The following is a 53260-nucleotide window of genomic DNA, read 5'->3' as shown; positions in this document are numbered from 1 at the left end:
CGTCGCGCACCCGCACCGGGAAGGACCGGTCCGCGACGACGGTGCCGAGCCGCTCCAGCCGGGCCACGACGGCGTCGGGCACGGCACGAGGCCGGGCCAGCTCCTCCGTGCGCTCCCCGGAGGGCGTCGGCACCCGCAGGGTGTCCTGCCCGCGCACCACCACCGGCGCGGCGGCGAACCGCTCCGGTGCCCGCTCGGGCGCGTCCAGCGAGGCGGCCAGGGCGAGCCCCGTGGCGGTCAGCAGGGCGACCCCCAGCGCCAGCGCGACGAAGCTCCCGACGAAGGTGACCCAACGGATCCGCAGGGTGCACAGGGCGACGATCAGCACGGGGTGTCCTCCGGCCGGGACGGGTGGGTGACGGGGTGGTCGGCGTGCGGTGCGGCCGCTCGGCTGCCGGGGGTCAGCACGGCACGGTCTCCAGGCGGGTCATGCGGGCGGCGACGGCGTCGGCCCCGGCGCCGGTCAGTTCGTCGTGGACGCGGCCGTCGACGAGAAACAGCACGCGGTCGGCGCGGGCGGCGGCGACCGGGTCGTGGGTGACCATGACCACCGTCTGGCCCTCGCGGTCGACCATGCCGCGCAGCAGGGCCAGCACCTCGCGGCCGGTGTGCGAGTCCAGCGCCCCCGTCGGCTCGTCGGCGAACAGCACCTCCGGGCGGGTGATCAACGCGCGGGCCAGGGCGACGCGTTGCTGCTGGCCGCCGGAGAGCTCGGCCGGCCGGTGCCGGGCGCGGTCGGCGAGACCCACCCGGCGCAGCGCCTCGCGCACCCGGTCCCGCGGCGGGCGGCGGCCGGCCAGCCGCAGGGGGAGCGCGACGTTCTGCGCGGCGGTCAGGGACGGCAGCAGGTTGAACGCCTGGAAGACGAAGCCCACGCGTTCGCGCCGCAGCAGGGTCAGCCGCCGCTCGCTCAGCCCCGTCAGCTCGGTGCCGCCGACGACGACCGATCCCGACGTGGGCCGGTCCAGTCCGGCGGCGCACTGGAGCAGCGTGGACTTGCCCGAGCCCGAGGGGCCCATGACGGCGGTGAAGCTGCCGCGCCGGAAGGCGAGGGACACGTCGTCGAGGGCCGTCACGGTGCTGTGGCCTCCGCCGTACCGTCTGCTGACGCGATCCAGTCGGATCGCTTCGTCGCTGGTCATCCGTCTCCGCTTCCCGCTCTTCGAGCTGTTCGGCTTCCCGCTCTTCGAGCTGTTCGATGGGGTGCCCGGTGCGCCAACGAAACCGTGCGGGGCGGCACCGGCGCAGTGCGGCAGGGACTAGAGCGGAGGTATGGCCTGCCCCACCCCCACTGCTCCGCCTGGACCGATGGCCGCGCCGCCCGTCGCGGTCCTACGGTGAGCCGCATGCGCTCTCGCGACCTGTGGCAGGCCCTGTCCGCCCGCCGCTATCTGCTCTCCGCCTGGCCGTGGCGGGCGACCGCCTACCTGGTGACCGGGGCGGCGGCCGGTGCCGCGACCCTGGTGGGGCTCGCCCTCGCCCTCGTCGTCGGGGGTGTCCTCACCGTCGTCCTGGTGGGACTGCCGCTGCTGCTGCTCACCGCCCTCGCCGGCATCCCCCTGGCTCGCCTGGAACGGCACCGGCTGCGCCTGATCGACCCGGCCCCCGTGCCCGTCCGGCCGGTACGGGAGCCGCCCGCGACCGGGCCGTGGCCCTGGCTGGTCACCCGGCTGCGCGAGCGGGCGACCTGGCGGGAGCTGGGCCACGCGCTGCTGTTCGCCCTGCTGCTCTGGCCGCTGGACGCGCTGGTCGTCGCCCTCGCCCTGGCGGCGCCCCTCCATCTCGCCGCCACCCCGCTGGTGATGGCCACGTTCGGCGGCGGCGCGGAGGCCAAGGTCCTCAAGCAGTGGACGGTCACCACCTGGCCGGCCGCGTTCGGCGTGGCGGCGCTCGGACTGCTGCTCCTCGCCCTCGGCGGCTACGCGCTGGGCCTGGCGGCGGGTGCGCGGGCCGAGCTGGCGCGCGTGCTCGTGGGCGTCCCGCGCGACGGAGACCCGGAGGCCAGGGTCGTCGAACTCACCCGCTCCCGCGTGCGGTTGGTGGACGCCTTCGAGGCCGAGCGGCGCCGGATCGAGCGCGATCTGCACGACGGCGCCCAGCAGCGCCTGGTCGCCCTGACGATGGCCCTCGGCCTGGCCCGCCTGGACGCCCCGCCGGGACCGCTGGCCGACCAGCTCGCCAAGGCGCACGGCGAGGCGGGCCGGGCCCTGGCGGAACTGCGCGAACTCATCCACGGCATCCACCCCAAGGTGCTGGCCGACTACGGTCTGACGGCGGCCGTCGCCGACGCCGCGGACCGCTCCGCCGTCCCCGTCGACGTCGCCCTGGAGCTGCCCGGACGGCTGCCGCAGGCGGTCGAGGCCGCCGCCTACTTCGTGGTCTGCGAGGCCCTCGCCAACATCGGCAGGCACAGCGGCGCCGACCGCGCGGAGGTGAGCGGCGGCCACCGCGACGGACGGCTCGTGCTGCGCGTCCGCGACGACGGCCGGGGCGGTGCCGACGCCGCGGCGGGCAGCGGGCTGACCGGGCTCGCCGACCGGGTGTCGGTCCTGGATGGCAGACTCTCCCTGTCCAGCCCGCCGGGCGGACCGACCCTGCTGAGCGTGGAGATTCCTTGCGATCCGTGCGGCCCCCGCGATCCCTGCGCGTAGTACTGGCCGAGGACAGCGTCCTGCTGCGGGACGGCCTGACCGGGCTGCTCGCCCGCTTCGGTCACGAGGTCGTGGCGGCCGTCGGCGACGCGGAGGCCCTCGTCGCGGCCGTGACGGAGCACGCCCCGGACATCGTCGTCACCGACGTGCGCATGCCGCCCGGCTTCCAGGACGAGGGACTGCACGCGGCCGTGCGGCTGCGCGGGGAGCGGCCCACGCTGCCCGTCCTCGTCCTCAGCCAGTACGTGCAACGGGCCTACGCCTCCGAGCTGCTGGATTCCGGCGACGGCACCGGCGTCGGCTATCTGCTCAAGGACCGCGTCGGCCAGGTGGAGGAGTTCGTCGACGCGCTGGCCGAGGTGGCCGACGGCGGTACGGTCGTGGACCCGGAGGTCGTACGCCAGTTGCTGCGCCGCCGCCGGGACCCGCTGGAGCGGCTCAGCCCGCGCGAGCGGGAGGTGCTCGCGCTGATCGCGGAGGGCAGGTCCAACGCGGCCATCGCCCGCGAACTCGTCGTCTCCGAGGCGGCCGTGGGCAAGCACATCGGCAGCATCCTCACCAAGCTCGACCTGCCCCCGGCGACCGAGACCCACCGCAGGGTGCTGGCGGTGCTGACGTACCTGCGGGGCTGACGCGGACCGGCGGGCGCGCAGCGGTGGCGCGGGTCGGGCGAAGGTGTCCGGGTTCGGTCACAAGTCCCGCACGCGACGGCACTCTTCCTCCACTCGGCGGCAGGATGGATCATCGTCGACGCCCGCCCGCACCGAGGCAGAGAGTGAGCCCGTGAGTTCCGTCCCGCCCCCCGACCGTTCCGGCGACGAACCGGCCCCCTCGATCTCCGACGAGCAGTTGGAGGCGTTCCTGCGGGAGGCCGCCGACGGTGGTGGTCGCTCCGCGCCCAAGGAGCCGTCGGCGCGGGCGCGGATGGTGGCCCGGCGGTTGCGCGAGCAGGAGCAGCCGACGCCCTGGCGGGCCCCGCAGGGCAACCCGCAGGGCGACGGCCGCGGCCGTCGGCGCCTGGTGGGCACGGTGGTCGGCGTGGTGGCGCTGGCGGCGCTCGCCGTCGTCGCCGTACGGCCCTCCCTGGTCCTGGACCGGCTGCCCGGCGGGGACGACGCCGCCGCGCCGCCGACCCTGGCGGCCGAGTCGGCGCGGCCGACCGGCGCCCCCGGGGAAGCGGCCAGTGCCGAGCGTGCCACGCGCGAGCACCCGTTCCGCGGCTCGCCCGCCGAGCGGTGGGCCGAGGGCGCCGACGCCATCGACGTGCCGGCCGCGAAGCCGCTGTCCGGCATGAGCAAGGACGACGTGGCGTTCGCGCTGCGCCGCACCAAGGAACTCCTGGTCGCCGCCAACCTGGACCCCGCCGTACTGCGCGGCGGGCACCCGGACGAGGCGCTGGACGTCCTCGATCCCAAGCAGCCGGAGCTGCTGCCGAAGCTGCGCCGCTCCCTGAGCAGCCCCGACGAGGACCACGACCCGCTCCGCCTCTTCACCCGCTTCGACCCGGCCGAGACCCGCCCGGCCGGTGACGTCGTCAAGGTCCGCGGCCGTATGACGCTCGCCGCCGGCGAACCGGGCGTGGTCAAGGTCAACGCGGACTACACCTTCGTCTACCCGCTGGTGCGGGCCGACGACGCCGACGGGCCGGTCGCCCGCACGATCATCCGCCGCGTGCTCACCCTGACGCTGAACGACCCGGCGAAGTGGCACGTGACCGAGGGCAAGCTGCTGGTGGAGAAGTACTTCTCCGAGTACGGCAACACCGACTGCGACGTCTACGACGGCTTCCTGCACCCCGGCTTCCCCGACGACGACGGCCCCGGCGGTGCCCGGCCCACCGGCCCCCTGACCGACCCCTACGACCGGAGCCGCCCCCTCACCGGCTCCGGATCGGGAGGCTGCGGCCAGGTCACCCGGACCTGAGGCAGCACCCGTACCTGAGGCACCACCCGTAACCGAGGCAGCACCCGTACCCGAGACGGACGTGACCGGGCCCGGGCGCTCTCCCTCACGCACGCCCGGACCCGTCCCCCGTTGTCCCCTGTGGGGGTCAGTGGGGTGTCACACCCGCTGCCAGAGCGCGGGAACGTTCGGCGGCTCCCAGCCCGCGTAGGCCTGGTGGCCCTGGAGGCAGCGGTAGGTGGCGCCGCCGTACGTCACGGTGTCGCCGGCCTGGTAGACGGTGCCGGCCGCCCAGGTGCCGCCGGGCTCGCCCGGCTCCTCGCCGCCGTCGCCGCCGGTCGTCTTGAGCGTGAGCCCGTAGTTCTGGAGCAGCGCGTTGATCGGCTGGAAGAAGGTCTCGCCGCCGGAGCGGCAGTCGCCCGAACCGCCCGAGGTGACTCCCTGCGCCTGGGTCCCGGAGATGTAGGAGCCGCCGGAGTCACCGGGCTCGGCGCACACCGTGGTCCTGGTGACCGGGGAGATGGTGCCTTCCGGGTAGGTGACGCTGGTGTTCAGCTGCCTGATGGTGCCGCAGTGCCAGCCGGTCGTCGAGCCGGAACGGCACACGGAGGCGCCGACCGTCGCGGCCGTGGAGCCGGTGACCTGGACGTTCTGCCCACCGGCACCCAGGACGTACGGGGTCGCCGTCCACTGGGAGTTGGTGGCCACCCACGCCATGTCGCGGCCCGGGAAGATCGACCCCTGGAAGGTGCCCTGGGCCACCCGGTTGGCGCCCGTCGTGCTGGCGCCGGTCCGGCCGCAGTGGCCCGCGGTGGCGAAGCCCTGCTGGGTGCCCTTGGTGACGGGGAAGCCGATCGAGCAGCGGCCGCTGTTGTTGATGTAGTACGCCTCGCCGCCGCGCAGGTCGTAGAAGGTGCGGGGCCGCTCGGTGCGCCGGTCGACGCGGGCGAGGGAGTCGTCGACACCGGCCGCCGCGAGCAGCTCGCGGGCCGCGGCGGGACGGATCGCCTCGACGACGACGCTGTTGTCGCGCGAGTCGACGTACCAGACGGGTGCGTCGGCGGTGTTCAGGCCGGCCGCCGCCTCGTCCAGGCGGGCCTTGGCCGCGTCCAGGTCGGCGAGCGAGTGGCGTACGACCTTCGCCTCGGCGCCCCGAGCCTCGATCGCGGCGGCGTCGCCCGCGTCGGTCGTCGCGACGGTCAGGGTGCCGGACTCGGCACCGTCCACCCACGCGCCCGCGAAGTCGCCGCCGAGCGCGGCCCGCAGCCTCCCCGCCGTGGCCCCGGCCTCGGCCTCGTTGACGAGGCGGCGCTCCGCCTGCCGGCGGTCGAGACCGAGGTCCCGCTGCATGGCCTTGAGGAGAGCGGGCGGCGCGGCGTCGGTGCGCAGGGTCTCGGCCGCGGTGGGGGCGGGGCCGGCGGGTGCCGTTCCGGCGCTCGCGGAGCCGCTGAGCCCGGCCACGAGCAGGGCCGCGGTCGCGGCGACGGCGGCACCCACGGCTCTGTGATGTCGGTGTCGGTGGGACATGGGGGATCTCCTCGGTCTCGGTGGGGAGGTGCCGAAACCGTAGGGAGGGGCGAGCGGCCGCCATAAGAGGTCAGCCGTCCCTCTCCCCGGCGTTATGGAACCCGGTGGACCGACATCCACTCCGTGTAGCTGTCGCTGTTCGCCGCCACGCCCGCGTGCGCCATGCGCGCCTGCGAGAGCACCGCGGCGGCGGTGTCCTGCCGCTGGGTCGCGGCGTGCCAGCCGAGCAGGTGCCGCCAGGTCAGCGGGGTGCCGACGAGCGGCCGGGTCACGATCCGGGGCGTGGTCGGGAAGGTCGCCCGGCACAGCCCGACCGCCCGCCCGACCTGTACCAGGTGCACGAGCGACGCGGTGTCCGTCTCGTACATGCGGCGCGGGGTGAAGCCCGCGCGGGCGCACGAGGCGGTGAAGCAGTCGCCGAAGCAGCCGTCGCCGGGTACGCAGGCCCACTCCTCGTCGGCCAGCTCCGTCAGGTCCACCTCCGTGCGGTGGGCGAGCGGATGACCGTCGGGCACCATGACGAACACCGGGTCGACCGCGACCTCCCGCCACACCAGCCCCTCCCCGGCGGGCGGCGCGGCGGTGCCGCAGGTCCCGGCCAGCGCGAAGTCCAGCCGTCCCTCGGCGAGCTGCCCGGCCAGTTCGCGCTCGGACCAGGAGGTGCAGGTGGTCATCCGGGCGTCCGGCGCGACACCGGCCAGCCGGTCGAGGAGGGCGCCCAGCAAGGGCCCGTGGGTGCCGCCGATCCGCAGCCGCTCCGCCGTGCGCGGCGCACGGGCGAACCGGGCCGCCTCCTGTTGCAGCTCGGTCACCGCGGGCAGCACGATCCGGCTCCGCTCCAGCACCAGTTCGCCCAGCGCGGTGGCCCGCACCCCGTGCCGGCCGCGGACGAACAACGCGCCGCCCAGGGCCCGTTCGATCCGCTTGAGCTGTGCGCTCAACGCGGGCTGCGCGAGACCGAGAGCCGTCGCCGCCCTGGTGAGGCTGCCGGCGTCGGCGATGGCCCGGACCGTCTTGAGATGCCGCAACTCCAGCTCCATGAGGGGAGCTTGCGACGCGGGGAGGGCGGGGGCAAGGGGTTGGTACGGACCTGTGGAGGAAACTTCAAGTACTTGCTTCCTCGTTCGCGGCGAGCAACTCCCGGGCCCGGCGCAGCAGTGCCTCCCGTACCGAGTCCGGCGCCAGGACGCGCATCGGCGTGGCGAGGCTGAACAGATAGCGGGCCAGCCCCTCCGCGTTCGATCCGCCGATCTCGACGACCGTGGCGTCCGGCCCGTCGGCCCGGTGCAGCCCGACCGTGGCGGGAATGGACCGCAGCGCCTGCTCCATGGGCACCGGCAGCCGGACGGTGGCCAGCACCGCGTACGGCCCGGTCGCGCTCGCCCGGGACACCAGGAGCGCCGGATCGGGCAGCGGTTCGGTGAACTCGACGGCCCGCCCGGTCGGCTGCACCCGCTCGACCCGGTCGGCCCGGAAGGTCCGCCACTCGCCCCGCGCCACATCCCGGGCCACGAAAAACCAGCGCCGCCCGGTGTGCACGAGCCGGTACGGGTCCACGTCCCGCACACTGGCCCGCCCGCCCCAGTCCCGGTACGCCATCCGGGCCCGCTCGGCCCGCCGGCACGCGGCCGCCAGCTCCAGCAGCATCCCCGGCGCGACCTGCGGCTCACCGGCCCGCGGCGTCTGCACGAACGCGGCGTCCATGTCCCCGAGCCGGTCGCCCAGCCGCTTGGGCAGCACCTGCCGCAGCTTCAGCAGCGCCGACAGCGCCGCCTGGTCCCCGCCGAGCGCCCCGCTCAGCGCGGCCTCCCGCAGCCCGACGGCCACGGCGAGGGCCTCCTCGTCGTCCAGGATCAACGGCGGCGTACGCGTCCCCGGCCGCAGCCGGTAGCCGCCCCACGGGCCCGGGTCGGAGTCGACGGTGTACCCCAGCTCCCGCAGCCGCGCCACGTCCCGCCGCACGGTCCGCTCCGTGACCTCCATCCGCTCGGCCAGCTCACCGCAGGTCCAGGCGGGACGGACGGCGAGCAGAGAGACCAGCCGCAGCAGCCGGGCGGAAGTACTGAGCACGGTCCCGAAGTCTCCCACGCGTCCGCCGACGACCAGGACCGAACCTGTCCTGGTCACGTCCTACGGTCTCTCCCATGACGACGACGCAGAACACTCCGGCGCCGGCCTTCCGCTACTCGGCCGTCACCTTCGACTGCTCCGACCCCGCCGTGATGGCCCGCTTCTGGGGCGAGGCACTCGGCCTCACCGTCTCCTTCAACACCGACGACTTCTACTTCCTCGGCGGCCAGGACGGAGCCCCCGGCCTCGGCTTCCACCGCCTCCCCGACTACCGCCCGCCGACCTGGCCGGGCACCGACCAGGAGAAGCAGGCCCACATCGACGTCGGCACCGACGACCTGGACGCGGGGGAGGCCCGCCTGCTCGCCCTGGGCGCCACGAAGCCCGACTTCCAGCCGTCACCGGACCGCTGGCGGGTGCTGCTGGACCCGGCGGGACATCCGTTCTGCGTGTCGACGGTGGCGTGAGGGCGGCAGGGCTACTCGACCGTCCGTGTCCCCGGCCCAGGCCAGGACTCAGCTGCGCACCGGGCTGAGGGACTCCCACTCGACGGCCTCGGCGAACACTTGGCAGGGCACCGACGCCACCGGGACCTCAGAACGCGGGTCCCGGTGGCGTGCAGCGCAGCTCCGCCCAGACCGTCTTGCGCGGGAAGCGGCCCTCCGTCACTCCCCAGCGGTGCGCCAGCGCCTCCACCAGCAGCAGACCCCGGCCGGATTCGGCGTCGGAGGCCGGCTCTTGCGGGGCGGGAAGCTCCTGGCCCCGTGTATCGGTGACCTCGATGCGGAGGACGTCGCCGACGACGTACAGGGTGAGCCGGAAATCGCGGCCGGGGACGCGTCCGTGGTCCGCCGCGTTGTTGGCCAGCTCGGCGACGAGGAGGCGTGCCGGGTCCAGGGGCAGCCCCCAGGAACGCAGCTGCTCGGTCGCGAGCAGGCGGGCGAGGCGGGCGCCGCGTGGGGTGGGAGAGAGCTGCACGCTGAAATTGCGGACGCGCGTGGGGAGTTCGGTGGTGGATTCCTGATTCACGTCACTCAGCGTGGCGGTGTGTGCGTACCGTGAGAAGTGACTCAACGGGTACGTACGGTGACTGTCCGGCGCTTGTCCAGTGGTGTCGGTGCTGTCGGGGAAGGGGCAGGGGATGGCGGTCGAGACGGACGAGTCGGGGTGGGAGGTCGACCCGGACGACGAGTGGGGCGTCGCGGTCATCACCACGGTGGGACGGCAGTTGAAGCTCCGCCGGGAGGCTGCGGGCATGCGGGCCGGCGACTTCGGAGTGGCGGTCGGGTACGGGGAGGACCTCGTCTACAAGGTCGAGGGCGGCAAGCGGATTCCCCGGCAGGAGTATCTGGACAGGGCGGACGAGGTGCTGGGCGCCGGTGGCCTCCTCTCGGCGGCCTGGGAGGACGTGAAGAAGGTCCGGTACCCGAAGAAGGTACGGGAGTTGGGGAAGCTGGAGGGCAAGGCGGTCGAGATCGGCCTGTACGAGTGCAACATCATCGCTGGGCTGTTGCAGACTCCCGAGCACGCGCGAACCCTGATCGAGGCAGCGCAGCCGCCGTACTCACCGGACGACGTCGACCGCATGGTGGCCGCGCGATTGGCCCGGCAGTCGGTCTACGAGCGCGATCCGGCTCCGTCGATGCACTTCGTGCTGGAAGAGGCACCGCTGCGTCGGCAGGTTGGGGGCACAATGGTGTGGCGACAGCAGCTCGAACGTCTGCTGGAGGTGGGGCGTTTGCACAACGTCACGCTTCAAGTGATGCCGACGAATGCTGACGCCCATCCGGGGCTGGACGGCAGGATCGAGTTGCTGAAGTTTCCGGACGGTACAGCGGTGGGGCGCTCCGACGGGGCGTTCAACGGACGGCCGATCACCGACCCGAAACACCTGCGCATTGTCGAACTGCGGTATGGCACGATCCGAGCGCAGGCTCTCTCGCCCAGGGAGTCGTTGGCCTTCATCGAGACACTGCTGGGAGAAACATGATCCGCGACGCCGAACTGGTCTGGTTCAAGAGCAGCTACAGCGGCGGTACCGACGGCAACTCCTGCGTAGAACTGGCGTTGACCCCCGCCACCATCCACGTCCGGGACTCCAAGCACACCGACGGCCCCCGTCTCGCCCTCACCCCTGACGCCTGGGCGAGCTTCCTGCCGTACGCGTCGCGGCGCTGACCTCCTGCGTGCCGACGACCGACAGCAGCTCCAGCAACCCCGCGCTCTCGGTCCCCACCGCCGGGGTGAACCACAGGAGCCGCTGGCGGCCGTCCTCGCTGAAGAGGTTGAGGCAGTTGACCTCGACCAGGCCGATCACCGGGTGCAGGAGCCGTTTCCGGTCGTGGCGCCGGAACGCCACCTCGTGGTCGGCCCACAGCGTGGCGAACTCGGGGGAGACGCCGAGCAGCGTACGGATCATCGCGCCCGCCTCCGTGTCCTTCGCGTCCCGCCGGGCGGCGGCGGCCCGCAGGTCGGCGACGAAGGACCGGGACTGGTACGCGTGGTCGGCCTCGGGATAGAGCAGCCGGGCCTCCGGCTCGGTGAACCACCGGTGCACGAAGCTGGCGCGGGGCCCCCGGAGACCGGAATGGTCCCCCAGCAGCGCCACGGCCAGCGGATTCTGCACCAGGGTGACGTGCAGGTCGGTGATCACCTGCGCCGGGGTCGAGGACATCCGGCCCAGCAGGTCCAGCATGCCGGGGTGCACGTGCGAGGCGGGCCCGCCCGGCACCGGCACCGGCCGGTCGGCGAGCCGGTAGAGGTAGTCCCGCTCGTCGGCGGACAGCCGCAGCGCCCGCGCCAGCGCGGCGATCATCTGCTCGGACGGCTGGGACCCGGCGCCGCGCTCCAGCTCGTTGTAGTAGTCCACGGAAGCCCCGGCGAGGTGGGCCACCTCCTCGCGGCGCAGTCCCGGCACCCGGCGGCGCGGTCCGGCCGGGAGGCCGACGTCGCCGGGGCGGATGCGCTCGCGCCGCGACCGCAGGAACGTTCCCAGCTCGGCGTACTTCACAGCGCTCATACGGTCCATTCTGCGCCGGGCCGGGCCGCCGACCCAGGGGATGGCATCCCCTGGCTGCCGCGGCCGACCCGGCGCATCGTGGAGCCATGACCACGCACACGAATCAACAGACCGCCGAACGGGTCGCCGTCGTCACCGGCGGCTCCCGCGGCATCGGCCGGGCGGTCTCCCGGAAACTCGCCGAGGACGGCCTGGCCGTCGTCGTGAACTACGCCAGCGACGCCTCGGCCGCCGACGAGACGGTGGCGGCGATCACCGAGGCCGGCGGACGGGCCGTCGCCGTACAGGCCGACGTGGCGGAGGAGAAGGAGGTCGCCGCGCTGTTCGACCGGGCGGAGGAGGAGTACGGCGGCGTCGACGTCGTCGTGAACTCGGCCGGGCGGATGACCCTCTCGCCGATCGCCGACCTGGACCTGGCGGCGCTGGACGCCATGCACCGCACCAACATCCGCGGCACCTTCGTCGTCGCCCAGCAGGCGGCACGGCGGCTGCGTACCGGCGGCTCGTTCGTGGGCTTCTCGACGTCCGTCGTCGGCACGCAGTTCCCCACGTACGGCGCCTACGCGGCGAGCAAGGGCGCCGTGGAGGCCATGACGATGATCCTGGCGCGCGAGCTGCGCGGCCGGGACATCACCGTGAACACGGTCGCACCCGGACCGACGGCCACGGACCTGTTCCTCGACGGGAAGACGCCCGAGCAGGTGGACAAGCTCGCGAAGACGCCGCCGCTGGAGCGGCTGGGCACCCCGGAGGACATCGCCGCCGTGGTCGCCTTCCTCGGCAGCCCCGCCGGGCACTGGGTGAACGGCCAGATTCTGCGCGCCAACGGAGGAATGATCTGACATGCCTTTCGCCCACTTCAAGGTCCCCGCGGGCACGCTCTCGGCGGAGGACAAGAAGAAGATCGTCGAACGCGCCACCGACCTCTACGCCGAGATCTACGGGGAGCGCGCCCGCCCGACCACCGTCGTCCTGGTCGACGAGGTCCCGGACGGGGGCTGGGGTGTCGCGGGCAACGTGCTCACCGCCGCGATGCTGAACGGGGAGGGGTAGCGTTGCCGGGAGGCCGGCGTTGCCGGGAGGCCTTCGTCTCATCCAGTGATCGGGTGCTGGCCATGAGGTTTACGTGCGCGTAACACTTAAGTGTCCCGCGCGCGGCAACGGCGCCGAGCGCCTCCCACCGGTCGCTGTATGCGACCGGTGCCCGCCGTGCCAGAAAGGGCCCCTGTGACGACGCGAAGCGAGACGCAGACCACCCTCGACCACCTGCTCACCGAGATCGAGCACCGCAACCCGGCCCAGCCCGAGTTCCACCAGGCCGCGCACGAGGTCCTGGAAACGCTCGCCCCGGTCGTCGCGGCCCGCCCCGAGTACGCCGAGCCGGGCCTCATCGAGCGGCTGGTCGAGCCGGAGCGCCAGGTGATGTTCCGGGTGCCGTGGCAGGACGACCAGGGGCGTGTTCGCGTCAACCGCGGCTTCCGGGTCGAGTTCAACAGTGCGCTGGGCCCGTACAAGGGCGGTCTGCGCTTCCACCCGTCCGTCAACCTGGGCGTCATCAAGTTCCTGGGCTTCGAGCAGATCTTCAAGAACGCGCTGACCGGCCTCGGCATCGGCGGCGGCAAGGGCGGCAGCGACTTCGACCCGCACGGGCGCAGCGACGCCGAGGTCATGCGGTTCTGCCAGTCGTTCATGACGGAGCTGTACCGGCACATCGGCGAGCACACGGACGTCCCGGCCGGGGACATCGGCGTCGGCGGCCGGGAGATCGGCTACCTCTTCGGCCAGTACCGCCGGATCACCAACCGCTGGGAGGCGGGCGTCCTCACCGGCAAGGGCCAGGGCTGGGGCGGCTCGCTGATCCGCCCGGAGGCGACGGGCTACGGCAACGTGCTCTTCGCGGCGGCGATGCTGCGGGAGCGCGGGGAGGACCTGGAGGGCCAGACCGCGGTCGTCTCGGGCTCCGGCAACGTGGCGATCTACACCATCGAGAAGCTGACCGCGCTCGGCGCGAACGCCGTGACCTGCTCGGACTCCTCCGGCTACGTCGTCGACGAGAAGGGCATCGACCTCGACCTGCTGAAGCAGATCAAGGAGGTCGAGCGCGGCCGCGTCGACGCGTACGCCGAGCGCCGGGGCGCCTCGGCCCGCTTCGTCCCCGGCGGCAGCGTCTGGGACGTCCCGGCGGACCTGGCCCTCCCGTCGGCCACGCAGAACGAGCTGGACGAGAACGCCGCCGCCACCCTGATCCGCAACGGCGTCAAGGCGGTCTCCGAGGGCGCGAACATGCCGGCCACCCCCGAGGCCGTCCACCTGCTCCAGCAGGCGGGCGTCGCCTTCGGCCCCGGCAAGGCGGCCAACGCGGGCGGCGTCGCGGTCAGCGCCCTGGAGATGGCGCAGAACCACGCCCGTACGTCGTGGACGGCGGCGCGCGTGGAGGAGGAGCTGGCGGACATCATGACCAGCATCCACACCACCTGCCACGAGACCGCCGAGCGCTACGACGCCCCCGGCGACTACGTGACCGGCGCGAACATCGCCGGCTTCGAGCGCGTGGCCGACGCGATGCTGGCGCAGGGCGTCATCTGACGGAACTCACGGAACTCGCGAAACTTCGGCCCGCCACGTCATTCCTGTGAAATGCGCACCCTTAAATCTGTATCCGCGGGAAGAGGATTCAAGACGGGAAATTGCTCGGAGCGCAAGGGGTGCCCCGGCGTGCTACTGTCGCTATCAGTTGCAGTTGTGGTTCCCGAATTTTTTGACACCGGTCTTTTCCGGTCGGGGTGATCATCGCGGCGACACGGCGTCCGTACAGTGCGGGCGCCGGTGCACTGCCCCGAAGGAGAAAAGACAATGGCTACTGGCACCGTGAAGTGGTTCAACGCGGAAAAGGGCTTCGGCTTCATCGAGCAGGACGGTGGCGGCGCCGACGTGTTCGCCCACTACTCGAACATCGCCGCCCAGGGCTTCCGCGAGCTGCTCGAAGGCCAGAAGGTGAACTTCGACATCGCGCAGGGCCAGAAGGGCCCGACGGCCGAGAACATCGTCCTCGCCTGACGCACTTGCAGCTGGGGCCCGCATCCTTCGGGGTGCGGGCCCCAGCTGCATTTCAGCATTCTCGGAATATTCTCAGAATTCCCGTAGTCTCCGGATTCCTCGGATTCTGTGGAATTCACCCATCCCCGTAGGAGGCACTTCTTGACGCTGCTCCAGACACATCTCCGTCCGACGAGCACCATCCCCGCGCACCGGACGGTCGCCCACGCCGTGGACGCGGCCGGACCGCAGGTCTGGGGCGACATGACCGTCGAGGTGGCGCTGTCCGTCATGGCCGCCGCCCGCACGGGTCACCTCGTCGTCTGCGACGAGGACGGCCAGTACACCGCCCTGGTCACCCGTGCTCGGCTGACCGCCGTACGGAACGGCTCCGCGTACACGGACCGGCTCCGGCTGCGCGACATCGACGACGGCGACGGACCCTCCGCCGCCGCGCCGACGACCGCGACGGGTCAGTGGTCGGAGTAGCTGAAGTCCCCCACGGTCCAGGCGCTCACGTCACCGATCGCCACGCGGTACATCCCGCCGGTTTCCGGGATGCCCATCGTGCCCTGGAGGATCCGGGCGACATGGAAGTGCAGGTGCGTGGGCGCCTCCCCCTTCGTCGCCGGAGCGTCGAAGGCGGCGGAGAAGACGCCCAGGTCCGCGGAGTCGGTGAGCACTTCCGACACCCGCTTCCGCCATACGGACTCGGGGGCCAGACGGCCGGTGATAACGGCACCGTGGGTGACCACGGTCAAGGACATTCGACTGCTCTGCGCGGACTCCACACGGGCGGCAATGTCAACGAGCAGCTCGTCAGGCTTCGACATGAGAGAAGATTTTATCCGCAGGCCCGCGCGGGCGGGCAGGTCGGTGGGGCTACCGGGCAGTACTGGCGTTCCCCGGCTTGTCCCCGGACGCCCCGGCACCACCGCGTCGCAGCTCCGCGTTGATGCGCTGAGCCTCTTCGAGCTGGTCTTCCAGGATGACGATGCGGCAGGCCGCCTCGATCGATGTCCCCTGGTCGACCATCTCGCGGGCGCGAGCGGCGATCCGCAGCTGGTAGCGGGAGTAGCGGCGATGGCCCCCCTCCGAGCGCAGCGGCGTGATCAGCCGCGCCTCGCCGAGGGCTCGTAGGAAGGCGGGCGTGGTGCCCAGCATCTCGGCCGCCCGCCCCATGGTGTACGCGGGGTAGTCGTCGTCGTCGATGCGGTTGAGCGGTGTGTCTGCGGTCATCTGCACCTCTGTTTGCGGAACGCGTCGAGGGGCCTTGGTGCCGTACGGCACCAAGGCCCCGAGGGATTTGTAACACCATCTGCCGGCCTACTGCACGGCCGGCCTTCTGTTGAGGGATCGCGGATGCGTGACCGTGGGACCACCTTCCGTTCCGGGGCCTGCGGTACCCGGTGAGAACGTTCTCGCCCGGGCGATCCTGATGGCGTCCTCCTCCTTCTCTCCTCGTGCCGTACCTCTTGGTGTTGCTGGTCCTGCTGTTACTGCGGTACCTCATGCGGGCAGTTCGTCTCTGCCTCGCCTCACTGACTTCGTGGCTACGACAGAAGAGTAACCACAGCAGCACCTGAATGTCTACAGCGGCCACGACAGGTTTTCATCCAGTCGGGTGAACGGCTTTCTGTACCCAGGGCGCGCGGACCGTGTGGGACGATGAACGGGCAGCTGTTCGAGCGACTGACGGGGGAGGCCGGGCACACCATGGCCCGTTACACGGAGGCACTGACCGTCGAACGGGGCGGGTTCCGCATCAAGGTCCCGGAGTCCTGGTGGGAGTTCGACGTACGCCCGGAGTCCCGGGACGACTCGATCCGCCGCATGGTCGACGACCGGATACGCCAGTACCCGGAGCTGCGGCCCTCCCGCTCCGCCTACGTCACCTTCCTCCAGAAGGCGGCGTCCGACGCGTGGAAGTCGGGCGCGCTGTACTGCGGTTGCATGGCGGAGAGCTTCGGCGGTGACACCCCGATCACGGGCTCGGTCACGGTCTCCCTGGTCGGCGGCCGTACATCCTCGGGCGACCCGCTCCCCAACGACCCGTCGGCCATCGCGGGGCAGTTGGCCGTCAAGGAGGCCCGGAAGCCCGGCGACTCCTGGCGCAAGGTCACCACGGTCGACATCCCCGGCGTCGGCCCCGCCGCCCGCACCCAGGGCATCGAGGACATCCCGGTCCCGGACGACGCCCTGAACCGCACGGTCCGCGCGGTCCTCATGCAGACGTACATCCCGGTCCCCGGCCAGGAGGGCAAGGTCGCCCTGGTCGCGGGCAGCAGCCAGGTCCTCGACCTCGCGGACTCCTTCTTCGACATCTTCGACGCGATCACGTCGACGTTCCGGTTCGCGGACTGACGGGCGGGTCCGTCCCCCGAATGCCCCGGCGAGGCGGACGCCGGTGCGGTGGGGGACGGCCGAGAATGCGGAGGTTCACCGCCCGACCCTGGAGATCGTGTGTTGCGTACCCGTCGCCAGCACCCCGCCCCGGGCTCCACCCGGGAAACCATTCAGCCGCCGGGGACGGGACAACTGGTCGTCTGGATGGTGACGGTCACGCTGCTGGTGGCGGTGATCGGGTCGGTGGCGAACTCGGGCATGGCGCTCGTCGGGCTCCTGGTGTTCCTGCCCGCCGCGGCGGCGGCACAGTGCACGGTGCGACAGACGGCGCTGGTCTGCGCCTGGACCGCTGTCCTCGGCTCCGCCGCCTTTCTGACCGGCGGCACCGACGTCGCGCTGGCCGACCGGGTGCTGCTGCTGGTGCTCACCGCCTGCCTGATCGCGGCTTCGCTGTATGCCTGCCGCCGGCGTATCAACAGCGAGCGCACGATGGTGCGCCTGCACTCCGCGGCCGTGGCCATACAGCGGCAGATCCTGCGCCCGCTGCCGCTGCGCACCGACGACGTCCTGGTGGACGGGGTGTACGAACCGGTGCAGGAGGACCGCCTCGTCGGCGGAGACATCTACGACGTCGTCGAGTCCCCCTGGGGGACCCGCGTCCTCATCGGTGACGTTCAGGGCAAAGGGCTGGCCGCGGTGGGCGCGGCGTTCGCCGTCCTCGGCAGCTTTCGCGAGGCGGCCCATCGCGAGCCCACCCTCACGGGCCTCGTCGGCGCCCTCGACGCCTCCGTGGCGCGGCACAACTCCTACGTGGCGCGGCGGGGCGGCGACGAACGCTTCGTCACCGTCCTCGTCCTCAGCATCGACGCCCGCGACGAGGTGCAGGCCGTCAACTGCGGCCATGTGCCGCCCCAGTTGCTCGACGCCGACTCGGTGATCACGCCGCCGTTGGACAGCGGCGTCCCCCTCGGCCTCGCCGCGCTCGCGACCGAACCCGTCAGCGCCGGCCGGTTCACGTTTCCCGGCGGCGCGACACTGCTGCTCACCACCGACGGGCTCACCGAGTCCCGCGCGGCGGACGGTACGTTCTACCCCCTGGACGAACGCCTCGCCGGCCTCGGCGACGTGCCGCGGAGCGACCTGCCCCACGCCCTCCACGAGGATGCCCACGCATACACGGGCAAGGCAGCCCCCCACGACGACGTCGCCATCCTGACCGTCCGTCGCGCGCAACGCTCAGGCACACTCTCGTGAGCGCGACAGCTCGGAAGGGGGGAATCGATCTTGACGTCCCAATGGAACTGGGAAACCGGCGAACGACTGCTGGCCCTGAACGACCCGAAGGAATGGGACGCCGCGTTCGACCGCGGGGCGCGAGGGCTCGGCACGGCGGCGATCGGGCTGGCCTTCAACTGCCCGCTGGAAGAGGCGTCGCCCCGGATCGTCCGGGCGATGCGGCTCCCGGACCTCGCCCAGCGAGGATTCGCCTTCACCGCGGCAGGGACGGCGGCCCGCCTCAACGGCGCATTGACGCCGGAACTGTACGCCGCGCTGCGGACAGAGGGGCCGGGCCGCAGGAGCATCGCGGTGAACGCCATCGACGACACCCTCACCTTCGTCCCGTTCCGCCGCCTGCCGGCATGGCTGAAGTGCTGGAGCGTCGTCTCAACGGTGCGGAACAAACTGGACGCGTGGTGGCTGAGCTGCACTTACGCGGTGACCGACGCCTGGAGAACGGTGCGCAGACGGTGAACCCGCGCCGTCCGCACCCGCGCTCCACGGGGTCCGGGTGCGGACGCTCGCGAAGACGTTGCACGACTTCGCCGACGACGTGTCCGAGGCGTTGCGTCTGGTGAAGGGGATGGCGGGGGAGTCGGCGGCCGTCTTCAAGGAGGAGTTCGACGGGGTTCCCTGGATCGTGTCCTGGACAACCCCGCCGGGATGTTCGGCTTCGGAGAAACGGAGATGCTGTGACCGCGCGCGACAACCTCGTGCGCACCGTTCCGCCCCCACCGGACGTGGACAGCCGCGTCGACTGGCCGCGGGTCGAGCAGGATCTCGGCGTATCGCTCCCGGACGACTACAAATGGCTGGTCGAACGATACGGACCAGGGTCTTTCGACGGCTTCCTGCACGTCTTCCAGCCCGTCGTGCCGGTAGCCACGGTCCGGCTGGTGGACCGCGCCGAGCGAGCCGCCGAGATCCTGGACCAGCTGAGGGAGGGTGGGGAGACGATCCCGTACCCGACCGACGAGTTGCTGGCCGTGGGGGCAACGGACAACGGCGACACGATCTACTGGGTCACCCGCCCGGAGGGCGCGCCGAACTCATGGACGATCACGGCGAACGGCGCGCGCAACACCAAATGGCCCCACTTCGACGGAGGCCTCGTGGAGTTCCTGGCCGCGGTGATGTCCGGCGCGTACAAGATGGACGTTCTGCCGCGGAGCTGGCCCGGTCCCGAGCCTCGGTTCGCGCCCTATCCGGCGTCCGGAGAGCGTCGCCGCTGACCGTCACGCCCTGTCGCGCCGACGCCCCTGGCTCGGGGTGGGGCGGGTACGGGTTTGATCTCTGTCACCCCCGGGGTATTCTCTCCGGCCCGATTGGCCAGCCCCGCGCCCCGTATGGCAGACTAGCGGGGTTGCTCGGTCGAGTGCCGATGCTGCGCGCCTCCCGCCGGGGGGACCGGAAGCGAGTCCCACAGTACTCGTCGCTCCTGCTCAGGGGCGGACGTACGGGAATCTTCCGGGAAGCGTCAGCGGGGTGCAGGCCAGGCACCCGGTGGGCCTCTCGCCCCCGGCCTGCGGTTCCGGAAGGGCCCGCGACTCCCAGGCAGGGAAGTCCCGAAAAGGGACATCCATGTCAGCGAGAGCGCGACACGCCCGACCGCGTGGGTCGGAGGGGGAGCGGAAGAAAAGGGACCACCGGGTCCAGAGCGTTTCGAGAGACAGGACTACTGAGTAGCCATGGCGGGACAGAAGATCCGCATCCGGCTCAAGGCCTACGACCACGAGGTCATCGACTCTTCGGCGAAGAAGATCGTCGAGACGGTGACTCGCACTGGTGCGTCGGTCGCGGGCCCGGTGCCGCTGCCCACTGAGAAGAACGTGTACTGCGTCATCAAGTCGCCGCACAAGTACAAGGACTCGCGCGAGCACTTCGAGATGCGCACGCACAAGCGCCTGATCGACATCCTCGACCCGACCCCCAAGACCGTTGACTCTCTGATGCGACTCGACCTCCCGGCCGGTGTCGACATCGAGATCAAGCTCTGAGGGCGGTGATCTGAAGATGACCAAGCAGATCAAGGGCATCCTGGGCGAGAAGCTCGGCATGACGCAGGTGTGGGACGAGAACAACCGCGTTGTTCCGGTCACCGTCGTCAAGGCCGGCCCCAACGTCGTCACCCAGGTCCGTACGAACGACGTCGACGGCTACGAGTCGGTCCAGATCGCCTTCGGCGAGATCGACCCGCGCAAGGTGAACAAGCCCCTCAAGGGCCACTTCGCCAAGGCCGACGTCACCCCCCGTCGTCACCTCGTCGAGATCCGTACCGCTGTCGCCAGCGAGTACACCCTCGGCCAGGAGATCACCGCTGAGACCTTCGAGTCCGGCGTGAAGGTCGACGTCACCGCGAAGAGCAAGGGCAAGGGCTTCGCCGGCGTCATGAAGCGCCACAACTTCAAGGGTGGCAAGGCGTCGCACGGTGCCCACCGTGTGCACCGCATGCCCGGATCCATCGGTGGCTGTGCCACCCCCGGCCGTGTCTTCAAGGGCATGCGCATGGCGGGTCGCATGGGCAACGAGCGGGTCACCACCCAGAACCTGACCGTTCACGCCGTTGACGCGGAGAAGGGCCTGCTCCTCATCAAGGGCGCGGTTCCTGGTCCGAACGGCGGCCTCGTCCTGGTCCGCACTGCGGCCAAGGGGGCCTGAGGTAACCGATGAGCACTGTTGACATCCTTTCGCCTGCCGGCGAGAAGACCGGAAGCGTCGAGCTCCCCGCGGAGATCTTCGGCGTGGAGAAGATCAGCATCCCGCTGATCCACCAGGTCGTCGTCGCGCAGAACGCCGCCGCCCGCCAGGGCACGCACAAGACCAAGCGTCGCGGCGAGGTCCGTGGTGGCGGCAAGAAGCCGTACCGCCAGAAGGGCACCGGCCGCGCCCGCCAGGGTTCGACCCGTGCGCCGCAGTTCGCCGGCGGTGGCGTCGTCCACGGCCCGCAGCCGCGTGACTACTCGCAGCGGACCCCGAAGAAGATGAAGGCCGCGGCCCTGCGCCACGCCCTCACCGACCGGGCCCGCCACAACCGCATCCACGTCGTGACCGGCGTCATCGAGGGCGAGAACCCGTCCACGAAGGCCGCCCGGACGCTGTTCGGCAAGATCTCGGAGCGCAAGAACCTGCTCCTGGTCGTCGACCGCGCCGACGAGGCCGCGTGGCTGTCCGCCCGCAACCTGCCCCAGATCCACATCCTGGAGCCGGGCCAGCTGAACACGTACGACGTTCTCGTCTCGGACGACGTGGTCTTCACCCAGGCCGCTTTCGAGTCCTTCGTGTCTGGCCCCAACAAGGCCGTTGACACCGAAGGGAGCGAAGCCTGATGGCTACGCGTCACCCGAGCATCGCCTCCAAGGCGGCCAAGGCCGCCAAGGCCGCGCGCGTCGCCAAGGCGCGCCGCCACGAGGCCGAGGGCAAGAACACCGTCGTCACCCCGGCCAGCAAGGCGTTCACGGACCCCCGTGACGTGCTGCTGAAGCCGGTCGTGTCCGAGAAGAGCTACGCGCTCCTCGACGAGAACAAGTACACGTTCATCGTCGCGCCGGGCTCCAACAAGACCCAGATCAAGGAGGCCGTCCAGGCGGTCTTCTCGGTCAAGGTCACCGGGGTCAACACGATCAACCGCCAGGGCAAGCGGAAGCGGACCCGCACGGGCTTCGGCAAGCGTGCCGACAGCAAGCGCGCGATCGTGACCCTCGCCGAGGGCGACCGTATCGACATCTTCGGCGGTCCGACCTCCTGACGGAGGTCCGGATCGTCCGGAATCGGACGAGGACTGAGAAATGGGAATCCGCAAGTACAAGCCGACTACGCCGGGCCGTCGTGGCTCCAGCGTCGCCGACTTCGTCGAGGTCACGCGGTCCACGCCGGAGAAGTCGCTGGTCCGCCCGCTGCACAGCAAGGGCGGCCGTAACAACGCCGGTCGTGTGACCGTTCGCCACCAGGGTGGCGGACACAAGCGCGCCTACCGTGTCATCGACTTCCGTCGGCACGACAAGGACGGCGTGCCGGCGAAGGTCGCGCACATCGAGTACGACCCCAACCGCACCGCGCGCATCGCGCTGCTGCACTACGCCGACGGCGAGAAGCGCTACATCCTCGCCCCGCGCAACCTCCAGCAGGGTGACCGCGTCGAGAACGGTCCCGGGGCCGACATCAAGCCGGGCAACAACCTGGCGCTCCGCAACATCCCGGTCGGTACCACGATCCACGCGATCGAGCTCCGTCCCGGTGGCGGCGCCAAGTTCGCCCGCTCCGCCGGTGCCTCCGTGCAGCTGCTCGCGAAGGAGGGCACCATGGCCCACCTGCGCATGCCGTCCGGAGAGATCCGCCTGGTCGACCAGCGCTGCCGCGCCACGGTCGGCGAGGTCGGCAACGCCGAGCAGAGCAATATCAACTGGGGCAAGGCGGGCCGCAAGCGGTGGCTGGGCGTTCGCCCGACCGTCCGTGGTGTGGTCATGAACCCGGTGGACCACCCGCACGGTGGTGGTGAGGGCCGGACCTCCGGTGGTCGCCACCCCGTGTCCCCGTGGGGCAAGAAGGAAGGCCGTACTCGTTCGCCCAAGAAGGCGTCGAACAAGTACATCGTCCGCCGCCGCAAGACGAACAAGAAGCGCTAAGGACGGGTTGAGATGCCTCGTAGCTTGAAGAAGGGACCCTTCGTCGACGACCACCTGATCAAGAAGGTGGACACGCAGAACGAAGCCGGTACCAAGAACGTCATCAAGACCTGGTCCCGTCGCTCGATGATCGTCCCGGCGATGCTCGGCCACACGATCGCGGTGCACAACGGCAAGACCCACATCCCGGTGTTTGTCACCGAGTCCATGGTCGGCCACAAGCTCGGCGAGTTCTCGCCGACGCGCACCTTCCGGGGTCACGTCAAGGACGACCGGAAGTCGAAGCGCCGCTAACAGCGGGGTGGAATGACCATGACAAACACTGAAGGGACAACCATGGAAGCCAGGGCCCAGGCGCGGTACATCCGCGTCACGCCCATGAAGGCCCGCCGCGTGGTGGACCTCATCCGTGGCATGGATGCCACGGAGGCTCAGGCGGTCCTGCGTTTCGCCCCGCAGGCCGCGAGCGTGCCGGTCGGCAAGGTGCTGGACAGCGCCATCGCCAACGCCGCGCACAACTACGACCACACCGACGCCGACAGCCTCTTCATTTCCGAGGCCTACGTCGACGAGGGCCCGACCCTGAAGCGGTTCCGGCCGCGTGCCCAGGGCCGCGCCTACCGGATCCGCAAGCGGACCAGCCACATCACCGTGGTCGTCAGCAGCAAGGAAGGAACCCGGTAATGGGCCAGAAGGTAAACCCGCACGGGTTCCGGCTCGGTGTCACGACCGACTTCAAGTCGCGTTGGTACGCCGACAAGCTGTACAAGGACTACGTCAAGGAAGACGTCGCCATCCGTCGGATGCTGACGTCCGGCATGGAGCGCGCCGGCATCTCCAAGGTCGAGATCGAGCGCACCCGTGACCGCGTCCGCGTGGACATCCACACGGCTCGTCCGGGCATCGTCATCGGCCGCCGCGGTGCGGAGGCCGACAAGATCCGCGGTCAGCTCGAGAAGCTCACCGGCAAGCAGGTCCAGCTGAACATCCTCGAGGTCAAGAGCCCCGAGACCGACGCTCAGCTGGTTGCCCAGGCCGTCGCCGAGCAGCTCTCCTCCCGCGTCTCCTTCCGTCGTGCCATGCGCAAGAGCATGCAGGGCACGATGAAGGCCGGCGCCAAGGGCATCAAGATCCAGTGCGGTGGCCGCCTCGGTGGCGCCGAGATGTCCCGCTCGGAGTTCTACCGCGAGGGCCGTGTGCCCCTGCACACGCTCCGCGCGAACGTGGACTACGGCTTCTTCGAGGCCAAGACGACCTTCGGCCGCATCGGCGTGAAGGTCTGGATCTACAAGGGCGACGTCAAGAACATCGCCGAGGTCCGCGCCGAGAACGCCGCCGCCCGTGCGGGCAACCGCCCGGCCCGTGGTGGCGGCAACGACCGCCCGGCCCGTGGTGGCCGCGGTGGCGAGCGTCGCGGGCGCAAGCCGCAGCAGCAGTCGGCTCCGGCCGCCGAGGCCCCCAAGGCCGAGGCGCCCGCCGCTGCCGCTCCGGCTGAGAGCACCGGAACGGAGGCCTGACCGTCATGCTGATCCCCCGTAGGGTCAAGCACCGCAAGCAGCACCACCCGAAGCGCCGTGGTCAGGCCAAGGGCGGTACGACGGTTGCGTTCGGCGAGTACGGCATCCAGGCCCTCACGCCGGCGTACGTGACCAACCGCCAGATCGAGGCGGCCCGTATCGCGATGACCCGCCACATCAAGCGTGGCGGCAAGGTCTGGATCAACATCTACCCGGACCGCCCGCTCACGAAGAAGCCGGCCGAGACCCGCATGGGTTCCGGTAAGGGTTCTCCCGAGTGGTGGATCGCGAACGTGCACCCGGGCCGGGTCATGTTCGAGCTGTCCTACCCCAACGAGAAGATCGCCCGTGAGGCGCTGACCCGTGCGGCCCACAAGCTGCCGATGAAGTGCCGGATCGTCAAGCGCGAGGCAGGTGAAGCGTGATGTCGGCCGGTACCAAGGCGTCCGAGCTGCGCGAGCTGGGCAACGAGGAGCTTCTGGCGAAGCTCCGCGAGGCCAAGGAAGAGCTGTTCAACCTCCGCTTCCAGGCGGCGACGGGCCAGCTCGAGAACCACGGTCGGCTCAAGGCCGTCCGTAAGGACATCGCCCGGATCTACACCCTGATGCGTGAGCGCGAGCTGGGCATCGAGACGGTGGAGAGCGCCTGATGAGCGAGAGCAATGTGACTGAAGAGACGAAGGCCGCGCGCGGCTTCCGCAAGACCCGCCAGGGTCTGGTCGTCAGCGACAAGATGGACAAGACCGTCGTCGTCGCCGTCGAGGACCGCGTGACCCACGCCCTGTACGGCAAGGTCATCCGCCGTACCGAGAAGCTCAAGGCTCACGACGAGCAGAACGCCGCGGGCGTCGGCGACCGTGTCCTCCTCATGGAGACCCGGCCGCTGTCCGCGACGAAGCGCTGGCGCGTCGTCGAGGTCCTCGAGAAGGCCAAGTAAGAAATCTCCTGCGGGGCATTCCTCGCAGGACAGTTCCGCCAGGCTCCGGGAGTCGTTCACCAAGGTGACCGACTCCCGGGGAACCGGCAGACATTCAGGAGATAGACGTGATCCAGCAGGAGTCGCGGCTGCGTGTCGCCGACAACACGGGTGCGAAGGAAATCCTGACCATCCGTGTGCTCGGTGGCTCGGGCCGCCGCTACGCGGGTATCGGTGACGTCATCGTCGCCACCGTCAAGGACGCGATCCCCGGTGGCAACGTGAAGAAGGGTGACGTCGTCAAGGCGGTCATCGTTCGCACCGTCAAGGAGCGCCGCCGTCCCGACGGCTCGTACATCCGCTTCGACGAGAACGCCGCCGTCATTCTGAAGAACGACGGCGACCCTCGCGGCACCCGTATCTTCGGCCCGGTGGGCCGTGAGCTGCGCGAGAAGAAGTTCATGAAGATCATCTCCCTCGCGCCGGAGGTGCTGTGAGCATGAAGATCAAGAAGGGCGACCTGGTCCAGGTCATCACCGGTAAGGACAAGGGCAAGCAGGGCAAGGTCATCGCGGCCTTCCCCCGCGAGGACCGCGTCCTGGTCGAGGGTGTCAACCGGGTCAAGAAGCACACCAAGGCCGGGCCGACCGCTCGCGGTTCGCAGGCCGGCGGCATCGTGACCACCGAGGCCCCGATCCACGTCTCCAACGTCCAGCTGGTCGTGGAGAAGGACGGCAACAAGGTCGTCACGCGCGTCGGTTACCGCTTCGACGACGAGGGCAACAAGGTTCGCGTTGCCAAGCGGACGGGTGAGGACATCTGATGGCTACCACCACCACTCCGCGTCTCAAGACGAAGTACCGCGAGGAGATCGCGGGCAAGCTGCGTGAGGAGTTCTCCTACGAGAACGTCATGCAGATCCCCGGCCTCGTGAAGATCGTGGTCAACATGGGTGTCGGCGACGCCGCCCGTGACTCGAAGCTGATCGAGGGCGCGATCCGCGACCTGACCACCATCACCGGTCAGAAGCCGGCCGTCACCAAGGCCCGCAAGTCCATCGCGCAGTTCAAGCTGCGTGAGGGTCAGCCGATCGGTGCCCACGTCACGCTCCGTGGCGACCGCATGTGGGAGTTCCTGGACCGCACCCTGTCGCTGGCGCTGCCGCGCATCCGCGACTTCCGCGGCCTGTCCCCCAAGCAGTTCGACGGCCGTGGCAACTACACCTTCGGTCTCACGGAGCAGGTCATGTTCCACGAGATCGACCAGGACAAGATCGACCGCACCCGGGGTATGGACATCACCGTGGTGACCACGGCGACCAACGACGCTGAGGGCCGCGCGCTCCTCCGTCACCTCGGCTTCCCCTTCAAGGAGGCGTGAGCGAGATGGCGAAGAAGGCTCTGATTGCCAAGGCTGCTCGCAAGCCCAAGTTCGGTGTCCGCGGCTACACGCGCTGCCAGCGCTGCGGCCGTCCGCACTCCGTGTACCGCAAGTTCGGCCTGTGCCGCGTGTGCCTTCGTGAGATGGCTCACCGTGGCGAGCTGCCGGGCGTGACCAAGAGCTCCTGGTAATCCGGTAATCCCGGGTTATTCAGACTCTCGGTAAGCAACTGGGTCGGCAGGGGCCCGGCTCCGCATGCCTTAGGCTTGTGGGGTTGGGCGTCTGTCGCGCCCGTACGACTTACTACGCCGTAGGTCCACCGCGCCGCACCCGTCCCGTCTCGGATCGGGGAGAGGGATGGCGCACCAGGAAACCCCGGCGAGAGAGGCCGAAGGCCAATTCATGACCATGACTGATCCGATCGCAGACATGCTTACGCGTCTGCGGAACGCGAACTCGGCGTACCACGACTCCGTGACGATGCCGGCGTCCAAGATCAAGTCTCACATCGCGGAGATCCTCCAGCAGGAGGGCTTCATCACCGGCTGGAAGACCGAGGACGCCGAGGTCGGCAAGAACCTCACCCTCGAGCTGAAGTTCGGTCCGAACCGTGAGCGCTCCATCGCGGGCATCAAGCGGATCTCCAAGCCCGGTCTCCGGGTGTACGCGAAGTCCACCAACCTGCCCAAGGTGCTGGGTGGCCTCGGCGTGGCGATCATCTCCACGTCCCACGGGCTCCTCACCGACAAGCAGGCCGGCAAGAAGGGCGTAGGCGGAGAAGTCCTCGCCTACGTCTGGTAACGGAAGGGAACGGAGGAAACAGCTATGTCGCGCATCGGCAAGCTCCCCATCGCGGTTCCCGCCGGCGTGGACGTCACCATCGACGGCCGTACGGTTTCGGTCAAGGGCCCCAAGGGCTCGCTGACCCACACCGTCGTGGCGCCGATCGACATCGCCAAGGGTGAGGACGGCGTGCTGAACGTCACCCGCCCCAACGACGAGCGTCAGAGCAAGGCCCTGCACGGCCTGTCCCGCACGCTGGTGGCGAACATGATCACCGGCGTGACCCAGGGTTACGTGAAGAAGCTCGAGATCAGCGGTGTCGGTTACCGCGTGCTCGCCAAGGGTTCGAACCTGGAGTTCTCCCTCGGCTACAGCCACCCGATCCTCGTCGAGGCCCCCGAGGGCATCACCTTCAAGGTGGAGAACCCGACCCACTTCTCGGTCGAGGGCATCGACAAGCAGAAGGTCGGCGAGGTTGCGGCCAACATCCGCAAGCTGCGCAAGCCCGACCCGTACAAGGCCAAGGGCGTCAAGTACGAGGGCGAAGTCATCCGCCGCAAGGTCGGAAAGGCGGGTAAGTAAGCCATGGCATACGGACAGAAGATCCTCAAGGGCGACGCCTACAAGCGCGCCGCGATCAAGCGCCGCCACATCCGGATTCGCAAGAATCTCTCGGGTACGGCGGAGCGTCCCCGTCTGGTCGTTACCCGCTCGAACCGCCACATCGTGGCCCAGGTGATCGACGACATCAAGGGTCACACCCTGGCGTCGGCGTCCACCCTGGACACCTCGATCCGCGGTGGCGAGGCCGACAAGTCCGCGCAGGCCAAGCAGGTCGGCGCCCTGGTCGCCGAGCGCGCCAAGGCTGCCGGTGTCGAGGCCGTCGTGTTCGACCGTGGTGGCAACCAGTACGCCGGGCGCATCGCAGCCCTGGCGGACGCCGCCCGCGAAGCCGGACTGAAGTTCTGAGCCGGTTCCGTAACGCTAGCGGAAACAGAGAGAGGTAATTCCAATGGCTGGACCCCAGCGCCGCGGCAGCGGTGCCGGTGGCGGCGAGCGGCGGGACCGGAAGGGCCGTGACGGTGGCGCAGGTGCCGCCGAGAAGACCGCTTACGTTGAGCGCGTCGTCGCGATCAACCGCGTCGCCAAGGTTGTGAAGGGTGGTCGTCGCTTCAGCTTCACCGCGCTGGTCGTGGTGGGCGACGGTGACGGCACCGTGGGTGTCGGATACGGCAAGGCCAAGGAGGTGCCGGCCGCCATCGCCAAGGGCGTTGAGGAGGCCAAGAAGCACTTCTTCAAGGTCCCCCGCATCCAGGGCACCATCCCGCACCCCATCCAGGGTGAGAAGGCTGCCGGCGTCGTGCTGCTCAAGCCCGCGTCCCCCGGTACCGGCGTTATCGCCGGTGGTCCGGTGCGCGCCGTGCTCGAGTGCGCCGGTATCCACGACGTGCTGTCGAAGTCGCTCGGCTCCGACAACCAGATCAACATCGTGCACGCGACCGTGGAGGCCCTCAAGGGCCTGCAGCGTCCCGAGGAGATCGCGGCCCGCCGTGGTCTGCCGCTCGAGGACGTCGCCCCCGCGGCCCTTCTCCGTGCGCGTGCCGGGGCGGGTGCGTAATCATGGCGCAGCTCAAGATTACGCAGGTCAAGTCCTACATCGGCAGCAAGCAGAACCACCGTGACACCCTGCGCTCCCTTGGTCTCAAGGGCATCAACACGCAGGTCGTCAAGGAGGACCGCCCCGAGTTCCGCGGCATGGTGCACACCGTCCGCCACCTCGTGACGGTCGAGGAGGTCGACTGATCATGGCGGAGAACAACCCGCTCAAGATCCACAACCTCCGTCCCGCCCCGGGCGCCAAGACCGCCAAGACCCGTGTGGGTCGTGGTGAGGCGTCGAAGGGTAAGACGGCCGGTCGTGGTACGAAGGGCACGAAGGCCCGTTACCAGGTTCCGGAGCGCTTCGAGGGTGGCCAGATGCCCCTCCACATGCGTCTTCCGAAGCTGAAGGGCTTCAAGAACCCGTTCAAGACCGAGTTCCAGGTCGTGAACCTCGACAAGCTGGCCGCGCTGTACCCCGAGGGTGGCGAGGTCACCGTCGAGGGCCTGGTGGCCAAGGGTGCCGTTCGCAAGAACAGCCTCGTCAAGGTCCTCGGCCAGGGCGAGATCTCCGTGGCGCTCCAGGTGACGGTCGACGCCGTCTCCGGCTCCGCCAAGGAGAAGATCACCGCCGCCGGCGGTACCGTCACCGAGCTCGTCTGAACTACTCGGACGTGTCGATGACATGAGCGATCCCGACCGGGGATGCCCCACAAAAGGGGTATCCCCGGTTGGTCGTTCCAAGGGGAGTGCTCCCGCCGGTAAGGTGGCCTGCGCTGCCCTCTTTCACGGGTGCGTCACATGAGGCACTCTTGGCGGCGGTTCAGCGTTACTCCCTTAGCCGTCCACTTATCAGTCGTCAGTCGAACCTCAAGACCGTCACCCTTGACGCAGTAGCGCGGGGGTCGCAGGAGGCACCGTGCTCACCGCGTTCGCCCGGGCGTTCAAGACGCCCGACCTGCGCAAGAAGCTGCTCTTCACGCTCGGCATCATCGTGGTGTACCGCCTCGGTACCCACATCCCCATTCCAGGCGTCGACTACAAGAACGTCCAGGAGTGCGTGGACCAGGCGTCCGGCAACCAGGGCCTCTTCGGCCTGGTCAACATGTTCAGCGGTGGCGCCCTGCTGCAGATCACGGTCTTCGCGCTCGGCATCATGCCGTACATCACGGCCAGCATCATTCTTCAGCTGCTGACCGTCGTGATCCCGCGCCTGGAAGCCCTCAAGAAGGAGGGCCAGGCCGGTACGGCGAAGATCACGCAGTACACCCGCTACCTGACCGTCGCGCTCGCCATCCTCCAGGGCACCGGCCTGGTGGCCACCGCCCGCAGCGGCGCGCTCTTCTCCGGCTGCACCGTCGCCGGCCAGATCGTGCCCGACCAGGCGATCTTCACCACGATCGTCATGGTCATCTGCATGACCGCCGGTACCTGCGTCGTCATGTGGCTCGGTGAGCTGATCACCGACCGCGGCATCGGCAACGGCATGTCGATCCTGATGTTCATCTCGATCGCCGCGACCTTCCCGTCCGCCCTGTGGGCCATCAAGAAGCAGGGCGAGCTGGCCGACGGCTGGATCGAGTTCGGCACGGTCATCCTCGTCGGCCTGGTCATGGTCGGCCTGGTGGTCTTCGTGGAGCAGGCCCAGCGCCGCATCCCCGTGCAGTACGCGAAGCGCATGATCGGCCGCCGCTCCTACGGCGGTACCTCGACGTACATCCCGCTCAAGGTGAACCAGGCGGGTGTCATCCCCGTCATCTTCGCCTCGTCGCTGCTCTACATCCCGGCACTGATCGTCCAGTTCTCGAACTCGACGTCGGGCTGGGCCACCTGGATCACGAAGAACCTCGCGGACACGGCGGCGACGCCGCACATCATCCTGTACTTCTTCCTGATCGTCTTCTTCGCCTTCTTCTACGTGGCCATCTCGTTCAACCCCGAGGAAGTCGCGGACAACATGAAGAAGTATGGTGGCTTCATCCCGGGCATCCGGGCTGGCCGACCGACCGCTGAGTATCTGAGCTACGTACTCAACCGGATCACCTGGCCGGGTTCGCTGTACTTGGGTCTGATCGCTCTCGTCCCGACAATGGCGTTGGCTGGTTTCGGGGCAAACCAGAACTTCCCGTTCGGTGGCACCAGCATCCTGATCATCGTGGGTGTCGGTCTCGAGACGGTGAAGCAGATCGAGAGCCAGCTCCAGCAGCGCAATTACGAAGGGTTCCTCCGCTGATGCGAATCGTCCTCGTCGGGCCTCCGGGTGCCGGAAAGGGAACGCAGGCCACCCGCCTTGCCGAGACGCTGCACATTCCGCACATCTCCACGGGCGACCTGTTCCGCGCGAACATCAGCCAGCAGACCGAACTGGGCAAGCTCGCGAAGTCCTACATGGACGCCGGCAATCTCGTGCCGGACGAGGTCACCATCGCCATGGCGAAGGACCGCATGGAGCAGCCCGACGCCGAGGGCGGCTTCCTGCTGGACGGCTTCCCGCGCAACGTCTCCCAGGCCGAGGCGCTGGACGAGCTGCTCGAGACCGAGGACATGAAGCTCGACGCGGTGCTGGACCTGGAGGCCCCCGAGGACGAGGTCGTCAAGCGGATCGCCGGCCGGCGCGTCTGCCGCAACGACTCGGCGCACGTCTTCCACGTGACGTACACGCCGCCGAAGAAGGAAGGCGTCTGCGACGTCTGCGGCGGCGAGCTGTACCAGCGGGACGACGACTCCGAGGAGACGGTCCGCAAGCGGCTCGAGGTTTACCACACGCAGACCGAGCCGATCATCGACTACTACAAGTCGCAGGGCCTGGTCGCCACCATCGCCGCGACGGGCCCCGTGGACGAGGTCACCCGCCGTGCGCTGGAGGCGCTCAAGCGCGACCAGTAGGACTCCGCCCGGCGGCAGCCGCGGTCCCTCGCTCAGGGGGCCGCGGCTGTGCTGTGGGGTGGGGTGGCTCCGCCCCGTATCGTGGGAAGCGTTTCCCGTCCCGTTCCGTCCCGCCCCTTCCGCCCGGTCCCGTCCAGAAAGGCCGCAGCCCCCATGGTGCAGATCAAGAACCCCGAGCAGATCGCCAAGATGCGCGAAGCGGGGCTGGTCGTCGCCGCCATCCACGCGGCCACGCGCGAGGCAGCCGTGCCCGGCGCGACGACCAAGGACCTGGACCAGGTCGCCCGCAAGGTCCTCGCGGAGCACGACGCCAAGCCGAACTTCCTCGGGTACGGCGGCTTCCCCGCCACCATCTGCACCTCGGTGAACGAGGTCGTCGTGCACGGCATCCCGTCCGACGACGTGGTCCTCAAGGACGGCGACGTCATCTCCGTCGACTGCGGCGCGATCATCGACGGCTGGCACGGCGACGCCGCCTACACGGCCTTCGTCGGCTCCGGTCACTCCCCGGAGCTGGTCGAGCTCTCCCGGGTGACCGAGGAGTCCATGTGGGCGGGCATCGCGGCCATGAAGCAGGGCAACCGCCTGGTCGACGTCTCCCGCGCCATCGAGACCTACATCCGCCGCCAGCCCAAGCCCGGCGGCGGCAAGTACGGGATCATCGAGGACTACGGCGGCCACGGCATCGGCACCGAGATGCACATGGACCCGCACCTGCTGAACTACGTCGACCGCCGCCGCGGCAAGGGCCCGAAGCTCGTCCCCGGGTTCTGCCTCGCCATCGAGCCGATGGTCTCCCTCGGCACCCCGCGGACCGAGGTCCTGTCGGACGACTGGACCGTGATCACCACCGACGGCACGTGGTCCTCCCACTGGGAGCACTCGGTGGCGCTGACGGAGCAGGGCCCGCTGGTCCTGACCGCCCCCGACGGCGGCAGGGCGAAGCTGGCGGAGCTGGGCATCACGGCGGCACCGGACCCCCTTGCATAACGATCTCGTATCCGGGGCAGACTTCCTCGTTTCGCCTTTCCGGGGTGGCTGACGTAGACTGACTCGTCGGCTCACGTGTGCCCGCATGTCTGCGGGTCCGCGACGAGCCGATCAAGGTAGTCGATTCGAAGGGCGAAGCGTGGCCAAGAAGCAAGGTGCCATCGAGATCGAAGGCACTGTCGTCGAGTCTCTTCCGAACGCCATGTTCAAGGTGGAGCTCCAGAACGGCCACCAGGTCCTGGCACACATCAGCGGCAAGATGCGCATGCACTACATCCGCATCCTCCCTGACGACCGGGTCGTGGTGGAGCTGTCTCCGTACGACCTGACGCGTGGCCGGATCGTCTACCGGTACAAGTAGATCTTGCCCACGTCCCGTGCGCCCCGCGCGCGGGTCCGCCGGCAACTGACCCGGAGAACCTCACACCCATGAAGGTCAAGCCGAGCGTCAAGAAGATCTGCGACAAGTGCAGGGTGATCCGCCGTCACGGTCGGGTCATGGTCATCTGCGACAACCCGCGCCACAAGCAGCGCCAGGGCTGACGTTCGACCGACCGAACCCTCTGCATCTTTCTCGCAGGGATTCGCGCGACGCGAGCTGAATTTGTTCATACGCAGGACCCGGGCACGCGTGCCCGACACCCCCGGTTCGGAGGCCGGGGACCTGTTCCGTACCTAGTACGGCGGACGGGGAGCCGGTCCTGTGGAAGACCTCCGAAGATCACCAGGAGCCATTGAATGGCACGCGTTTCCGGTGTCGACATCCCGCGCGAAAAGCGCGTGGAGATCGCCCTCACCTACGTGTTCGGCATCGGCCGGACGCTCTCGCAGCAGACGCTGGCCGCGACCGGCGTCGACCCGAACACCCGCGTCCGCGACCTCTCCGAGGAGCAGCTCGTCGCGATCCGCGAGTACGTGGACAACAACATCAAGACCGAGGGTGACCTCCGTCGCGAGGTCCAGGCCGACATCCGCCGCAAGGTCGAGATCGGCACGTACCAGGGTCTGCGTCACCGTCGTGGCCTGCCCGTGCGCGGTCAGCGCACCAGCACGAACGCCCGTACCCGCAAGGGTCCGCGTCGCGCGATCGCCGGCAAGAAGAAGCCGGGCAAGAAGTAGTCCTCAGCGGACGCTCATCAGCGGTCTTCGCTGTAGGACCGACCACCTCCCGTAGGAGAACGACATGCCCCCCAAGGGACGTCAGGGCGCTGCCAAGAAGGTGCGCCGCAAGGAAAAGAAGAACGTCGCTCACGGCCACGCGCACATCAAGAGCACGTTCAACAACACGATCGTGTCCATCACGGACCCGACCGGCAACGTGATCTCCTGGGCCTCCGCCGGCCACGTCGGCTTCAAGGGCTCCCGGAAGTCCACGCCGTTCGCCGCGCAGATGGCCGCCGAGTCGGCTGCCCGTCGCGCGCAGGAGCACGGCATGCGCAAGGTCGACGTGTTCGTCAAGGGCCCGGGTTCCGGTCGTGAGACCGCCATCCGTTCGCTCCAGGCGACCGGCCTCGAGGTCGGCTCCATCCAGGACGTCACCCCGACGCCGCACAACGGGTGCCGTCCGCCGAAGCGCCGTCGCGTCTGACCCTCGCGGTCGACCAGACATCGCTTCACGCTTCACCAGGGTTTCCGGGCGGTACGGCTCTTTCGGGTCGTATCGCCCGTACCCTTGCAGTACTAGTCGGGCGTCAAATAGCGGGCGCCCCTGACTGAAGGATCACCACATGCTGATCGCTCAGCGTCCCTCGTTGACCGAAGAGGTCGTCGACGAGTTCCGCTCCCGGTTCGTCATCGAGCCGCTGGAGCCGGGCTTCGGCTACACCCTCGGCAACTCCCTCCGCCGCACGCTCCTCTCGTCGATCCCCGGCGCTGCTGTCACCAGCATCCGCATCGACGGTGTCCTGCACGAGTTCACCACCGTGCCGGGCGTCAAGGAGGACGTCACCGACCTGATCCTCAACATCAAGCAGCTGGTCGTCTCCTCGGAGCACGACGAGCCGGTCGTGATGTACCTGCGCAAGCAGGGCCCGGGTCTGGTCACCGCCGCCGACATCGCGCCCCCGGCCGGTGTCGAGGTGCACAACCCCGACCTCGTCCTCGCCACGCTCAACGGCAAGGGCAAGCTGGAGATGGAGCTGACCGTCGAGCGCGGTCGCGGCTACGTCTCCGCCGTGCAGAACAAGCAGGTCGGTCAGGAGATCGGGCGCATCCCGGTCGACTCGATCTACTCGCCGGTCCTCAAGGTCACGTACAAGGTCGAGGCCACGCGTGTCGAGCAGCGCACCGACTTCGACAAGCTGATCGTCGACGTCGAGACCAAGCAGGCCATGCGGCCGCGTGACGCCATGGCGTCGGCCGGCAAGACCCTGGTCGAGCTGTTCGGTCTCGCCCGCGAGCTGAACATCGACGCCGAGGGCATCGACATGGGTCCGTCCCCGACGGACGCCGCGCTCGCCGCCGATCTGGCGCTGCCGATCGAGGAGCTGGAGCTCACCGTTCGGTCGTACAACTGCCTCAAGCGCGAGGGCATCCACTCCGTGGGTGAGCTCGTGGCTCGCTCGGAGGCCGACCTGCTCGACATCCGGAACTTCGGTGCGAAGTCCATCGACGAGGTCAAGGCCAAGCTGGCCGGCATGGGCCTCGCGCTGAAGGACTCGCCTCCCGGGTTCGACCCGACCGCCGCCGCGGACGCCTTCGGCGCCGACGACGACGCGGACGCGGGCTTCGTGGAGACCGAGCAGTACTGAGCGCTCCGCGAGGAGGCCGGTTCTGTGGCTGCGGGCCCGCTGTGGCTGGTCGCGCAGTTCCCCGCGCCCCTTTGGGGCGCGGACCCTCCGGGGTGCTTGCAAAGGCGCCCCGGATCTCCGACAGGCGACCGCCTGCTCGGATACTGACCTCGGTACCTGGTACGGCCGGGGCAGACACCTAGGAGAAACATCATGCCGAAGCCCAGCAAGGGTGCCCGTCTGGGCGGCAGTGCCGCGCACGAGAAGCTGCTCCTCGCGAACCTCGCGAAGTCGCTCTTCGAGCACGGCAAGATCACGACCACCGAGGCGAAGGCGCGCAGGCTGCGTCCGTACGCCGAGCGTCTGGTCACCAAGGCGAAGAAGGGCGACCTTCACAACCGCCGCCAGGTGCTCCAGGTGATCACGGACAAGAGCGTCGTCCACACGCTCTTCACCGAGATCGGCCCGCGCTACGAGAACCGTCCCGGTGGCTACACCCGGATCACCAAGATCGGTAACCGCCGTGGCGACAACGCGCCCATGGCCGTCATCGAGCTGGTCGAGGCGCTGACCGTGGCGCAGCAGGCCACGGGTGAGGCCGAGGCCGCGACGAAGCGTGCTGCCAAGGACGCCGAGGCCGCTCCGGCTGCCGAGGAGACCAAGGTCGACACGACCAAGGGCGACGACGAGGCTGCGGCCGAGGAGTCCAAGGACGCGTAAGCGTCTGCCGGGGGCTGTGCGTCGGCGGCTGCGGGTTCGTGGTGGCTTGTCGCGCAGTTCCCCGCGCCCCTTAACGGCGTTTGCGGGTCCGTCCTTTTCAAGGGCGGGCCCGCTTTCGTGTTGGTGAGAGGATCTCTGGGTGAGTGACGAAGTTGAGGCCGGGTTCGTACGGGTGCGGCTGGATCTCTCCTATGACGGGAGCGAGTTCTCCGGGTGGGCCAAGCAGGCCGGGGGGCGGCGGACCGTGCAGGGGGAGATCGAGGACGCGCTGCGGACCGTGACGCGGTCGCGGGAGACGTACGAGCTGACCGTGGCGGGGCGGACCGACGCCGGGGTGCACGCGCGGGGGCAGGTGGCGCACGTCGACCTGCCGCGCGAGGTGTGGGCCGAGCACCACGTGAAGCTGCTCAAGCGGCTCGCGGGACGGCTGCCCAGGGACGTACGGGTGTGGGCGCTCAGGGAGGCGCCGAGCGGCTTCAACGCGCGGTTCTCGGCGGTCTGGCGGCGCTACGCCTACCGGGTCACCGACAACCCGGGCGGCGTCGACCCGCTGCTGCGCGGACACGTCCTGTGGCACGACTGGCCGCTCGACGTGGACGCCATGAACGAGGCCGCCCGGGGACTGCTGGGCGAGCACGACTTCGCCGCCTACTGCAAGAAGCGGGAGGGGGCGACCACCATCCGGACGCTGCGGGAGCTGAGCCTTGTGCGGGGTGAGGACGGGATCGTCACCGCCACCGTGCGGGCCGACGCCTTCTGCCACAACATGGTGCGCTCCCTCATCGGGGCGCTGCTGTTCGTCGGCGACGGGCACCGCGGGGCCGACTGGCCGGCGAAGGTGCTGGCCGCGGGCGTACGGGACTCGGCCGTGCACGTCGTACGGCCGCACGGGCTGACCCTCGAGGAGGTCGGCTACCCGGCCGACGAGCTGCTGGCCGCCCGGAGCAAGGAGGCGCGCAACAAGCGGTCGCTGCCGGGAGCCGGCTGCTGCTGAACGGGCGGGCGGTGGGCCGTCAGCCCTCCGCCGCCGCCGATGCCTGGGCCTCGCCGCGTCGGCGGATCTGCCGGAAGGCGAACTCGGCCAGGTCGTCACCGGCCCGGAAGACTCCGGTGGACTTCTCCGTGACGTCCTTGCCGCCGGTGAAGCCGGCGACGGTGAAGTAGGCGTACCGGCCGTAGGAGTTGGTGGTGGAGCGGCAGACGGCGCCGGTGCAGAAGGACTTCACGCCGCCGCCGGACAGCGAGCGGATGATGCTCTTCTTGTCGGCGTCCTTCTTGGCCTTCACGGCCTGCGCCTCGGTGTCGAAGACGGCCACGCCGACCGTCACGGCCGTGTCGCCCTTGGTGTAGGTGACGCGGATCAGGCGCGTGCACTTGTTGGTGTCGAGGACCTTCGGCAGGGTGCCCTGGGCGGCGGAGCCGCAGGTGCGGGTGTCGGCCGTCGGGCCCTTCTTGTAGACCGTCTCGCCCATGGTGAGCTGGGTCCCGGGGAAGAGCAGGTCCGGGCTGAGCGGGGCCTTGTCCTTCTTGACGCTGGAGACGAAGTCCTTCGGGTCCAGCGGAGGCGGGGCACTGGTCGGGGCGAAGGACGGCTCGGTGGCCGTCGAGCTGGGTATGTCCGCCGTCGAGGGGAGCTGCGAGGAGGGGCCGTCGGACGCCTGGCCCGAACCGTTCGCCGAGACCACGGCCACCGCGACGGCACTGGCTATCGCCACGGTGGCCAGCGCGCCGCCGCCGATGAAGAACAGCCGGCGCCGCTTAGCACGGGCCTCTGAGGCCTCGGCGAGCGCGGCCCAGTCCGGCGTGTTGTCACTGTTCCCGCTGTTCCAGGGCTGCTGGGACTGCGGCTGCTGCGGCTGCTGGGACTGCGGCTGCTGCGATTGCGGTGTCCAGGGATCCCACTGCGACTGAGGTCCCCCCTGCCCAAAGCTCATGGGCGGCATCTTAGACGGGCCGAAGGGCGTGCTGGTGCCGGGACTTGGGGGCGGCAGGGCCTAGCGTTCCGTTCATGCGGACGGGCAAAAGCGACATCTCCGGGTGGTTGGTGCAACCGGCGGGAAGGCATCCGTGGGCGGTGCTCGTGGCGGTGCTGGCGGCGACCGCCGCACACGCGGCGCGGACCACCTCGGACGGCGGGATGGACAACGCGATCGTCGTGCGGGCCGCCCGCACCTGGCTGGCCGGCGGCTCCCCCTACGACGACCCGCACTTCCTCTACCTGCCGAGCGCCGTCCTGGCCGCCGTCCCGCAGGCGCTGCTGCCCGGGGCCCTGCTGCGGGTGCTGGTGCCGTGCGCGGTGACGGCCCTGCTGGCGCTGGCCTGGGCCTGCGCGCTGCGCCTGCACCGGGTGCCGCTCGGCAGCCGGCTCGCGGTCCTCGGGCTGACCGGGCTCGCGCTGGGCTTCGCACCGTTCGGGCACCTGGTGCGGCTCGGCAACTGGACGGTGACGGCGACGGTGGCGCTGCCGCTGGCCCTGCTGCTGGCGAGCCGGGGGCGCTGGACGGGGGCGGGGGCCGTCATCGGGGCGGCCGTGGCGCTCAAGCCGCTGCTCGCGCCGGTCGTGCTGCTCTTCCTCTTCGCCGGGCGGTGGCGGGCGCTGGCGGCGGCCGTCCTGGTGCCCGCGCTGGCCTCCGCCGCGGCCGCCCTGGCGATGCCCGACCCGGCGGGTTTCTTCACCCGCACCCTGCCCTTCCTGCTGCACGGCGACGACGGCTTCGTCCGGCTCTACGAGGCGTCCCCGGCGGCCGTACTGCCCCGGCTCGGGGTGCCACCGGCGCTCGCGCAGGGACTCGCGGTCGCGGCGGCCTCGGCCGGGGTGCTCTGCGCGTACCGGCGCTGGCGCCGCGCCGACCCCGGTCCGCTGCGGCTCGCGGAGACCGGCGCGGGGCTGATGCTCTCGGCGTTCCTCGTCTCCCGGCCGTCCTACGACCACTACCTCCTGGTCGCCCTGCCGCTGCTGCTCGCCGGGCTGCCGTACGCCGGGTCGGCGGCCCGCGGGGTGTGGTTCTGGATCGCCCTGGTGCCCCAGGCACCCGGTCTGACCTGGCCCTGGCTGGAGGGGGAGCGGCGGCGGGCCTTCCGGGACGCGTTCACGCTCTGCGTGCTGGCGGTGACGGTCGCCCGGCAGGCCGGGACCGGTCCGACGGGCGCGGGCGACCGGGTGCCCCAGGGGCGTGCGCCGGAGCGGGAGCGTGCCCCCGCGGCCCCGTTTTGACCCGGCCGCCGGGGCCCGGGTATTCTGCACAGTCGTATGTGTATTGGCTTGCTCATTCTCACGTGAGGGGCCCTTACACCGGTCCACCGGGACCGATGACCAGCGACCTGCACGCGGTATGCGTCACCGCAGTGCGGTCAGGGCTGTCGTGATCGTCTTCGGTGACCAATGTCAGGACCACTCACTGAAGAAGCGAAGGCTACGAACCGTGCGTACGTACAGCCCCAAGCCCGGCGATGTGACGCGCCAGTGGCACGTCATCGACGCTCAGGACGTCGTCCTGGGGCGTCTGGCCTCCACCACGGCCTCCATCCTGCGCGGCAAGCACAAGCCGATCTACGCGCCCCACGTCGACACCGGTGACTTCGTCATCATCATCAACGCCGACAAGGTGCACCTCTCCGGCAACAAGCGGACCCAGAAGATGGCGTACCGCCACTCCGGCTACCCGGGCGGTCTGCGCTCGGTGCGCTACGACGAGCTCCTGGACAAGAACCCGGAGAAGGCCATCGAGAAGGCCGTCAAGGGCATGCTCCCCAAGAACTCCCTGGGCCGTCAGATGCTCTCGAAGCTGAAGGTCTACAAGGGTGACCAGCACCCGCACGGCGCGCAGCAGCCGCAGCCGTTCGAGATCACCCAGGTCGCGCAGTAGTTCCGGCCACCCCCTAAGACTGAAGAGAATCTGAGGAGCATCGTGGCCGAGACCACTGCCGAGCAGCCGCTCGAAGAGATCGACATCGACAGCTACACCACCGAGTCCGAGGTCCCCGTCGAGGGCGAGTACACCTCGGAGTCCATGGCCTCCGCGTTCGGCGAGCCCCAGCCGGCCGCCGGCCTGGGCCGCCGCAAGAACGCCATCGCCCGTGTCCGGATCGTCCCGGGCACCGGCAAGTGGAAGATCAACGGCCGCACCCTCGAGGACTACTTCCCGAACAAGGTGCACCAGCAGGAAGTCAACGAGCCCTTCAAGGTGCTCGAGCTCGACGGTCGCTACGACGTCATCGCCCGCATCGCCGGTGGCGGCGTCTCCGGCCAGGCCGGTGCGCTCCGTCTCGGTGTCGCCCGCGCCCTGAACGAGGCCGACGTGGACAACAACCGCGGCGCCCTCAAGAAGGCCGGCTTCCTGCGCCGCGACGACCGTGCGGTCGAGCGGAAGAAGGCCGGTCTGAAGAAGGCCCGCAAGGCTCCGCAGTACAGCAAGCGCTAAGTCGTACCGGCTGGTACCGGCTGTACTCCGAACGCCCCGGCGGCACGCCACTGTGCTGCCGGGGCATTCGTTTATCCCAGCCGTTGGGCGTATAACGGCACAAGACGTTCTAAGGCTTATGTGATCGTTGGTCGGGCGATGCGTGCCCGGGTCTTCGGGAGCCGGCTGCGTGGGCCGCACTCATCGGCAGCCGCTCCCGGAGTTGACGTTTCCTCAGGAGGACAAGTGGGACGACTCTTCGGCACGGACGGCGTGCGCGGCGTCGCCAACGCGGATCTGACGGCCGAGCTGGCGCTCGGACTCTCCGTCGCCGCGGCGCACGTACTGGCCGAGGCGGGCACCTTCGCCGGGCATCGGGCGACCGCGGTGGTCGGCCGGGACCCGCGCGCCTCCGGGGAGTTCCTGGAGGCCGCCGTGGTCGCGGGCCTGGCCAGCGCCGGTGTGGACGTGCTGCGGGTCGGCGTGCTGCCGACGCCCGCGGTGGCCCACCTCACCGGCGCGCTCGGCGCCGACCTCGGCGTGATGCTGTCCGCCAGCCACAACGCCATGCCCGACAACGGCATCAAGTTCTTCGCCCGCGGCGGCCACAAGCTCGCCGACGAGCTGGAGGACCGCATCGAGTCCGTCTACGCCGAGCACCGCACCGGCGCCCCCTGGGAGCGCCCGACCGGCGCCGGTGTCGGCCGCGTCCGCGACTACGACGAGGGGCTCGACCAGTACGTCGCCCACCTCGTCGGCGTGCTCCCCAACCGCCTCGACGGACTGAAGATCGTCCTCGACGAGGCGCACGGCGCGGCCTCCCGGGTCTCGCCGGAGGCCTTCGCGCGGGCCGGTGCCGAACTGGTCACCATCGGCGCGGTGCCCGACGGCCTCAACATCAACGACGGCTGCGGCTCCACCCACCTCGACCTGCTCAAGGCCGCCGTCGTCGAGCACGGCGCCGACCTCGGCATCGCCCACGACGGCGACGCCGACCGCTGCCTGGCCGTGGACCACACCGGTGCGGAGGTCGACGGCGACCAGATCCTCGCCGTGCTCTCCCTGGCGATGCGGGAGCGGGACGCGCTGCGCTCGGACACCGTCGTCGCCACCGTCATGTCCAACCTGGGCTTCAAGCTGGCCATGGAGCGCGAGGGCATCCGGTTCGTGCAGACCGGCGTCGGCGACCGGTATGTGCTGGAGGAGATGAAGGAGCACGGCTACGCGCTGGGCGGCGAGCAGTCCGGGCACGTCATCATCCTCGATCACGCCACCACCGGGGACGGCACGCTGACCGGCCTGATGCTGGCGGCGCGGGTCGCGCAGACCGGCCGTACGCTGCGGGACCTCGCGTCCGTGATGGAGCGGCTGCCGCAGGTGCTGGTCAATGTGCCGGACGTGGACAAGTCGCGGGTGAGCACCTCTGCCGAGCTGGCCGCAGCGGTGTCCGAGGCGGAGCGGGAGCTGGGGAGCACCGGGCGGGTGCTGCTGCGTCCCTCCGGGACGGAGCCCTTGGTGCGGGTGATGGTGGAGGCTGCCGATATCGAGCAGGCTCGGTCTGTGGCGGGGCGGTTGGCCGATTCGGTGAAGTCCGCGCTGGGGTAGTTTTCTGCGCCGGGTTCGGGGTGGGGGTGCTGCGTGGTGCGGGGTGCCGCGCCGTCGTGGCTTGTCGCGCAGTTCCCCGCGCCCCTTGGGTCAGTTTCCTCGCCCGGCGTTGTCAGGTTTGGTCATCCGGCGTCGCTGGGTGGACCACAGGGCCTTCTGGGCCAGGAGCGTGAGGGTTCCGGCTACCACGATGCCTGCCAGGTTGAGCAGGAGTTGTTCGGTGGAGCCCACCGTCTGGTTGGTGTCGCCGAAGCTCAGGGCGACGGCGGCGTTCGCGGCCGCCGGGACCGTGGTGACGGAGATGGCGACGCCCACCAGGGCGCCGGACTTCGCCGAGGTGAGGGACAGCGTGCCCGCGATGCCGGCGAGGACCGCCACCACGAAGGAGAAGGCGTCGGGGGCGTAGACGAAGCCGGTGTTGGGGCGGTCGCCCTCCAGCTTGCCCTCGCTGAACAGGTCGAGGGCGGCCATGATCCAGCTGAAGCCCACCGTCACCGCCATCGCCACGGCGAAGCCCACCAGCAGGGCGATCGCCGAACGCAGGGCGAGACGCGGGGCGCGCTGGACGATCGCGGTGCAGATGCCGGCGAGGGGACCGAACTCCGGGCCGACCGCCATCGCGCCCACGATCAGGATCGCGTTGTCGAGGACGACACCGCAGGCCGCGATCATCGTGGCCAGTGTGATGAAGGCGACGTAGGTGATGGAGAGCGTCGACTCCTCGTGCGTCGCCTCCTCCAACTGCTCCCACAGCACGGCGTCCGCGGGCTCGCCGGGGGCGTCCCGCTCCGCCTTCTCGGCGCGCCTGGACAGTGACAGGTCGATGCTCTCGGCGGTGATGGCGCCGCAGTCGTCGATGCCCAGGGCCCGGAGCCGGCTGATGATCTCGTCGCCCGCCTCGCGGGCCACGTCGCACATGACGACGTCGCCCGCCGGCTCGCGGGCGGCGCCGGGCAGGACGACGAGGTGGGTGGTGCCGACCGTCCGGTCGATCAGCCGGACCACCTCGTCGGTCCGGTCGGCCGGGGTGATCAGACGCAGATGCAGCATCCGGTATTTCTACAGGCAGCGGGCGGTCGTCGTCACAACTTCCGCAGGCTCAGGCGCTGCACCTTGTGGTCGGGGCCCTTGCGCAGCACCAGGGTGGCCCGGCCCCGGGTGGGGGCCACGTTCTCCACCAGGTTGGGCTTGTTGATGGTGCGCCAGGTGGTGCGGGCGTAGTCGAGGGCCTCCTCCTCCGAGACCTGCGTGTACTTGCGGAAGTACGAGGACGGGTTCTGGAAGGCGGTCGCGCGCAGTTTCCGGAAGCGGTTGAGGTACCAGCTCTCGATGTCCTCGGTGCGCGCGTCGACGTACACGCTGAAGTCGAAGTAGTCGGCCAGCCCGACCCTGGTGCGGCCGTCCTTGCCGGGGAGCGCGGGCTGGAGCACGTTGAGGCCCTCGACGATCAGGATGTCGGGGCGGCGGACGACGAGCCGCTGGTCCGGGACGATGTCGTAGATGAGGTGGGAGTAGACCGGGGCCGTCACCTCCGCCTTGCCCGCCTTGATGTCGGCGACGAACCGGGTCAGTGCCCGGCGGTCGTACGACTCGGGGAAACCTTTCCGCGACATCAGGCCGCGCGCCTCCAGCTCCCGCGTCGGCAGCAGGAAGCCGTCGGTGGTGACCAGTTCCACCCGCGGGTGCTCGGGCCAGCGCGAGAGCAGCGCCTGGAGCAGGCGGGCGACGGTGGACTTGCCGACCGCGACCGAACCGGCGACCCCTATGACGAAGGGGGTGCCGGACTGGGAGCCCTGCTCGCCGAGGAAGGTGTTCAGCGCGCCGCGCAGGCCGTCGGTGGCGCCGACGTAGAGGTTGAGGAGCCGGGACAGCGGGAGGTAGATGTCCCGCACCTCGTCGAGGTCGATGACGTCGCCGAGGCCGCGCAGCTTCTCGACCTCCTCGGCGGTCAGCGGCAGCGGCGTCTTGTCGCGCAGCGCGCTCCACTCGGGGCGGGTGAGGTCGACGTAGGGAGTCGCCTCCGGCCGATGCCGGTGGGCGCTCCGGGGGATCGAGGGGACCGGAGAGATCACAGTCCATTGTTAACGGAGTACGAACGGGGCGGCAGGTGGGGTGTGTCACGCCCCGGGGAGATCACGGTCGGGTCTCGGCTGGCCGGTTTCGATCGTACGTGCGATTGCCCTGGGTAAGGTGCGGGCAAAGTCGACCGGATTCGAACTTCTGTCCTGATGGGACTCGACAGAATCCGGCGCGATCAGACATCACCGGACCCTTCGGTCCCACCCGCAACCCGACGAAAGAGTGCCGCCGTGAGTTCGACCGCTGTCCGCCGTACCGCCCTCGCCGCCTCCGCCGCCGCCCTGGCCCTGCTCGTCACCGCCTGCGGCGGGTCGTCCGACGACGACGGCGCGGCCGGGGAGGAGACGGCCGGGACGGAGCAGTCCGCCCCGGCGGAGGACGCCGGGGCGTCCGCGCCGGCGGGCAAGGCGCTGACCGCCGCCGAACTGGAGAAGGTCGCCCTCGCCCAGGCCGACGTCAAGAACGGCGAGGTCGCCACCGAACTGTCGGCGGACGACCGGGTGGCCAAGGACCAGATCTCGGCGGACGACAAGGCCTGTCTGCCGCTGGTCCACGGCCAGGGCGCGGTGGCCCAGGGCGAGCCGGCGGCGGACGTGCAGCGCTCCTGGCAGGGGCAGTCGGAGGCGCCCTCCGCGAGCAAGGGCCCGGACGGCCAGGACATGACCGACATCGACGTCAACAAGATCCTGCTGAATGTCGCCTCCTACGCGGACGGCGGCGCCGAGCAGGCGGTGGCGGGTCTGAAGACGGCCGTCGAGAAGTGCGCGGGCGGCTTCGAAGCGACCGTGGGCAGCGACAAGATGCGGATCACCAAGGTGGGCGGCGTGGACCGCCTCAAGGCCGGTGACGAGGGGTTCACCGTCAACCTCGGGGTGGCCACCGGCGGGGACGGCAGCGGGCTCATGAAGCTCGTCGTGGTCCGCAAGGGCGCCACCCTCGCCACCTTCAGCGCCGTCAACCTCTCCTCGATGATGACCGGCGCGGAGTTCGAGGTCCCCGCCGAGGTCGTCGACGCGCAGGTCGCCAAGCTCGGCTGACACCGCGCCCCCGCGGACGGCGTTCGTACCCCGGTGGGAATTTCCGATTTCGGGCACGAGGAGCCCGCTTTGCGGCCGCCGAGTGGCCGATCCTGCTCGTAGGCTGCCGCTTATGTGCGGAATCGTGGGATACGTAGGGCCTCAGTCGGCACTCGACGTCGTGATGGCCGGACTGAAGCGGCTCGAATACCGGGGATACGACTCGGCGGGCGTCGCCGTGCTCGCGGACGGCGGCCTCGCCACCGCCAGGCGAGCCGGCAAGCTCGTCAACCTCGACAAGGAACTGTCCGAACACCCGCTGCCGTCCGCGGCCACCGGCATCGGCCACACCCGCTGGGCCACCCACGGCGGCCCCACCGACGCCAACGCCCACCCGCACCTCGACAACGCGGGCCGGGTGGCCGTGGTCCACAACGGCATCATCGAGAACTTCGCGCCGCTGCGGGCCGAGCTGACCGAGCGCGGCCACGAACTGCCCTCCGAGACCGACACCGAGGTCGTCGCCCACCTGCTCGCCGAGGAGTACTCGGCCTGCGCCGACCTCGCCGAGGCGATGCGCCTGGTGTGCCGGCGGCTGGAGGGCGCGTTCACCCTGGTCGCGGTGCACGCGGACGCGCCGGACGTGGTGGTGGGCGCCCGCCGCAACTCGCCGCTCGTGGTGGGCGTGGGGGAGGGCGAGTACTTCCTCGCCTCGGACGTCGCGGCCTTCATCGCCCACACCCGGGACGCCGTCGAGCTGGGCCAGGACCAGGTCGTCGAACTGCGCCGGGACGGCGTCACCGTCACCGGCTTCGACGGGACCCCGGCGGACGTCCGCTCCTACCACGTCGACTGGGACGCCTCCGCCGCCGAGAAGTCCGGCTACGCCTCCTTCATGCTCAAGGAGATCGCCGAGCAGCCGAAGGCCGTCGCCGACACCCTCCTGGGCCGCATCGACGGCTCCGGCACGCTGAGCCTGGACGAGGTGCGCATCCCGGCGGCGGTCCTGCGCGAGGTGGACAAGGTCGTCGTCGTCGCCTGCGGTACGGCCTTCCACGCCGGGCTGATCGCCAAGTACGCCATCGAGCACTGGACGCGGATCCCCTGCGAGGTGGAGCTGGCCAGCGAGTTCCGCTACCGCGACCCGATCCTCGACCAGCAGACCCTGGTCGTCGCGATCTCCCAGTCCGGCGAGACCATGGACACCCTGATGGCCCTGCGCCACGCCCGTGAGCAGGGCGCCAAGGTCCTCGCCATCTGCAACACCAACGGCTCCACGATCCCCCGCGAGTCCGACGCCGTGCTCTACACCCACGCCGGCCCCGAGGTCGCCGTCGCGTCCACCAAGGCCTTCCTCACCCAGCTCGTGGCCTGCTACCTGGTCGCCCTGTACCTCGGTCAGGTGCGCGGCACCAAGTTCGGCGACGAGATCGGCGACGTCGTCCGCGACCTGTCGGGCATCTCCGACGCGGTCGAACGGGTCCTGGCGACCATGGACCCGGTGCGTGAACTGGCCCGCTCGCTCGCCCACAAGAACACGGTGCTCTTCCTCGGGCGGCACGTCGGCCATCCCGTCGCCCTCGAAGGCGCTCTCAAGCTCAAGGAGTTGGCGTACATGCACGCCGAGGGCTTCGCGGCGGGCGAGCTGAAGCACGGGCCGATCGCGCTGATCGAGGAGGACCTGCCGGTCGTGGTGGTGGTGCCCTCGCCGCGCGGCCGGTCGGTCCTGCACGACAAGATCGTGTCCAACATCCAGGAGATCCGCGCCCGCGGCGCCCGCACCGTCGTCATCGCCGAGGAGGGCGACGAGGCGGTCGTCCCCTACGCCGACCACCTCGTCCGGATCCCGGCCACCCCGACCCTGCTGCAACCCCTGGTGGCCACGGTGCCGTTGCAGGTCTTCGCCTGCGAACTGGCGACGGCGCGGGGCAACGAGGTGGACCAGCCGCGGAACCTGGCGAAGTCGGTGACGGTGGAGTAGGCCTGCCCGGCGCGTGCCCCGCGGCGGTTCCTCAGCGGCCGGTCGCGGGCGGCACGGTGACGACCCGGAAGCGTTCCAGGACCACCGGTGTCGTGTCGTCCACCGTGAACTCCGGGTCGCCCAGCGCCGCGCGCAGCTGCGCGCCGTGCCAGAACCGCTCGTGCTCCGCACGCCACTCGGCCACGCTCGTGCACCCCTCGCCCTCGTCGACCACGTGGGCGAGGTCCACGTCGGCGAGCGGGACGACGCGCACCTCCGTCACCTCGATGACGGCGACGGGCAGTCCGCGCGAGTCGACGACCGCCTCGCGGCGCCCGGCTCGCGGCAGCGGCTCGCCCTCGTGCGCGTAGTCGGCGACCAGCCCGGTCGTGGTGGTCTTCGAACCGTCCAGGATCGCCGCGACGAGCCGGTCGCGCAGCGGGCCGGGGAAGCCGAACTCGGCCCTGGGGAGCGCGTCGGGGTCCGAGAGGGGCGGGGCCGGGTCCGGTGCGGAGGTCATGTGATCACCGTACTGGGGGCCCGGGCCCGGACTGCCGGTTCAGTCCTCCCGCGCCTCCCGTGCCTCCCGTACGTCCCGTGCCTCCCGCACGTCGCGCCAGGCCCGGGGGATCGCCGCCGCCACGTCGTGCGCTCCCGCCGGCGCGCCCTCCGTCGCGAACCGTCCCGCCAGGCCGTGCAGGTACGCGCCCGCGCTCCCCGCGTCCATCGCCGACAGGCCCGCCGCCAGCAGCGACCCCGCCAGGCCGGACAGCACGTCCCCGCTGCCGGCCGTGGCGAGCCACGAGGTCCCCGTCGCGTTGACCCGGACGGGGCCGCCCTTCGCACTGGCCACCAGGGTCGTCGAGCCCTTCAGCAGCACCGTCGCCCCGTACCGCGCCGCCAGCTCGCGCACCGAGGCCAGCCGGGCCCCCTCGACCTCCTCCCGGGCCACCCCGAGCAGTGCCGCCGCCTCCCCGGCGTGCGGGGTCATCAGCGTCGGTGCCGTGCGCGCCCGTACCGCGTCCGCGTCGGCCAGCCGCAGGGCGTCCGCGTCGATCAGCACCGGCACCTGGGCCGCCAGCACCTCGGCCACCGTCGCCGCGTCGTCACCGGCGCCCGGTCCGACCACCCACGCCTGCACCCGCCCCGCCCGCTCCGGCCCCCGGTCGGACACCAGCGTCTCCGGGAAGCGGGCGATCACCGCGTCCCCGGCCGGACCGACGTACCGCACCGCCCCCGCCCCGCCCCGCAGCGCGCCCGCGACGGCGAGCACCGCGGCGCCGGGGTAGCGGGCCGAGCCGGCGGCGATGCCCACGACCCCGCGCCGGTACTTGTCGCTCTCGGCCGCCGGCACCGGCAGCAGGCGCGCCACGTCCGCGTGCTGCAACGCCTCCAGCTCCGCCGCCTCGGCGGGCAGCGGCAGGCCGATGTCCACCAGCCGCACCGCACCCGCGTACTCCCGCGCCGGATCGATCAGCAGCCCCGGCTTGTGCGTCCCGAACGTCACCGTCAGGTCGGCGCGGACCACGTCCCCGCGCACCTGGCCCGTGTCCGCGTCGATCCCGCTCGGCAGGTCGACGGCGACGACTGCGGCCCGGGACCGCGCGGCCGCGTCCGCCAGCGGCACCGCCGACTCCCGCAGCCCGCCCTTGCCGCCGATCCCGACGATGCCGTCCAGGACCAGGTCGGCCCGCGCGATCGACTCCCCGGCCCGGCCGGAGGCCGCGTCGCCGTCGGCGACCCGTCCGCCCGCCCGCCGCAACGCCGCCAGACCGCCGGCGTGCGCCCGTTCCGGCGCGAGCAGCAGCGCCGTCACGCCCGCGCCCCGCCGGGCCAGCCGCGCGCCCGCGTACAGGGCGTCGCCGCCGTTGTCGCCACTGCCGACCAGCAGCACCACCCGGCTGCCGTAGACCCGCCCGGCCACCCGGACCAGCACCTCGGCGCAGGCGGCGGCCAGCCCGGCCGCGGCCCGTTGCATCAGCGCCCCCTCCGGCAGCCGTGCCATCAGCTCCCGCTCGGCGTTCCTGACCGTCTCCACGCTGTACGCAGTCCGCATGCCGTCGAGTCTTCCCCGTACGCCCGGAACACGCACGAGCGGCGGCCCGGCAGTGGTTAGGGTGCCCGGCATGAGCATCATCGGGGTCGGGATCGACGTGGCCGAGGTCGAGCGGTTCGGGGCGTCGCTGGAGCGCACACCGGCCCTGGCGGGGCGGCTGTTCCTGGAGCGCGAGCTGCTGCTGCCCAGCGGTGAGCGCCGGGGCGTCGCCTCGCTCGCCGCCCGCTTCGCGGCGAAGGAGGCGCTGGCCAAGGCGCTGGGCGCACCGGCGGGGCTGCTGTGGACGGACGCCGAGGTGTACGTCGAGGAGAGCGGGCAGCCGCGGCTGCGCGTGTCGGGGACGGTGGCGGCGCGGGCGGCGGAGCTGGGTGTGGCGTCCTGGCACGTGTCGCTGAGCCACGACGCGGGGATCGCGTCGGCGGTGGTGATCGCGGAGGGATAACCCCCACGGGGCAGCCCCCAGGGCCCTCCCACGGGGCAGCCCTCAGGGCAGTCCCACGGGGCAGTCCCGCGGTCGGCCCCCGGCTCGGCCCTCGGGGTCAGTCGGCGGTCGGCCGGACCCGGATGTGCATGCGCTCGCCCTGTGAGCCGTACAGGGCGAGCCACTCGACGGGCTGGTCCCCGGCGTTGGCGATGCCGTGCGGGACGCGGGTGTCGAACTCCGCGGTCTCCCCGGCCGCCAGGACCAGGTCGTGCTCGCCGAGGGCGAGGAGCAGGCGGCCGGAGAGGACGTAGAGCCACTCGTGGCCCTCGTGCGACCCCTGTGCGGGCCGGGGCGACCACTCGGTCCGCGGGGCGGCCGGTGCGGGGAGGATCTGCTTGTAGGCGTGCAGGCCGTCGTTGGGGTTGCGGGTGAGCGGGATCCACGTCTGCCCGTGCCGGGTGAAGGGGCGGGGATGGACGCGGGGGTCGCCGGTGCGCGAGCCGACGAGTTCGTCCAGGGGCAGCCGGTGGGCCCGGGCCAGCGGCAGCAGGTGCCGCAGTCCCGGCTCGCGCTGCCCCGACTCCAGCCGGGACAGGGTGCTCACCGAGATGCCGGTGACGGCGGCGAGCTGGGCGAGCGTGAGCCCGCGGGCCTGCCGAATCGCGCGCAGGCGTGCCCCGAGCGAGGTCATCACCTGTGCCGTCTCGTCGTCGCCGCCGCTCATGGCACCACTGTCCCCCATCACGGATTCCGGGGAGCGGCGGGCCACCATCCACGGCCGGGCCGCCGCCCGCCACCGCCGGGCCGCCGTCCCTCCCCGGCGGCGTGCGGCCGGGGCGGCCGGGGGCTCTGAGAGACTGGGGGCACGATGAGCGAGACACCTGCTCGGCCGGACGCGGTACTGCGCGCCCGGGCCGAGATCGACCTGGCCGCCCTGCGGGCCAACGTCCGCGCCCTGCGCGAACGGGCCCCCGGGGCGGCTCTGATGGCCGTCGTCAAGGCGGACGCCTACGGCCACGGCGCCGTCCCCTGCGCCCGCGCCGCCGTCGAGGCCGGCGCGACCTGGCTCGGCACCGCCACCCCCCAGGAGGCCCTCGCGCTGCGGGCGGCCGACGCCGGACTGCCGGACGACGTACGCGTCATGTGCTGGCTGTGGACGCCCGGCGGGCCCTGGCGGGAGGCCGTCGAGGCGCGCCTGGACGTGTCCGTCGGCGCAATGTGGGCCATGGCGGAGGTCGTCGCGGCGGCACGGGCGGCCGGGATGCCCGCACGCGTGCAGCTCAAGGCCGACACCGGGCTCGGCCGGGGCGGCTGCCAGCCCGGCGCGGACTGGGAGGAACTGGTCGCGGCCGCCCTGCGGGCCGAGGGCGAGGGACTGCTGCGGGTCACCGGCCTCTGGTCCCACTTCGCCTGCGCCGACGAGCCCGGCCACCCCTCCATCGCCGCGCAGCTCACCCGCTTCCGGGAGATGACGGCGTACGCCGAGGGTGAGGGCCTGCGCCCCGAGGTGCGGCACATCGCCAACTCGCCGGCCACCCTCACCCTCCCCGACGCCCACTTCGACCTCGTACGGCCCGGCATCGCGATGTACGGCGTCTCGCCCAGCCCCGAGATCGGCACCCCGGCCGACTTCGGGCTGCGGCCCGTGATGACGCTGGCAGCCTCGCTGGCCCTGGTCAAGCAGGTCCCCGGCGGCCACGGCGTCAGCTACGGGCACCACTACACCACCCCCGGCGCGACCACCCTGGGCCTCGTCCCGCTCGGCTACGCGGACGGCGTCCCCCGCCACGCCTCCTCCACCGGGCCCGTCCTGGTCGACGGCAAGTGGCGCACGGTCGCGGGACGGATCGCGATGGACCAGTTCGTCGTCGACCTGGGCGGGGACCGGCCGGGACCGGGCGCCGAGGCGGTGCTGTTCGGGCCCGGCGACCGCGGCGAGCCCACCGCCGAGGACTGGGCCCAGGCGGCGGGCACCATCGCGTACGAGATCGTCACCCGGATCGGAAGCCGCGTTCCGCGCGTCTACGTCAACGAGTGACGGATCCCCGCCCGAAGCCCGTCCGGGTGGGAGGCGATCAGCGGCGGGCAGACGCACAGCGGCCCGGTGGACCGGGCGGACCAGGCGAACCACGCGAAGGGGAGCGGTGCACGTGAGCGAGAGCAGCGGGGAGGCCGTCGCGGCGGTCGTCGCCTCCGCCACGGAGGCCGCCACCGAGGCCGCCGCCGGCGGCTGGCGCCGGGCGACCGGCATCGCCGGGGTCGCGATAGGCGTGGTCGCGGCGGGGGCCGCGGCCGGCGTGGCGATAGAGCGGCTCACCGTCGGCCGCGGGATGCGTCAGAAGGCCCGCCTCGCCCTCGACTCGGCGGGTCCCTACGGCGGACTGCGCGGCACCCCGGGCACGGCGTACGCCGAGGACGGCACCGAGCTGTACTACGAGGTCGACGACGTCGATCCGGCGGCCGACGCCGACCGCGCCCCGCGCCGCAGGCGGCTGTTCGGCCGCAAGGCGCCCGCGCCCGTCACCGTCGTCTTCAGCCACGGCTACTGCCTCAACCAGGACTCCTGGCACTTCCAGCGGGCGGCCCTCAGGGGCGTCGTCCGCACCGTCTACTGGGACCAGCGCAGCCACGGCCGGTCCGGGCGGGGCGTGGCCCAGACGCGGGACGACCGGCCGGTCACCATCGAGGAGCTGGGCCGCGACCTGAAGACCGTCATCGAGGCGGCCGCACCCGAGGGCCCCATCGTGCTGGTCGGGCACTCCATGGGCGGCATGACCATGATGGCGCTGGCCGACGCCTTCCCCGACCTGGTCCGCGAGCGCGTCGTCGGCGTCGCCCTCGTCGGTACGTCGTCCGGGCGGCTCGGCGAGGTCAACTTCGGGCTGCCGGTGGCCGGCGTCAACGCGGTGCGACGGGTGCTGCCGGGCGTGCTCCGGGCGCTGGGGCAGCGGGCCGAGCTGGTGGAGCGGGGACGGCGGGCGACGGCGGACCTGTTCGCCGGGATCATCAAGCGGTACTCGTTCGCGTCCCGGGACGTGGACCCGGCCGTGGCCCGGTTCGCCGAGCGGATGATCGAGTCGACACCGATCGACGTCGTCGCCGAGTACTACCCGGCCTTCAACGACCACGACAAGACCGAGGCCCTCGCCCACTTCGCCGGCCTCCCGGTCCTGGTCCTGGCCGGGGTGCGGGACCTGGTGACGCCGAGCGAGCACAGCGAGGCGATCGCCGACCTGCTGCCGGACGCCGAGCTGGTGCTGGTCCCCGACGCGGGGCACCTGGTGATGCTGGAACACCCCGAGCTGGTCACCGACCGCCTCGCCGACCTGCTCGCCCGCGCGGGCGCCGTGCCGACAGCGGCTACCGTGGACGGCTATGGAAGCACCAGCAGCAGCGCGGGGCCCGGCTGAGTCCTCCGGCCACTCCTCCGGCCCGGCCGCCGAGGGCCCGTCCTCCGGCGTCGAGATCACCGTCACCTCTCCCGAGCAGATGCGGGAACTGGGCCGCAGGCTTGCGCGGCTCCTGCGCGCCGGTGACCTGGTGATGCTCAGCGGGGAGCTGGGCGCGGGCAAGACGACGCTGACCCGGGGCCTCGGCGAGGGCCTCGACGTGCGGGGCGCCGTGACCTCCCCGACCTTCGTGATCGCCCGCGTGCACCCGCCGCTCGGGGACGGCCCGCCGCTCGTCCACGTGGACGCCTACCGGCTGTCGGGCGGCCTCGACGAGATGGAGGACCTCGACCTCGACGTGT

71 protein-coding genes (2 of these 71 running past the window's edge) are annotated in these 53260 nt (G+C 70.8%); 56 read left to right on the top strand and 15 right to left on the bottom strand.

Annotation, left to right across the window (positions count from 1 at the left end; genetic code table 11):
* Together B9W62_RS15690 and B9W62_RS15680 are read right to left on the bottom strand one after the other, a co-directional pair.
* On the bottom strand, positions 1-328 hold the 5' portion of the coding sequence (locus B9W62_RS15690; protein ID WP_179235507.1) for an ABC transporter permease. It extends 2150 nt beyond the left edge of the window; the window shows 328 of its 2478 coding nt (coding positions 1-328); the start codon lies at positions 326-328; its stop codon lies beyond the left edge, outside the window.
* A 73-nt stretch (positions 329-401) separates the two neighbouring features.
* Positions 402-1142: an ABC transporter ATP-binding protein gene (locus B9W62_RS15680; protein ID WP_087807752.1), complete on the bottom strand. Its 741-nt coding sequence runs from the start codon at positions 1140-1142 to the stop codon at positions 402-404.
* Between the two features lie 204 nt (positions 1143-1346).
* Here B9W62_RS15680 and B9W62_RS15675 point away from each other — a divergent pair, with 204 nt between their 5' ends.
* The 3 genes from B9W62_RS15675 (at position 1347) to B9W62_RS15665 (ending at position 4574) form a co-directional block, all read left to right on the top strand.
* Complete coding sequence (locus B9W62_RS15675) at positions 1347-2651, top strand: sensor histidine kinase (RefSeq protein ID WP_087807751.1); 1305 nt, start codon at positions 1347-1349, stop codon at positions 2649-2651.
* Entirely contained in the window at positions 2624-3283 is a 660-nt protein-coding gene (locus B9W62_RS15670) for a response regulator (protein ID WP_179235506.1), read from the top strand. The genes B9W62_RS15675 and B9W62_RS15670 overlap by 28 nt, the downstream gene beginning before the upstream one ends.
* Positions 3284-3434: 151 nt before the next feature.
* Entirely contained in the window at positions 3435-4574 is a 1140-nt protein-coding gene (locus B9W62_RS15665; RefSeq protein ID WP_087807750.1) for a hypothetical protein, read from the top strand.
* Between the two features lie 138 nt (positions 4575-4712).
* Here B9W62_RS15665 and B9W62_RS15660 read toward each other — a convergent pair whose 3' ends face one another.
* The 3 genes from B9W62_RS15660 to B9W62_RS15650 form a co-directional block, all read right to left on the bottom strand.
* Positions 4713-6080: a carbohydrate-binding protein gene (locus B9W62_RS15660; RefSeq protein ID WP_087807749.1), complete on the bottom strand. Its 1368-nt coding sequence runs from the start codon at positions 6078-6080 to the stop codon at positions 4713-4715.
* A 92-nt stretch (positions 6081-6172) separates the two neighbouring features.
* Positions 6173-7120: a LysR family transcriptional regulator gene (locus B9W62_RS15655; protein WP_087807748.1), complete on the bottom strand. Its 948-nt coding sequence runs from the start codon at positions 7118-7120 to the stop codon at positions 6173-6175.
* 64 nt (positions 7121-7184) lie between these two features.
* Positions 7185-8168: a helix-turn-helix transcriptional regulator gene (locus B9W62_RS15650; RefSeq protein WP_087807747.1), complete on the bottom strand. Its 984-nt coding sequence runs from the start codon at positions 8166-8168 to the stop codon at positions 7185-7187.
* Positions 8169-8224: 56 nt separating this feature from the next.
* Between B9W62_RS15650 and B9W62_RS15645 the strand changes: the two genes are divergently transcribed.
* A complete protein-coding gene (locus tag B9W62_RS15645; protein WP_087807746.1) occupies positions 8225-8617 on the top strand; it encodes a VOC family protein in 393 nt (130 codons plus the stop codon).
* Positions 8618-8744: 127 nt separating this feature from the next.
* Here the strand turns inward: B9W62_RS15645 and B9W62_RS15640 are convergent, their stop codons facing one another.
* Complete coding sequence (locus B9W62_RS15640) at positions 8745-9179, bottom strand: ATP-binding protein (RefSeq protein ID WP_087807745.1); 435 nt, start codon at positions 9177-9179, stop codon at positions 8745-8747.
* Between the two features lie 112 nt (positions 9180-9291).
* On the opposite strand from B9W62_RS15640, the gene B9W62_RS15635 reads away from it, so the two are divergent.
* Both B9W62_RS15635 and B9W62_RS15630 read left to right on the top strand, forming a co-directional pair.
* Positions 9292-10140 carry a helix-turn-helix domain-containing protein gene (locus B9W62_RS15635; RefSeq protein WP_087811926.1) on the top strand — a complete coding sequence of 283 codons (849 nt, stop codon included), beginning with the start codon at positions 9292-9294 and terminating at the stop codon, positions 10138-10140.
* Positions 10137-10328: a DUF397 domain-containing protein gene (locus B9W62_RS15630; RefSeq protein WP_087807744.1), complete on the top strand. Its 192-nt coding sequence runs from the start codon at positions 10137-10139 to the stop codon at positions 10326-10328. Before B9W62_RS15635 ends, B9W62_RS15630 begins: the two co-directional genes overlap by 4 nt.
* On the opposite strand, the gene B9W62_RS15625 is transcribed toward B9W62_RS15630, so the two are convergent.
* On the bottom strand, positions 10279-11178 hold the full coding sequence (locus tag B9W62_RS15625; RefSeq protein WP_179235505.1) for a helix-turn-helix transcriptional regulator: 900 nt from the start codon (positions 11176-11178) through the stop codon (positions 10279-10281). The genes B9W62_RS15630 and B9W62_RS15625 overlap by 50 nt on opposite strands.
* 77 nt (positions 11179-11255) lie before the next feature.
* On the opposite strand from B9W62_RS15625, the gene B9W62_RS15620 reads away from it, so the two are divergent.
* From B9W62_RS15620 to B9W62_RS15600, 5 genes are all read left to right on the top strand, one after another.
* Positions 11256-12011 carry an SDR family oxidoreductase gene (locus B9W62_RS15620; protein WP_087807742.1) on the top strand — a complete coding sequence of 252 codons (756 nt, stop codon included), beginning with the start codon at positions 11256-11258 and terminating at the stop codon, positions 12009-12011.
* A gap of 1 nt (position 12012) precedes the next feature.
* Positions 12013-12222: a 4-oxalocrotonate tautomerase family protein gene (locus tag B9W62_RS15615; protein WP_087807741.1), complete on the top strand. Its 210-nt coding sequence runs from the start codon at positions 12013-12015 to the stop codon at positions 12220-12222.
* A gap of 174 nt (positions 12223-12396) precedes the next feature.
* On the top strand, positions 12397-13755 hold the full coding sequence (gdhA, locus tag B9W62_RS15610) for an NADP-specific glutamate dehydrogenase (protein WP_179235504.1): 1359 nt from the start codon (positions 12397-12399) through the stop codon (positions 13753-13755).
* 267 nt (positions 13756-14022) lie between these two features.
* Complete coding sequence (locus B9W62_RS15605; RefSeq protein WP_003974279.1) at positions 14023-14226, top strand: cold-shock protein; 204 nt, start codon at positions 14023-14025, stop codon at positions 14224-14226.
* A 141-nt stretch (positions 14227-14367) separates the two neighbouring features.
* Positions 14368-14694 carry a CBS domain-containing protein gene (locus B9W62_RS15600; protein ID WP_256976400.1) on the top strand — a complete coding sequence of 109 codons (327 nt, stop codon included), beginning with the start codon at positions 14368-14370 and terminating at the stop codon, positions 14692-14694.
* Here the strand turns inward: B9W62_RS15600 and B9W62_RS15595 are convergent.
* Positions 14679-15038 carry a hypothetical protein gene (locus tag B9W62_RS15595; protein WP_087807740.1) on the bottom strand — a complete coding sequence of 120 codons (360 nt, stop codon included), beginning with the start codon at positions 15036-15038 and terminating at the stop codon, positions 14679-14681. The two genes, B9W62_RS15600 and B9W62_RS15595, sit on opposite strands and share 16 nt — an antisense overlap.
* A gap of 49 nt (positions 15039-15087) precedes the next feature.
* Entirely contained in the window at positions 15088-15444 is a 357-nt protein-coding gene (locus B9W62_RS15590; protein ID WP_087807739.1) for a MerR family transcriptional regulator, read from the bottom strand.
* A 477-nt stretch (positions 15445-15921) separates the two neighbouring features.
* On the opposite strand from B9W62_RS15590, the gene B9W62_RS15585 reads away from it, so the two are divergent.
* The 35 genes from B9W62_RS15585 to truA all read left to right on the top strand — a co-directional run bounded on the left by B9W62_RS15585 (position 15922) and on the right by truA (position 36963).
* Entirely contained in the window at positions 15922-16569 is a 648-nt protein-coding gene (locus B9W62_RS15585; RefSeq protein WP_087811924.1) for a hypothetical protein, read from the top strand.
* A 99-nt stretch (positions 16570-16668) separates the two neighbouring features.
* Positions 16669-17805 carry a PP2C family protein-serine/threonine phosphatase gene (locus B9W62_RS40185; RefSeq protein WP_256976398.1) on the top strand — a complete coding sequence of 379 codons (1137 nt, stop codon included), beginning with the start codon at positions 16669-16671 and terminating at the stop codon, positions 17803-17805.
* A 30-nt stretch (positions 17806-17835) separates the two neighbouring features.
* Positions 17836-18303 carry a hypothetical protein gene (locus tag B9W62_RS15565; RefSeq protein WP_087807738.1) on the top strand — a complete coding sequence of 156 codons (468 nt, stop codon included), beginning with the start codon at positions 17836-17838 and terminating at the stop codon, positions 18301-18303.
* Positions 18304-18521: 218 nt separating this feature from the next.
* Positions 18522-19061 (top strand): SMI1/KNR4 family protein, encoded by a 540-nt coding sequence (locus tag B9W62_RS15560; RefSeq protein ID WP_087807737.1) that lies wholly within the window; start codon positions 18522-18524, stop codon positions 19059-19061.
* 456 nt (positions 19062-19517) lie between these two features.
* Positions 19518-19826 (top strand): 30S ribosomal protein S10, encoded by a 309-nt coding sequence (rpsJ, locus tag B9W62_RS15555; protein WP_003948644.1) that lies wholly within the window; start codon positions 19518-19520, stop codon positions 19824-19826.
* A 16-nt stretch (positions 19827-19842) separates the two neighbouring features.
* On the top strand, positions 19843-20487 hold the full coding sequence (gene rplC / locus B9W62_RS15550; RefSeq protein ID WP_059300027.1) for a 50S ribosomal protein L3: 645 nt from the start codon (positions 19843-19845) through the stop codon (positions 20485-20487).
* Positions 20488-20495: 8 nt separating this feature from the next.
* On the top strand, positions 20496-21155 hold the full coding sequence (gene rplD, locus B9W62_RS15545) for a 50S ribosomal protein L4 (RefSeq protein ID WP_003974266.1): 660 nt from the start codon (positions 20496-20498) through the stop codon (positions 21153-21155).
* Positions 21155-21574: a 50S ribosomal protein L23 gene (rplW, locus tag B9W62_RS15540; RefSeq protein WP_007443985.1), complete on the top strand. Its 420-nt coding sequence runs from the start codon at positions 21155-21157 to the stop codon at positions 21572-21574. The genes rplD and rplW overlap by 1 nt, the downstream gene beginning before the upstream one ends.
* A 40-nt stretch (positions 21575-21614) precedes the next feature.
* Entirely contained in the window at positions 21615-22451 is an 837-nt protein-coding gene (gene rplB, locus B9W62_RS15535) for a 50S ribosomal protein L2 (RefSeq protein ID WP_003974264.1), read from the top strand.
* Between the two features lie 12 nt (positions 22452-22463).
* Positions 22464-22745: a 30S ribosomal protein S19 gene (rpsS, locus tag B9W62_RS15530; protein ID WP_003974263.1), complete on the top strand. Its 282-nt coding sequence runs from the start codon at positions 22464-22466 to the stop codon at positions 22743-22745.
* A 42-nt stretch (positions 22746-22787) separates the two neighbouring features.
* Positions 22788-23135: a 50S ribosomal protein L22 gene (gene rplV, locus B9W62_RS15525; RefSeq protein WP_003974262.1), complete on the top strand. Its 348-nt coding sequence runs from the start codon at positions 22788-22790 to the stop codon at positions 23133-23135.
* Positions 23135-23968 carry a 30S ribosomal protein S3 gene (rpsC, locus tag B9W62_RS15520; RefSeq protein WP_030145477.1) on the top strand — a complete coding sequence of 278 codons (834 nt, stop codon included), beginning with the start codon at positions 23135-23137 and terminating at the stop codon, positions 23966-23968. The genes rplV and rpsC overlap by 1 nt, the downstream gene beginning before the upstream one ends.
* Before the next feature lie 5 nt (positions 23969-23973).
* Positions 23974-24393 carry a 50S ribosomal protein L16 gene (rplP, locus tag B9W62_RS15515; protein WP_004927269.1) on the top strand — a complete coding sequence of 140 codons (420 nt, stop codon included), beginning with the start codon at positions 23974-23976 and terminating at the stop codon, positions 24391-24393.
* Positions 24393-24617, top strand: a complete 225-nt coding sequence (gene rpmC / locus B9W62_RS15510) for a 50S ribosomal protein L29 (protein WP_003974259.1) — start codon at positions 24393-24395, stop codon at positions 24615-24617. The genes rplP and rpmC overlap by 1 nt, the downstream gene beginning before the upstream one ends.
* On the top strand, positions 24617-24904 hold the full coding sequence (rpsQ, locus tag B9W62_RS15505) for a 30S ribosomal protein S17 (protein WP_003974258.1): 288 nt from the start codon (positions 24617-24619) through the stop codon (positions 24902-24904). The genes rpmC and rpsQ overlap by 1 nt, the downstream gene beginning before the upstream one ends.
* Before the next feature lie 107 nt (positions 24905-25011).
* Positions 25012-25380 (top strand): 50S ribosomal protein L14, encoded by a 369-nt coding sequence (gene rplN / locus B9W62_RS15500; RefSeq protein ID WP_003974257.1) that lies wholly within the window; start codon positions 25012-25014, stop codon positions 25378-25380.
* A gap of 2 nt (positions 25381-25382) precedes the next feature.
* Positions 25383-25706, top strand: a complete 324-nt coding sequence (gene rplX / locus B9W62_RS15495) for a 50S ribosomal protein L24 (RefSeq protein WP_003974256.1) — start codon at positions 25383-25385, stop codon at positions 25704-25706.
* On the top strand, positions 25706-26263 hold the full coding sequence (rplE, locus tag B9W62_RS15490; protein ID WP_003974255.1) for a 50S ribosomal protein L5: 558 nt from the start codon (positions 25706-25708) through the stop codon (positions 26261-26263). Before rplX ends, rplE begins: the two co-directional genes overlap by 1 nt.
* 5 nt (positions 26264-26268) lie before the next feature.
* Entirely contained in the window at positions 26269-26454 is a 186-nt protein-coding gene (locus tag B9W62_RS15485) for a type Z 30S ribosomal protein S14 (RefSeq protein WP_003948630.1), read from the top strand.
* Between the two features lie 211 nt (positions 26455-26665).
* Entirely contained in the window at positions 26666-27064 is a 399-nt protein-coding gene (rpsH, locus tag B9W62_RS15475) for a 30S ribosomal protein S8 (RefSeq protein WP_003974254.1), read from the top strand.
* Positions 27065-27088: 24 nt separating this feature from the next.
* Positions 27089-27628: a 50S ribosomal protein L6 gene (gene rplF, locus B9W62_RS15470; RefSeq protein WP_003974253.1), complete on the top strand. Its 540-nt coding sequence runs from the start codon at positions 27089-27091 to the stop codon at positions 27626-27628.
* A gap of 3 nt (positions 27629-27631) precedes the next feature.
* Complete coding sequence (rplR, locus tag B9W62_RS15465) at positions 27632-28015, top strand: 50S ribosomal protein L18 (RefSeq protein WP_003974252.1); 384 nt, start codon at positions 27632-27634, stop codon at positions 28013-28015.
* 43 nt (positions 28016-28058) lie between these two features.
* Positions 28059-28664, top strand: a complete 606-nt coding sequence (gene rpsE / locus B9W62_RS15460; RefSeq protein WP_003974251.1) for a 30S ribosomal protein S5 — start codon at positions 28059-28061, stop codon at positions 28662-28664.
* A 2-nt stretch (positions 28665-28666) separates the two neighbouring features.
* Positions 28667-28849, top strand: coding sequence for a 50S ribosomal protein L30 (rpmD, locus tag B9W62_RS15455; RefSeq protein WP_003974250.1), 183 nt, complete (start codon positions 28667-28669; stop codon positions 28847-28849).
* Between the two features lie 2 nt (positions 28850-28851).
* Positions 28852-29307 (top strand): 50S ribosomal protein L15, encoded by a 456-nt coding sequence (gene rplO / locus B9W62_RS15450; protein ID WP_003974249.1) that lies wholly within the window; start codon positions 28852-28854, stop codon positions 29305-29307.
* Positions 29308-29563: 256 nt separating this feature from the next.
* The gene (gene secY / locus B9W62_RS15445; RefSeq protein ID WP_087807736.1) at positions 29564-30877 is read left to right on the top strand and encodes a preprotein translocase subunit SecY; all 1314 of its coding nucleotides are present in this window, start codon (positions 29564-29566) and stop codon (positions 30875-30877) included.
* A complete protein-coding gene (locus B9W62_RS15440; RefSeq protein WP_003974247.1) occupies positions 30877-31530 on the top strand; it encodes an adenylate kinase in 654 nt (217 codons plus the stop codon). Before secY ends, B9W62_RS15440 begins: the two co-directional genes overlap by 1 nt.
* 153 nt (positions 31531-31683) lie before the next feature.
* Positions 31684-32520 (top strand): type I methionyl aminopeptidase, encoded by an 837-nt coding sequence (gene map / locus B9W62_RS15435; protein ID WP_087807735.1) that lies wholly within the window; start codon positions 31684-31686, stop codon positions 32518-32520.
* 139 nt (positions 32521-32659) lie between these two features.
* Positions 32660-32881, top strand: coding sequence for a translation initiation factor IF-1 (gene infA, locus B9W62_RS15430; RefSeq protein ID WP_003948620.1), 222 nt, complete (start codon positions 32660-32662; stop codon positions 32879-32881).
* 68 nt (positions 32882-32949) lie between these two features.
* Complete coding sequence (gene rpmJ / locus B9W62_RS15425) at positions 32950-33063, top strand: 50S ribosomal protein L36 (protein WP_003974245.1); 114 nt, start codon at positions 32950-32952, stop codon at positions 33061-33063.
* Between the two features lie 195 nt (positions 33064-33258).
* Entirely contained in the window at positions 33259-33639 is a 381-nt protein-coding gene (gene rpsM / locus B9W62_RS15420; protein ID WP_003974244.1) for a 30S ribosomal protein S13, read from the top strand.
* 64 nt (positions 33640-33703) lie between these two features.
* A complete protein-coding gene (gene rpsK / locus B9W62_RS15415; protein WP_003948617.1) occupies positions 33704-34108 on the top strand; it encodes a 30S ribosomal protein S11 in 405 nt (134 codons plus the stop codon).
* 139 nt (positions 34109-34247) lie between these two features.
* Positions 34248-35270, top strand: a complete 1023-nt coding sequence (locus B9W62_RS15410; protein WP_003966937.1) for a DNA-directed RNA polymerase subunit alpha — start codon at positions 34248-34250, stop codon at positions 35268-35270.
* Positions 35271-35462: 192 nt separating this feature from the next.
* Positions 35463-35969 (top strand): 50S ribosomal protein L17, encoded by a 507-nt coding sequence (gene rplQ / locus B9W62_RS15405; protein ID WP_087807734.1) that lies wholly within the window; start codon positions 35463-35465, stop codon positions 35967-35969.
* A 139-nt stretch (positions 35970-36108) separates the two neighbouring features.
* Positions 36109-36963, top strand: coding sequence for a tRNA pseudouridine(38-40) synthase TruA (gene truA / locus B9W62_RS15400; RefSeq protein ID WP_087807733.1), 855 nt, complete (start codon positions 36109-36111; stop codon positions 36961-36963).
* 19 nt (positions 36964-36982) lie between these two features.
* Here truA and B9W62_RS15395 read toward each other — a convergent pair whose 3' ends face one another.
* On the bottom strand, positions 36983-37903 hold the full coding sequence (locus B9W62_RS15395) for a hypothetical protein (RefSeq protein WP_087807732.1): 921 nt from the start codon (positions 37901-37903) through the stop codon (positions 36983-36985).
* A gap of 74 nt (positions 37904-37977) precedes the next feature.
* Here B9W62_RS15395 and B9W62_RS15390 point away from each other — a divergent pair, with 74 nt between their 5' ends.
* The 4 genes from B9W62_RS15390 (at position 37978) to glmM (ending at position 41974) form a co-directional block, all read left to right on the top strand.
* Positions 37978-39183, top strand: a complete 1206-nt coding sequence (locus B9W62_RS15390; protein ID WP_256976392.1) for a glycosyltransferase 87 family protein — start codon at positions 37978-37980, stop codon at positions 39181-39183.
* A 208-nt stretch (positions 39184-39391) separates the two neighbouring features.
* Entirely contained in the window at positions 39392-39835 is a 444-nt protein-coding gene (gene rplM / locus B9W62_RS15385) for a 50S ribosomal protein L13 (RefSeq protein WP_031041507.1), read from the top strand.
* A gap of 42 nt (positions 39836-39877) precedes the next feature.
* On the top strand, positions 39878-40390 hold the full coding sequence (rpsI, locus tag B9W62_RS15380) for a 30S ribosomal protein S9 (RefSeq protein ID WP_087807730.1): 513 nt from the start codon (positions 39878-39880) through the stop codon (positions 40388-40390).
* 225 nt (positions 40391-40615) lie between these two features.
* Positions 40616-41974 carry a phosphoglucosamine mutase gene (glmM, locus tag B9W62_RS15375; RefSeq protein ID WP_087807729.1) on the top strand — a complete coding sequence of 453 codons (1359 nt, stop codon included), beginning with the start codon at positions 40616-40618 and terminating at the stop codon, positions 41972-41974.
* Between the two features lie 90 nt (positions 41975-42064).
* Here glmM and B9W62_RS15370 read toward each other — a convergent pair whose 3' ends face one another.
* Both B9W62_RS15370 and coaA read right to left on the bottom strand, forming a co-directional pair.
* Positions 42065-43024, bottom strand: a complete 960-nt coding sequence (locus tag B9W62_RS15370) for a DUF389 domain-containing protein (RefSeq protein ID WP_087807728.1) — start codon at positions 43022-43024, stop codon at positions 42065-42067.
* Between the two features lie 32 nt (positions 43025-43056).
* Positions 43057-44046 (bottom strand): type I pantothenate kinase, encoded by a 990-nt coding sequence (gene coaA / locus B9W62_RS15365; protein WP_087807727.1) that lies wholly within the window; start codon positions 44044-44046, stop codon positions 43057-43059.
* Between the two features lie 237 nt (positions 44047-44283).
* Here coaA and B9W62_RS15360 point away from each other — a divergent pair, with 237 nt between their 5' ends.
* Entirely contained in the window at positions 44284-45090 is an 807-nt protein-coding gene (locus B9W62_RS15360; RefSeq protein ID WP_087807726.1) for a hypothetical protein, read from the top strand.
* A 112-nt stretch (positions 45091-45202) separates the two neighbouring features.
* Complete coding sequence (gene glmS, locus B9W62_RS15355) at positions 45203-47050, top strand: glutamine--fructose-6-phosphate transaminase (isomerizing) (protein ID WP_087807725.1); 1848 nt, start codon at positions 45203-45205, stop codon at positions 47048-47050.
* Between the two features lie 31 nt (positions 47051-47081).
* Here the strand turns inward: glmS and B9W62_RS15350 are convergent, their stop codons facing one another.
* Entirely contained in the window at positions 47082-47549 is a 468-nt protein-coding gene (locus B9W62_RS15350; protein ID WP_087807724.1) for an ASCH domain-containing protein, read from the bottom strand.
* A 39-nt stretch (positions 47550-47588) separates the two neighbouring features.
* Positions 47589-49085, bottom strand: coding sequence for an NAD(P)H-hydrate dehydratase (locus tag B9W62_RS15345; protein WP_087807723.1), 1497 nt, complete (start codon positions 49083-49085; stop codon positions 47589-47591).
* A 70-nt stretch (positions 49086-49155) separates the two neighbouring features.
* On the opposite strand from B9W62_RS15345, the gene B9W62_RS15340 reads away from it, so the two are divergent.
* Positions 49156-49527 (top strand): holo-ACP synthase, encoded by a 372-nt coding sequence (locus tag B9W62_RS15340; protein ID WP_087807722.1) that lies wholly within the window; start codon positions 49156-49158, stop codon positions 49525-49527.
* Between the two features lie 97 nt (positions 49528-49624).
* Here B9W62_RS15340 and B9W62_RS15335 read toward each other — a convergent pair whose 3' ends face one another.
* A complete protein-coding gene (locus B9W62_RS15335; RefSeq protein ID WP_087807721.1) occupies positions 49625-50233 on the bottom strand; it encodes a helix-turn-helix domain-containing protein in 609 nt (202 codons plus the stop codon).
* Between the two features lie 144 nt (positions 50234-50377).
* On the opposite strand from B9W62_RS15335, the gene alr reads away from it, so the two are divergent.
* From alr to tsaE, 3 genes are all read left to right on the top strand, one after another.
* A complete protein-coding gene (gene alr / locus B9W62_RS15330) occupies positions 50378-51547 on the top strand; it encodes an alanine racemase (RefSeq protein WP_087807720.1) in 1170 nt (389 codons plus the stop codon).
* A 112-nt stretch (positions 51548-51659) separates the two neighbouring features.
* Complete coding sequence (locus B9W62_RS15325; protein ID WP_179235503.1) at positions 51660-52919, top strand: alpha/beta fold hydrolase; 1260 nt, start codon at positions 51660-51662, stop codon at positions 52917-52919.
* Positions 52885-53260, top strand: partial view of a tRNA (adenosine(37)-N6)-threonylcarbamoyltransferase complex ATPase subunit type 1 TsaE gene (gene tsaE, locus B9W62_RS15320; protein ID WP_373433688.1) — the 5' portion only. Its footprint extends 185 nt past the window's final position; 376 of the gene's 561 nt are visible here — the first part of the coding sequence; the start codon lies at positions 52885-52887; its stop codon lies beyond the right edge, outside the window. Before B9W62_RS15325 ends, tsaE begins: the two co-directional genes overlap by 35 nt.

The organism is Streptomyces sp. CS113 (assembly GCF_002188365.1).
Taxonomy (GTDB): Bacteria; Actinomycetota; Actinomycetes; order Streptomycetales; family Streptomycetaceae; genus Streptomyces; species Streptomyces tendae.
This window is presented reverse-complemented; position numbering and strand designations above follow the sequence as displayed.

Excerpts from the sequence above, each read along its gene's own strand:
- B9W62_RS15680 (WP_087807752.1), bottom strand. The coding sequence starts at position 1,142 with ATGACCAGCGACGAAGCGATCCGACTGGATCGCGTCAGCAGACGGTAC.
- B9W62_RS15675 (WP_087807751.1), top strand. The coding sequence starts at position 1,347 with ATGCGCTCTCGCGACCTGTGGCAGGCCCTGTCCGCCCGCCGCTATCTG.
- B9W62_RS15660 (WP_087807749.1), bottom strand. The coding sequence starts at position 6,080 with ATGTCCCACCGACACCGACATCACAGAGCCGTGGGTGCCGCCGTCGCC.
- B9W62_RS15655 (WP_087807748.1), bottom strand. The coding sequence starts at position 7,120 with ATGGAGCTGGAGTTGCGGCATCTCAAGACGGTCCGGGCCATCGCCGAC.
- B9W62_RS15645 (WP_087807746.1), top strand. The coding sequence starts at position 8,225 with ATGACGACGACGCAGAACACTCCGGCGCCGGCCTTCCGCTACTCGGCC.
- B9W62_RS15635 (WP_087811926.1), top strand. The coding sequence starts at position 9,292 with ATGGCGGTCGAGACGGACGAGTCGGGGTGGGAGGTCGACCCGGACGAC.
- B9W62_RS15630 (WP_087807744.1), top strand. The coding sequence starts at position 10,137 with ATGATCCGCGACGCCGAACTGGTCTGGTTCAAGAGCAGCTACAGCGGC.
- B9W62_RS15625 (WP_179235505.1), bottom strand. The coding sequence starts at position 11,178 with ATGGACCGTATGAGCGCTGTGAAGTACGCCGAGCTGGGAACGTTCCTG.
- B9W62_RS15620 (WP_087807742.1), top strand. The coding sequence starts at position 11,256 with ATGACCACGCACACGAATCAACAGACCGCCGAACGGGTCGCCGTCGTC.
- B9W62_RS15615 (WP_087807741.1), top strand. The coding sequence starts at position 12,013 with ATGCCTTTCGCCCACTTCAAGGTCCCCGCGGGCACGCTCTCGGCGGAG.
- B9W62_RS15605 (WP_003974279.1), top strand. The coding sequence starts at position 14,023 with ATGGCTACTGGCACCGTGAAGTGGTTCAACGCGGAAAAGGGCTTCGGC.
- B9W62_RS15595 (WP_087807740.1), bottom strand. The coding sequence starts at position 15,038 with ATGTCGAAGCCTGACGAGCTGCTCGTTGACATTGCCGCCCGTGTGGAG.
- B9W62_RS15590 (WP_087807739.1), bottom strand. The coding sequence starts at position 15,444 with ATGACCGCAGACACACCGCTCAACCGCATCGACGACGACGACTACCCC.
- B9W62_RS15585 (WP_087811924.1), top strand. The coding sequence starts at position 15,922 with ATGGCCCGTTACACGGAGGCACTGACCGTCGAACGGGGCGGGTTCCGC.
- rpsJ (WP_003948644.1), top strand. The coding sequence starts at position 19,518 with ATGGCGGGACAGAAGATCCGCATCCGGCTCAAGGCCTACGACCACGAG.
- rplC (WP_059300027.1), top strand. The coding sequence starts at position 19,843 with ATGACCAAGCAGATCAAGGGCATCCTGGGCGAGAAGCTCGGCATGACG.
- rplD (WP_003974266.1), top strand. The coding sequence starts at position 20,496 with ATGAGCACTGTTGACATCCTTTCGCCTGCCGGCGAGAAGACCGGAAGC.
- rplW (WP_007443985.1), top strand. The coding sequence starts at position 21,155 with ATGGCTACGCGTCACCCGAGCATCGCCTCCAAGGCGGCCAAGGCCGCC.
- rplB (WP_003974264.1), top strand. The coding sequence starts at position 21,615 with ATGGGAATCCGCAAGTACAAGCCGACTACGCCGGGCCGTCGTGGCTCC.
- rpsS (WP_003974263.1), top strand. The coding sequence starts at position 22,464 with ATGCCTCGTAGCTTGAAGAAGGGACCCTTCGTCGACGACCACCTGATC.
- rplV (WP_003974262.1), top strand. The coding sequence starts at position 22,788 with ATGGAAGCCAGGGCCCAGGCGCGGTACATCCGCGTCACGCCCATGAAG.
- rpsC (WP_030145477.1), top strand. The coding sequence starts at position 23,135 with ATGGGCCAGAAGGTAAACCCGCACGGGTTCCGGCTCGGTGTCACGACC.
- rplP (WP_004927269.1), top strand. The coding sequence starts at position 23,974 with ATGCTGATCCCCCGTAGGGTCAAGCACCGCAAGCAGCACCACCCGAAG.
- rpmC (WP_003974259.1), top strand. The coding sequence starts at position 24,393 with ATGTCGGCCGGTACCAAGGCGTCCGAGCTGCGCGAGCTGGGCAACGAG.
- rpsQ (WP_003974258.1), top strand. The coding sequence starts at position 24,617 with ATGAGCGAGAGCAATGTGACTGAAGAGACGAAGGCCGCGCGCGGCTTC.
- rplX (WP_003974256.1), top strand. The coding sequence starts at position 25,383 with ATGAAGATCAAGAAGGGCGACCTGGTCCAGGTCATCACCGGTAAGGAC.
- rplE (WP_003974255.1), top strand. The coding sequence starts at position 25,706 with ATGGCTACCACCACCACTCCGCGTCTCAAGACGAAGTACCGCGAGGAG.
- B9W62_RS15485 (WP_003948630.1), top strand. The coding sequence starts at position 26,269 with ATGGCGAAGAAGGCTCTGATTGCCAAGGCTGCTCGCAAGCCCAAGTTC.
- rpsH (WP_003974254.1), top strand. The coding sequence starts at position 26,666 with ATGACCATGACTGATCCGATCGCAGACATGCTTACGCGTCTGCGGAAC.
- rplF (WP_003974253.1), top strand. The coding sequence starts at position 27,089 with ATGTCGCGCATCGGCAAGCTCCCCATCGCGGTTCCCGCCGGCGTGGAC.
- rplR (WP_003974252.1), top strand. The coding sequence starts at position 27,632 with ATGGCATACGGACAGAAGATCCTCAAGGGCGACGCCTACAAGCGCGCC.
- rpsE (WP_003974251.1), top strand. The coding sequence starts at position 28,059 with ATGGCTGGACCCCAGCGCCGCGGCAGCGGTGCCGGTGGCGGCGAGCGG.
- rpmD (WP_003974250.1), top strand. The coding sequence starts at position 28,667 with ATGGCGCAGCTCAAGATTACGCAGGTCAAGTCCTACATCGGCAGCAAG.
- rplO (WP_003974249.1), top strand. The coding sequence starts at position 28,852 with ATGGCGGAGAACAACCCGCTCAAGATCCACAACCTCCGTCCCGCCCCG.
- B9W62_RS15440 (WP_003974247.1), top strand. The coding sequence starts at position 30,877 with ATGCGAATCGTCCTCGTCGGGCCTCCGGGTGCCGGAAAGGGAACGCAG.
- map (WP_087807735.1), top strand. The coding sequence starts at position 31,684 with ATGGTGCAGATCAAGAACCCCGAGCAGATCGCCAAGATGCGCGAAGCG.
- rpmJ (WP_003974245.1), top strand. The coding sequence starts at position 32,950 with ATGAAGGTCAAGCCGAGCGTCAAGAAGATCTGCGACAAGTGCAGGGTG.
- rpsM (WP_003974244.1), top strand. The coding sequence starts at position 33,259 with ATGGCACGCGTTTCCGGTGTCGACATCCCGCGCGAAAAGCGCGTGGAG.
- rpsK (WP_003948617.1), top strand. The coding sequence starts at position 33,704 with ATGCCCCCCAAGGGACGTCAGGGCGCTGCCAAGAAGGTGCGCCGCAAG.
- B9W62_RS15410 (WP_003966937.1), top strand. The coding sequence starts at position 34,248 with ATGCTGATCGCTCAGCGTCCCTCGTTGACCGAAGAGGTCGTCGACGAG.
- rplQ (WP_087807734.1), top strand. The coding sequence starts at position 35,463 with ATGCCGAAGCCCAGCAAGGGTGCCCGTCTGGGCGGCAGTGCCGCGCAC.
- B9W62_RS15395 (WP_087807732.1), bottom strand. The coding sequence starts at position 37,903 with ATGAGCTTTGGGCAGGGGGGACCTCAGTCGCAGTGGGATCCCTGGACA.
- B9W62_RS15390 (WP_256976392.1), top strand. The coding sequence starts at position 37,978 with ATGCGGACGGGCAAAAGCGACATCTCCGGGTGGTTGGTGCAACCGGCG.
- B9W62_RS15370 (WP_087807728.1), bottom strand. The coding sequence starts at position 43,024 with ATGCTGCATCTGCGTCTGATCACCCCGGCCGACCGGACCGACGAGGTG.
- glmS (WP_087807725.1), top strand. The coding sequence starts at position 45,203 with ATGTGCGGAATCGTGGGATACGTAGGGCCTCAGTCGGCACTCGACGTC.
- B9W62_RS15350 (WP_087807724.1), bottom strand. The coding sequence starts at position 47,549 with ATGACCTCCGCACCGGACCCGGCCCCGCCCCTCTCGGACCCCGACGCG.
- B9W62_RS15345 (WP_087807723.1), bottom strand. The coding sequence starts at position 49,085 with ATGCGGACTGCGTACAGCGTGGAGACGGTCAGGAACGCCGAGCGGGAG.
- B9W62_RS15340 (WP_087807722.1), top strand. The coding sequence starts at position 49,156 with ATGAGCATCATCGGGGTCGGGATCGACGTGGCCGAGGTCGAGCGGTTC.
- B9W62_RS15335 (WP_087807721.1), bottom strand. The coding sequence starts at position 50,233 with ATGAGCGGCGGCGACGACGAGACGGCACAGGTGATGACCTCGCTCGGG.
- alr (WP_087807720.1), top strand. The coding sequence starts at position 50,378 with ATGAGCGAGACACCTGCTCGGCCGGACGCGGTACTGCGCGCCCGGGCC.